Raw genomic sequence first — 57,671 nt, 5'->3', positions numbered from 1 at the left:
CCGGCGGCCCAGGCCGCGCTGGATCCGGCGCAGCTGACCAAGGTGGCGGCAGGCGCCTGGCAGTCGTCCGCGCGTACCGACTTCTCGGTGTGGCCGGCGCGCGGGGATCTCGTCGGCGACAGCGCGCTGCTGCGGCGGGCGCTCGCCGTGTGGGCGCGGCCCGGCGAGTCCGTCGCGGTCTCGGCGACCCCCGGCACGCCGTCCGGCGCCCCGCCCGGGCCGCCGCAGCTCCTGTACGCGGGTGAGGTGGACCAGGCTCGTGTCGTGCTGCTCTACGACGGTCTGCGCATCGCGCGGTACGCCGAGCCGACCGACGGCACGAGCGGCGCGGCCCTCGACTTCGCCCGGGTCGACGGCGCGAAGGGGGCGGAGGCGGAGGCGGTGGTACTCGGCCGGACGGACGGCAACGTCCGCTACCTGACGGCCCCTTGGGTGAAGAAGGCCACCGAGCGGGACCTGCTGAAGCCGTCCTCCGGCGCGATGGATCTCGCTCTCTCGGCCGACGGTGTCGCCTCCCCGCTGGCCAGCCCGGCCCAGCAGTCGGGCGCGTGCACCTCGTGGAACGTGCTGGAGCTCACGGACAACTCGGGCACCCGTCTGCTGACCGACCTCGGCGAGCTGATCCCGGCCCATCTCACCTCGGGACAGCCCTCGTCCCCCGGCGAGGCATCCGGCGCCGAAGCGCTGCGGAACTGGGCGCCGTTCGCCTGCTCGCTGGCGTCCGTGCGCTCGCAGGGCGTGCGGTCGGTGAACGCCTGGCAGTACGCGCGGCAGGATCTGCCCGACGCCGGCGGCAGCGCGACCTGGATGTGCACGCGGGCCGACACCTGGCGGGGCGGCGGCACGCGCGTGCTCGCGCAGTTCCAGACGCCCGGCGGGGTGTACGGCGCGGTCGCCGCGAAGGCCGAGAACTCCCCGGCGTGCGGTCCCCGCGACCCACATGTGCTGGCAGGCGTGCTGTGGAAGTCGGGCACGGGAAGCTGGTATCTCCTCGCGGCCGGGAGCAGGGACACGGAGTCGGTCGGCGCGACCGGCGGGGTGACCGGGTCGGCACAGGGCCCCCTGCTCGCCGTACGGACGGAGCAGGGTGCGCAGGCCGAGCTGAAGGGGAGTCTGGAGGACGGGCGGGAGATCAGCGGGCTACGCTGAGCCAAGTCACAAGATCTTGTAACGGGGCGAACGTTGCGAGCGTTGCCTGCCACGGCACTAGCTGACGTTTGTGTCAACAAGTCGCTGCACGGGGGTTCTCCCCACACCTACCCATCAGTAGATTGACGGCATGTCCAACAAGCGTCCGCGGCTGCCCCAGCCGGTCGACTCCGAGCGGATACCCCTCAAGGCGCGGAAGGTGTCGTTCTCCTGGGAGGACACGCCCCTGCACTGGGTGCCGGGTGAACCGTTCGCCACGCACACCATCAATGTGCTGCATCTGCTGCTGCCGGCCGGCGAGCGCTGGTTCGTGCATGTGTACAAGCAGGTGCTGCCGTACATCCGGGACGAGCGGCTGCGCGAGGACGTCATCGGGTTCATCGGCCAGGAGGCCATGCACGCGCAGGCGCACGACGAGGTACTCCCCCACCTCAGGGAACTCGGGCTCGATCCGACGCCGTACACCGCCCAGGTCGACTGGCTCTTCGAGAAGCTGCTCGGCGACCGTACGCTGCCGCCGGGCAAGGCCCGTAAGTGGTGGCTGATGGAGCGGGTCGCGATCATCGCGGCGATCGAGCACTACACCGCGTTCCTCGGCAACTGGGTGCTGAACGCCGAGGAGTTGGACCGGCGGGGCGCCGATCCGACCATGCTGGACCTGCTGCGCTGGCACGGCGCGGAGGAGGTCGAACACCGGTCCGTGGCGTTCGAGCTGTTCCTGCATGTCGACGGGAGCTACCGGCGCCGCGTGCGGACCTGGGCTACCGCGTTCACCGCTCTGGTCTTCCTGTGGCAGCGCGGGGCGCGCTTCTTCATGGCGAACGATCCGACGCTCACGGCGGGCAGGGCGAGCAGGGCGAGCTTCAAGGACTTCCACCGGGCCGGAAAGGCGGGGGTGCTGCCCTCGACGGGGGACATGCTCAGGTCCGTTCCGCGCTATCTCAGCCGGGCCTACCACCCCTCCCAGGAGGGGTCGACCGAGCAAGCGGTGGCCTACCTGGCGGCCTCGCCCGCGGCGAAGGCCGCGGAGAAAGCCATGGAGAAGGCCGCGGAGAGGGCCGCGGAGAAGGCCGTGGAACGGGGCACTGCCTGATGCCCGGGCTGCGGACCGTCGTGGCAGTCGCCGGTATGGCCCTGCTCGTCAGGCGCGCGATGCACCGGCGGATCGAGGCCTCGCCGCTGTGGCCGCTGCCCGCGCTGGAGAACCCGATCTCCGGCCGGCCACGCTCCCGGGCGCTGCGGCTGTCGGTCGCCCGGCATGAGCGGGTCGCCGACAGCGTCGTACAACTGCGCCTGGAAGGGCGGAACTTGCCGCGCTGGGAGCCGGGCGCACATCTCGACCTGGTGCTGCCCTCGGGGCTCGTACGGCAGTACTCGCTGTGCGGGGATCCCGAGGACACCTCGTCGTACACCGTCGCAGCGCGGCTCGTGGGCGAGACGGCGGGCGGGCGCGGGGGCTCGCGGGAGGTGCACGAGGGGATCCGGGAGGGGATGGAGGTCGAGGTGCGCGGACCGCGCAACCGCTTCCCGCTCGTGACCGCTCCCGCGTATGTCTTCGTGGCCGGCGGTATCGGGATCACACCGCTCCTGCCGATGCTCCGCTCGCTTCAACAGGGCTCAGAATGGCGGCTGTTGTACTGCGGGCGCACGCGGGCCTCGATGCCGTTCCTGGAGGAGATCGGGAAGCTGCGGGGCGGGCGGGTCACCGTCGTGGCCGAGGACGAGGACGGACTGCCCGACCTCGACGCGCTGTTCACCGATGTCCCCGAGGAGTCGGCGGTCTACTGCTGCGGCCCGGAGGGGCTGATGGCCGCCGTCGAGGCCCGGCTCCCGGAGGGGGCGACACTGCACCTGGAGCGGTTCGCGCCGCGCATGTCCAGTGAGGGGAACGGCGCCTTTGAGGTCGAACTGCGCCGCAGCGGACGTACGTTGACCGTGTCCGCCGACTCCACCGTGCTCGCCGCGGTCCGCGCGGAGCTGCCGAACACCGCGTACTCCTGCGCTCAGGGCTTCTGCGGAACCTGCCAACAGCGGGTCCTGGAAGGGGAGATCGAGCACCGGGACGAACTGCTGACGGACGCGGAGCGTAGTGACACGATGCTGATCTGTGTATCGCGGGCCCGGGGTGAGAGGATCGTCCTGGATATGTGAACCGCCGTGGCCGGACGGGGCCGTTCCAGGCCGGATCCGATCGGTAAGGTGTTCGTATGACAACCGGGGTACGCCGCAGGATGGGTGTCGATGAACGGCGGCAGCAGCTGATCGGCGTCGCCCTCGAACTCTTCAGCAGACGCTCGCCCGACGAGGTCTCCATCGACGAGATAGCCGCGGCAGCGGGCATCTCTCGACCGCTGGTCTACCACTACTTCCCCGGCAAACTCAGCCTGTACGAGGCCGCGTTGCAGCGCGCCTCGGACGATCTCGCGGGACGGTTCATCGTCCCCGAGGAGGGCTCGCTGGGGTCGCGGCTGCTGCTGGTGATGCGCCGGTTCTTCGACTTCGTCGACGACCACGGGCCGGGGTTCGCGGCGCTGATGCGTGGCGGCCCGGCGGTCGGTTCGTCCACCACCAACGCACTGGTCGACGGAGTACGGCAGGCCGCCTACATCCAGGTCCTCTCGCACATGAATGTCCAAAACCCGCCCGCCCGGCTGGAGTTGGTCGTCCGCTCATGGATCTCGCTCGTCGAGTCGACGGCGCTGATCTGGCTGGACGGCCGGCGTATCCCGCGCGCCGAGCTGGAGCGGCAGCTCGTGCACGACTTCGCGGCGCTGGCGGCGGTCAGTGCCGCGTACGACGAGGAACTCAGTGAACTGCTGCGCCGGTCGCTGAAGAACGAGCCGGGCGACGGGCCGTTCAGTGACCTCGTCGTCCGGCTGATCGCGCTGGCGACGCCGCCGGCCTCGTAAGGACTGCCTCGTAAGGACTGCCACTCCCCTACTCCTCGTACCTTCGGTACGAAGGGTCGAGTTCGCGTACTTCGGCGGACGCGTGAAGCGTCGCCACCCCGTCGGTGGGCTTGATGTGCCCCCGCAGCAACTCCAGTACGGCTTCGGTGAGCTTGGCCTTGGTCTCCTCGGTGCGGCCCGGGAGCAGGGCGAGCGTGATGTGCACGATGGCGTGCCCGTCCGCCTCCGCTCCCACGACGTTGTCCTCGGTCGGCAGGAACCGTGTCTTGCATGCCTCGATGCGTGCGGCCGCCGTCTCGACGACCACCGGGTGCAGCGCGAGTGCGAAGCCGGGCCGGTCGAAGGTGACGTCGAGCGACTCGGAATATTCGACGGTGATCTGCGGCATGAGCACTCCCGTTCTAGACGTGTCCCGATCACCCTAGCCGCAGCGCAAGGAGCGCGATGTCGTCCTCCCGGTCGCGGCCGAAGTGGTCCAGGAGTGTGTCGCAGAGGGCGTCCAGGCCGGGCAGGGAGCCGGCGGCGGCAGCGCGGAGCTGCTCCATCGAGACCGAGAGGTCCGTGCCCCGCGTCTCGATCAGACCGTCGGTGACCATGAGGAGCCGGTCGGTGGGTTCGAGGAACAGCTCGGTGGGCGGTGGGTGGGGCAGGCCCACGCCGAGCAGCGGTCCTGCGGCCTTGACGTAGTCGGCGCTGCCCGTGTCACGGATGATCAGCGGCGGGATGTGACCGGCGTTGGCGATGCGGGTGCGTCCGGTGGCGGGGTCGGTCAGGGCCAGGCAGACGGTGGCGGTGACGTCGGGGTGGTAGCGCCGGAGCATCCGGTCGAGGCGCTCGGCGAGCACGGCCGGGTCGCTCTCGTCGACGCAGTAGGCGCGCAGCGCGTGCCGGATCTCGACCATGACGGTGGCCGCCTCCAGCGAGTGCCCGACGACGTCGCCGACCGCGGCGAGCACCCCGTCGCCGGTGCGCAGGGCGGCGTAGAAGTCCCCGCCGATCTCGGTCTCGTGGGACGCGGGCACGTACCGGACCACGACGTCGAGGCCCGGCAGTTCGGGCAGCCGGTGCGGCTGGGGCAGGAAGCTGTGCTGGAGGGTGAGGGCGACATGCCGTTCGACCTGGTACATGAGCAGTGGTTCGGCGGCCAGCGCGGTGGCCTCGGCGAGCCTGGCCACCAGGGCCTCGTCCTCGGGGTTCACCCGGCGCAGACCGCGGGTGGGTGTGGCCAGGCACACCGAGGCCCTGCCGTCCTGGATGGGGATCAGCGCCAGGCGGGCGTCGTGCTGCACGCCCGGCCGGAAGAACCCGGCGGGCCACAGCGGCGCGGGCACGGTGGTGATCTGTACGCCGGCCTGGCCGCGGACGAGCCGCCGGAGCAGAGCGGCCACGGTCCGGTGGGCGCCCTCGTCGGGCAACGCGAGCGAGGTACGGTCGCGTGAGGTGGCGCGGTACAGCTGGTCGTCGGGCCCCAGGACGAAGACGGCCGCCGGGCCCCCGGTGAGCCGCGCGGCGCCTTCGGCGGCGGCGTCGGCGAGCTCCTGCGGGGAGCGCGCCGTCTGGATCGCGACGATCGTCTCCGCCAGCCGGGCCAGCCGCCGTGCCAGCGCCTGGTCGTCGGCCCGCAGCCGCGCGGCGCGCACCGCGGCACGGATCACCGCGTCGATCTCCTCGGGCTCGGCGGGCACCGTCAGATACGCCTCGCCGCCCGCGTCGAGCCCCTGACTGCGGTCGCCCGGGGCGACGGCGGCGGCCGAGAAGTGCACGACGGGCAGCCCGCCCATGTGCGGCCGGTCCTTGAGCCGGCGGCACAGTTCGAAGCCGCTCATGTCCGGCAGGTGGACATCGATGAGCGCGACGTCGGGAAGGGTGCCCTTGCGCAGCCGTACGTCGAGTTCGACGAGGGCATCGTGGCCACTGCCGGCCGCGACGACCTGGTAACCGGCGCGGCGCAGCATGGCGCCCATGGCGTACCTGCTGGCCGCCACGTCGTCCACGACCAGCACGGTCGTGTCTGTCCGCTTGCCGTTGACGTCCATCTGCCAGCCCTTGGACACACTGGTGGGGCAGACCGGAGTTCGCGGTCTGCCCCACCAAGGTAATGCCCTTTTCAGGAAGTCCGGGAAAATATCGCCACGGTACGCCCCGGAACGGCGAACGTGCCCGTTTTCTGTGCATACGAGGCGGACTTGACGGTGGAGTCGGCGCCCGCCGCCTGCACCGGATGCAGCGCGTACGCCGTCCCTGTCAGCGCGTCGACCGTCTGTTCCCGCTTCTCGGGCGTCGCGTTGAAGACGATGACAAGGTCGCCGAGTTCCATCGTGATCACACCGGGTGTCTCGTCCGTCCCCGACAGCGGGAAGGACAGCTTCGACTGCACCTGGCCGGCCGTGGCGAGCGAGAAGACGCTCTCGGTCGTACGGATCTTCTGCAGGTCCTGGTACGCAGCCGAACTGCCCTCGATCTGGTCGCAGCCCACCTTGACGGAGGTCAACAACGGTGTGGCGTACGGCCACTTGGAGGCGTTGTCGGCCGCCATCGGCAGCCCGCGTCCGAAGCCGTTGCCGTCCTGGCAGTTCCAGTGGATGGCGTTGAACCAGTCGCCGCTGTCGTAGGAGTTGCGGTCCAGGGACTTGGAGCGGAGCAGGTCGGAGCCCGCCTGGGAGAGGGACGGGCCCTGCGAGAGGGTGGCCGTCGCCATGGCCAGGACCTGCATACGGGCCCGGTCGCTCGCGCTCGTCGCGGCGGGCAGCTTGAAGGTGAGGGCGTCGTACAGCGACTCGTTGTCGTGGGCGTCGGCGTACGCGAGGGCGTCTCCGGGCGCGTCCGCGTATCCCGCCGGCTGCCCGTTGTAGTCGACCTCGGAGCCCTTGACCTGCTTTCCGCTGCTGTCGGTGAAGCCGTAGGTGGCGAGGTTGCCGCTCAGTCCGACCTTGATGAGGTCCTGGTAATGCAGCAGGCGTGCCTTCTGCTCGGCCGAAGTGCCGTTACTGGTCGAGGAGTTGGGGTCGGTGTAGAGGCCGGACGCGAAGCCCTGGACGCCGGGGTCCTCGTCGAAGGGGCCACCGCCGCGTACGGCGTCCCGCGCGCGGTCCGAGAAGGTCGCGATGCCGGTCCCCGCCATGTTCTGCTGGGTGGCCTGCGTGAAGCGGGCGTCGTCGGCGACCTCGCCGAAGTTCCAGCCCTCGCCGTACAGAATGATCTTCTTGCCGTCGACGCCGTCCTTCTTGAGGGTGAGCGCGTCGAGTGCCTTGCGGACCGCGAGGATGTTGGCCTTGGGGTGGTGCCCCATGAGGTCGAAGCGGAAGCCGTCGACCTTGTACTCCTTGGCCCACGTGACGATCGAGTCCACCACCAGCTTGCCCATCATGGCGTTCTCGGTGGCCGTGTTGGCACAGCAGGTGCTCGTCGCCACGGACCCGTCCGCCAGGAGACGCTGGTAGTAGCCGGGTACGACTTTGTCGAGCACGGAGGTGTCGGCCTGGCCGCTCGCGGCGGTGTGGTTGTAGACGACGTCCATGACGACCCGCAGGCCGTCCTCGTTCAGCGACTTGACCATCTCGCGGAACTCGACCGTACGGTCCGTGCCGTCCGGGTCGGTCGCGTACGAGCCTTCCGGAACGGTGTAGTGGTAGGGGTCGTAGCCCCAGTTGTAGGCGTCCTTCGCGGCGGTCTTCGCCACACACTCCTGCTGCTCGCCGGAGTCGGCCGGGTAGGAGGCGAGGTCGCAGTCGGTGGCCGCCTGGTCGGACGTCTTCTCGGGAATGGTCGCGATGTCGAACGCGGGCAGCAAGTGCACGTACGAAGTACCGGACTTGGCCAGTTCTCGCAGGTGACTGGAGCCGTCGCTGTCCTTGTCGGCGAAGGCGAGATACGTGCCCGGGTGCTCGGCCGTGGGGTCCGCCACCGAGAAGTCGCGGATGTGCAGCTCCTGGATCTGGGCGTCCTTCAGCGCCACCGCCGCGGGCTTCTCGAGGCTCGACCAGCCGCTCGGCGCAAGGGACTTGGCGTCCAGGTCGACGACGAGGCTCTGCGTGGAGTCGGCGGTCAGGGCCACCGAGTACGGGTCGGTGACCGTGTTGGTGACGACCTTGCGGACGGTCGGCGCCCACACCTTGACGACGTACCGGTAGGGCTTGTTCACCCAGGACTTCTTGCCGGTGACGGACCAGACGCCGGTGGCGCTGTTCCGCTGCATGGCGACGGTGGAGCCGTCGAGGTCCAGGGCGACGCTCTGCGCGGTGGGCGCCCAAACGGCAAGTGTGGGACGGCCGTTGTGGAAGGTCGGGCCGAGGTCCGCCTTCGTCGCGTCGTACAGATCGTCGAGTACGCCGGCGATCTGTACGCCCGTCGCCGCCGTCACCGCTCCGTTCACGGCGCGTTGCGAGGCGACGACCTGACCGCTCAGGGCTTCACGCACCCGGTCCCGGTCGCGCGGGTCAACGGTCCAGGCGGTGTAGTCCTTGAGGTGCGGGAAGGCGGACTTCTGGGCGTCGGTGAGGGCTGACTCGGACAGGCGGAGCCACTTGGCGTCACCGGTCAGCGTGCCGTCCGACACCTCGATCGAACCGTCGCGCGAGTACAGGAGCTGCGTGGACACGGCCGCGTCGGAGCCGTTCCAGGCGACCGTGTTCCGGTCGATCCAGACCGCCTTGGACGTCGTCAGGTCGAGCGCGGCCGCGCTGCCCGCCGGCTGCGGGAGCAGGTACTTCTCCTGGCCGTTCAACAGCCACACCTCATGGCCGTTCGCCGAGAGGTCGAGCGACTGGTCGGTGGGGAGATCCTTCTCGTCGCCCTTGTGGAGGATGTAACTGAGGCTGGTGGCACCCTCGGCGAGCGGCACCTCGTACACGGCGCCGTACGCGTCGGTGCGCACCGGCTCCAGGGGCTTGGACCAGTCGGTGCCCGTCGCGGCGCCGGTCCAGACGTGCAGTCCCCAGCCGTCGTAGTCGCCGTCTGCACGGTGATAGTGCAGGACCGCCTTCGACTTGTCCTGCGCCGGGTATTCGGGCTTCTCCGTGAGGACGGCTTCCTTGCCCTGCTCGACCCAGACCTCGCCAGTCCTGGTGACGTCGATCGTGCGGTCGGCGGAGACGTCCTTGTTGCCGTCCTTGTCGATCACGAGGTAGCTGACACTGGAGGCGCCCGGCTTCAACTTGACGTAGGCGAAGGCCCCGTAGGCGTCGCGGCCGATGAAGCCGTGGCCCTCGGGCCAGTTCGTCGCCTCGCCGTCGGCGAGGTCGCCCCAGGCGTAGAGCCGCCAGTCGGTGTAGTCGCCGTCGGTGCGCTGGTAGTGGACGATCGCGTAGTCGCGCGAGGAGGCGGTGGGGATCTCCTCGGCGGGCGGTGTGCCCGTGACCGAGGTGGTCGTGGCGCTCTTTGTGCGTCCGGCCGAGTCGATGACAACTGCCTTGTAGCGCAAGGTCGTTCCGGCCGGTACGTCCTTGGCGAGGGCCTGGGTGACCTTGTACGGGGCGTGGTCGGCGGAGCCGAGCGTCCGCCACTTGGCGTTGCCGACCTGGGCGGCGAAGACGACACGGTTGAGCTGACCGCCGGTGACGACGGCGCTGAGTTCCACGGTGCCGGTGGCGCCCGCATCCGGCGCCTTGAGTGTGAGCGTCGGCTTGGAGGCCGGTGCGGCGAGCTTGCCCGCCGCCTTGAGGACGATCGAGGAGCCGGCCGGGACGGTGACGGTGACCTTGCTGTCGGCGCCGCTGGTGACGGTGGACCGGGTGCCGTAGATCCCGCGGAACGGCATGTCCGCCGAGCCGGTCGCGAAGCTCGCGGTCCTCGCCTCGCCCGCGTTGTTCACGGCGACGACGTACTCGGTGCCGGTGGCCGGGTCCGTACGGGAGAAGGCATAGACTCCGGCGCCGTCGGCGGCGTACCGCTCCGTCTGGACGCCGTCCGCGAGGGCGGGGTTGGCCTTGCGGAGCTTTGCGAGAGCACTGATCTGTTGGTAGAGCGGTGCACTCGCGTCGTAGGCATCGCTGGCGTGGGTGCGGTCGGTGCCGAGTTCGTCGTCGTCCAGGTAGTCGGCGGTTCGGGAGGCGAACATCGTCTGGCGGGCGTCCTTGTCGCCGCCCGCGCCGGTGAAGCCCTGCTCGTCGCCGTAGTAGACGACCGGGTTGCCGCGGCTGAGGAACATCAGCTCGTTGGCGAGCTTGTCCTTCTTGAGGAGCTCGGCGTCGGTCGCGCCAGGGTTGTCCTGGTTCAGGAAGTACCCGATGCGGCCCATGTCGTGGTTGCCGAGAAAGGTGACCTGCTCGTACGCGTTGGCCTTGTCCGTCGTGTACTTGTAGTCGTCGCCGAAGACCGAGGCCAGCTGCTGCGCGCTGCCGCCCTGGGAGGCGTACTGGCGGGCCGCTTCCTGGAAGGGGAAGTCGAGCGTGGCGTCGAGGCGGCCCTCGGTGACGTACGGCGAAGTGATCGACGTGTCGGCGGAGTAGACCTCGCCGAACATGAAGAAGTCGTCGCGGCCCTGCTTCTTCGCGTACGCGTCGAGGGCGGTGGCCCACTGCGTCCAGAACTCCATGTTGACGTGCTTCACGGTGTCGATCCGGAAGCCGTCGAGACGGAAGTCGCGGACCCACTTCTCGTAGATCTTCTCCATGCCGCTGACGACCTCGGGTCGCTCGGTCCACAGGTCGTCGAGGCCGGAGAAGTCGCCGTACTCGGAGCTCTCACCGGCGAAGGTGGAGTCGCCGCGGTTGTGGTACATCGTCGTGTCGTTGAGCCAGGACGGGACCTTGGTGTCCTGCTTCTCGGCGGTCACGGTCGGTGTGCGCGGGAAGGAGTCGGCGTCGACCTCGGGGAAGTCCTCCGCGCCGGCTGTACTGCCTGCGTAGGCGGCGTCGTCGAAGGGCTCGCCGTCCTTCGTCAGATACGGGAAGGCGCCCTTGGAGAGGTAGCCGTAGGACTTCTCCTCGTAGTCGACGACATCGGCGGTGTGGTTGGTGATGACGTCGAAGAAGACCTTCATGCCCTTGGCATGGGCCTTGGAGATCAGCGTCTCCAAGTCCTTGTTGGTGCCGAAGTGCGGATCGACCTGCGTGAAGTCGGTGATCCAGTAACCGTGGTAGGCGGCCGAGGCGTTGTCGCCGGTGCCCTGGACGGGCTGGTTCTTGAAAATCGGCGCCATCCAGATGGCGGTGGTGCCGAGGCCCTTGATGTAGTCGAGCTTCCCGGTCAGGCCCTTGAGGTCGCCGCCCTGGTAGAAGCCCTTGTCGGTGGGGTCGTAGCCGGTCGACAGGCGTGAACCGGTCAGGCCGCCCTCGTCGTTGGACGTGTCACCGTTCGCGAAACGGTCCGGGAGGACGAAGTAGAACTGCTCACGGGTCGCGTCGTTGCGGGCGGCCGTCTTCGCCAGAGCCGCGTCGGACGGGGGCGCGGGCGGGGTCGCGGCGCGGGCCGCGAGGGGCTGGACGAGCGCTGCGACGAGCGCGGCCACGGCGACAGCCGCGAACCGTCCGCGCTGCGCGGTGCGGCGGCGAGTGCGGTGCGCCCAGGGCGCCGACCATCTCGGTATCACAGGGGAAACTCCTTGCGATTACGGCTCATTGGGGTCCGACCCCACGCCGCGGCTCGGCCTCGTTGCCGGGCGCCGGCGTGACCGTATCGCTTACGCAAGGTTTGCAGCAAGAGTCTTGAAAGCGATGGCAAGAACTTTCACATCTGCTCGCAACCGAGGGCCCGTTCACCAAGAGGACAGGTGAACGGGCCCTCTTCTGCGGCCACTCAGCAGCTGGACTTGCCCGAGTAGACCGCCAGCGCCGTGTTGGCGCCGAGCGTCGCCGTGAACTGGCCCGAACTGTTCACCGCGACAGTCGTGTTGCTCTGCACGTTGCAGTACGTGCCCGCCGCGAGTGAGGTCTGGTAGGTGCGGGTCAGCGAGGACGACTCGTGGTTGATGGCCACGAAGCCCTTGGAGCCGCGGCCGAACGCGATGGCGTCGGCGCCGTTGTCCCACCAGTTGGTGACCGACTCACCGCGGGTGGCGTTACGGAAGGCGACCATCCGCTGGATCTCCGGCCAGGCGTGCTGACACTTCCAGCCGTCCTGCCAACAGGCGTTGACCGTCCCGTCGAGCGGCGGCCCGGCGTCGGTCGAGGAGAACTCGTAGCCCGAATTGATGTCGGGCGCGCCGTAGGGCCAGGCCAGCATGAAGACGTTCGCCAGGGTGTAGGTGGCGTTGTCCTTGTAGCTGAGCGTGGAGCCGTTGCGCTCGGTGTCGTGGTTGTCGACGAACACACCCGCGACGCCGCTGCTCAGGTAGCCCCAGCCCTCCCCGTAGTTCTTCAGGTAGGCGAGGTTCTCGTTGTTGAAGACCCGCTTGAGGTCGTAGGCGTACCGGAACTCCTGGACGTCGCCGTTGCCCGTGTACTCGGTCGGCTGGACGGCCTCGCCCGAGCCGTAGATGACCTCCTGCTTCCAGTACACGCTGGGATTGCTCAGCCGGGACTTGATGTTGGCGAGGTCGGCCGCCGGCATGTGCTTGGCCGCGTCGATGCGGAAGCCGTCGACGCCGTAGCCGAGCAGGGTGTTCAGGTAGCCGGCGATGGCGGAACGGACGTACGACTCGCCCGTGTCCAGGTCCGCGAGACCGACCAGTTCGCAGTTCTGGACGTTGGTGCGGTTCGTGTAGTCGCTGATGCTCGCGGTGCAGTCGTCGAAGTCGTACGAGGAGTACAGGCCGGGGTAGTTGTACTTCGTGTACGAGGAGCCGCCGGTGCCGCTGCCGCTGCCCGCCGACATGTGGTTGATGACCGTGTCGACGACCACCTTCACGCCCGCGTTGTGGCAGGCGGTGACCATGTCCCGGAAGTCGGTGGCGTTCCCGAGCCGCCCGGCTATCTGATAGCTGACCGGCTGGTACGAGGTCCACCACTGCGAGCCCTGGATGTGCTCGGCGGGCGGTGAGACCTGGACGAAGCCGTATCCGGCGGGGCCGAGCCGGCTCGCGCACTCCGTCGCGACGGAGTCGAAGTCCCACTCGAAGAGGACGGCGGTGACGTCCTTGGAGCCGGGGGGAGACGCCTGCGCCGTGCCCGCGGGGACGGCGAGCGCAAGCGAGGCGGCCGCCGTGAGAGCGAGGGCGCCGGAGAGAGTTCTGCTGGCCATGTGTGGTTCCTTCTCCATTGAAGGTCCATGAACGTCCATGAAGGTCCGTTGAATGTTCTTGCTGAAAGATTGCAAGATGTGCGGTGCCGCAGATAGTAGAGGCCCGCCTCCCGAAGCGGAAGGCGGGCTTCTGAAAGTGCCGGAATCTCCTTGTCGGACCTCCCGGCTGACGGGGCGTCAGCTGGCGGGCTGCTGTCAGCCGGTGGTCCACCACACGGTGACGTCCGCCGGCAGCTTCGCCTCGCCGCCGTCCTGCGAGAGGGTCACCTCGCCGCTCGCGAGGAGGACACGGCCGTACGCCGGGACGGTCACCGCCTCGGTGCCGGTGTTCGCGGTGCAGGTGAACTCGCCGCGGCGGAAGGCGAGTACACCTTCGGGAGCCTTCAGCCAGCCGACGGAGTCGCCGGCGCCCAGGTCGGGCTGCTCACGGCGGACGGCGAGCGCGTCGCGGTACAGCTCCAGCGTGGAACCCTCCGTGCCGGTCTGTGCCTCGACGCTCAGCTCGGCCCACTCGGCGGGCTGCGGCAGCCAGCTGCCACCGCCTCCGAAGCCGTACGACGAGCCCTCGCGGGTCCACGGGATCGGTACCCGGCAGCCGTCACGGAAGCCGTCCTGGCCCGCGCCCCGGAAGTAGGCGGGGTCCTGGCGCACCTCGTCCGGCAGATCCACGACGTCCGGCAGGCCGAGCTCCTCGCCCTGGTAGAGGTACGCGGAACCGGGCAGCGCCAGCATCAGCAGGGTCGCTGCCCGTGCCCGGCGCAGGCCGAGCGCGCGATCGCCCGCCGTACGGATCTGGGTGCCGAGCCCGGCCTCGTTGGCGAAGCGGGTGGCGTGCCGGGTGACGTCGTGGTTGGACAGCACCCAGGTGGCGGGGGCACCCACCGGGCGCATCGCGTCCAGCGTGCGGTTGATGCAGTCGCGCAGCTCGGCCGCGTCCCAATGGGTGCTCAGGTACTGGAAGTTGAAGGCTTGGTGCAGCTCGTCGGGGCGCACGTAGTTGGCGGTGCGCTCGATGGTCGGGGTCCACGCCTCCGCCACGAAGATGCGCTCTCCGGAATACTCGTCGAGGATCGTGCGCCACTGGCGGTAGACGTCGTGCACGCCGTCCTGGTCGAAGAACGGCATGACATCGTTGCCCAACAGCTTGAGCTGCTCATGGGATCCCAGGTCCGGCAGGCCCGCCGCCTTCACCAGACCGTGTGCCACGTCGATGCGGAAACCGTCGACACCCATGTCGAGCCAGAACCGCAGGATGGAGCGGAACTCGTCGCCGACGGCCGGGTGGTTCCAGTTGAAGTCGGGCTGCTCGGGCGCGAAGAGATGCAGGTACCACTCGCCGTCCGGCACGCGCGTCCAGGCCGGGCCGCCGAAGATGGACTCCCAGTCGTTGGGCGGCAGTTCGCCGTTCTCGCCCTTGCCCGGGCGGAAGTAGTAGCGGTCCCGGAGCGAGGAGCCCGGCCCCTCCGCGAGCGCGCGCCTGAACCACTCGTGCTGGTCGGAGGAGTGGTTGGGGACGAGGTCGACGATGATTCGCAGGCCCAGCCCGTGGGCGTCGCGGATCAGGGCGTCGGCGTCCAGCAGACTGCCGAACATGGGGTCGACGGCCCGGTAGTCCGCGACGTCGTAGCCGGCGTCGGCCTGCGGGGAGGCGTAGAAGGGGCTCAGCCACACGGCGTCCACGCCGAGGTCGCGCAGATACGGAAGTCGGGAACGTACGCCCTCCAGGTCGCCCATGCCGTCGCCGTTGCTGTCGGCGAAGCTGCGCGGATAGACCTGGTAGATCACCGCGTCGCGCCACCAGTCGCGGTGCGTGGCGACGGTGGCGAGGGCGGCGTTCGGTGCCTGGTCGGCGGAGTGCTGGCTCATGGCGTCCTTGATGCGATGGGGGTCCCCCCGGTCGAGCGGGGCCGAGTGTGGGGGAAGGAGTTCGGTCATGGGCGTAGAGGTGGGCATAGCGGTTGACGAGGCGGCCGCGGTGACAGCGGGGGCTGGGGGTCCCTCGGCCGGCGGCTGGGGGAGGCCACCGCGGCCGCCACCCGCGCGACAGAGCGCGCGGGAGTCACAGGGCGGGCGTCAGCCCTTCGTGCCGCCGGCGGTGAGGCCGGCCACCAGGTTCTTCTGTACAAGGTAGAAGAACGCGGAGACGGGTATCGCCACCAGCACGGCGGTGGCGGCCATGAGGTTGCGCTGCGCGTCGTGCTCGCTGACGAAACTCTGCAGACCGACGGCGAAGGTGTACTTCGTGTCGGACAGCATGAACGTCGAGGCGAAGGCGACCTCGCCGAACGCGGTGATGAAACTGTAGAAGGCGGCCACCGCCAGACCCGGCTTGGCGAGTGGCAGGATCAGCCGCCCGAACGTGCCGAAGGGGCTCAGTCCGTCGACGCGCCCCGCCTCGTCGATCTCGAAGGGGATCGTGTCGAAGTAGCCCTTGAGCAGCCAGGCGCAGTACGGCACGGCGGTCGAGCAGTAGACGAGGATGAGGCCGAAGTAGTTGTCGATGAGCTGGAGCTCCGAAAGGATCTCGTACATCGGCACCATCAGTACGGCGACCGGGAACATCTGGGTGACCAGCAGGACCCACATGAACTTGCGGTAGCCCGGGAAGCGCATCCGGGAGACCGCGTAGCCGGTGGTGGCGGCAACCAGTACACCGATGAAGGTGGTGCCGAGCGACACGACGAGCGTGCTCCACAGCCAGTCGAAGAACGGCGTGTGCTGCAACACGAACGAGTAGTTGTCGAGCGTCATCTTGCCGAAGATGCGCCCGGGGTGCAGATAGTCGTCCTTGTCCGGGCCGAGGGACAGATAGACCAGCCAGGCGATCGGAAACAGCGCGACGAGGCTGGCGACGGTCAGAATGCCGTGCGAGGTGATCGTCCCGGCGAGGCTGTTCTCGCCACGCCGCCGCGGCCTGCGTACCGGCCTGGTGTCCGTGGGGACCTCGTCCGCCGGGACGGAACTCTGCAGTGTGGTCGTGCTCATGGGGGCTCCTGCCTCAGTTCGCGAGCTGCTGCTCATTGCGGGCCAGCCAGCGGCGGTAGACGGAGGTGAAGACGATCAGAATGGAGAGGAGCAGTACGCCGTACGCGGCCGACTGCGCGTAGTCGCGGGGCTGTTGGCCGAAGCCCAGGTAGTAGGCCCAGGTGACGAGGATCTGCGCGTCGGGTGCGGTGTCGCCGAAGAGCAGGAAGATGACGGCGAACTGGTTGAAGGTCCAGATGACACCGAGGAGTACGACGGTGGAGCTGACCGGCCGCAGCCCCGGCAGGGTCACGTGCCGGAAGCGCTGCCAGGCGTTGGCGCCGTCCATCTCGGAGGCCTCGTACAGGGTCGAGTCGATGGACTGCAGACCGCCCAGCAACGAGACCATCATGAACGGCACCCCGCACCAGGTGTTGACCATGACGGCGGACGTGCGCTGCCAGAAGGTCTCCTCCAGCCACAGCGGCGACGGCAGATGCAGCGCGTCGAGGGCGGAGTTGATGATGCCGTTGTCGGCGAGCATGAAACGCCAGCCGAAGACGGTGACGAAGGTGGGCACGGCCCACGGCAGGACCAGGATCAGCCGGTAGAAGGTGCGGCCGCGCAGCTTCTGGTTGAGTAGCAGGGCCAGGCCGAGCCCGATGGCGTAGTGGAGCAGCACGCACAGCGCCGTCCACACGATCGTCCAGATGAAGTGCGACCAGAAACGGTCGTAGGAGGTCGGGCCCCACAGGATGTCGGCGTAGTTGTCCAGGCCGATGAACTTGTAGGTGGCGTCGATGTGGTTGACGCCGATCTGGCGGGCCGAGTTGAGGCTGTTGGCATCCGTGAACGTCAGGTAGACGCCCCTCACCAGCGGGTACAGCACCAGCGCGCCGAGCACCACGACCACCGGGGCGATCATCGCGTACGCGTACCAGTACTTCTGGTACCCGTGCTTGATGCGCTGGAGCGGCCCGGGACGCGGCCCTCGTTCACCGCGGCGCTTGCCGGTCGCGCGGTCGATGACGACTGTCATGGTTCGACACCTTCTGGAAGATCAGGGGTTGGGCGCTCGCAGGCCGATGGCCGCCGGATCCGTCCCCCCGGTTGCCAGGCGGATCCGACGGCCACGACGGTCACTTGCTGAAGTCGGGGACCAGCTTGGCGATCGCGGTTTCCGCGTTGCTCAGCCCCTTGTCCAGCGATTCGTTGCCGGCGGCGACCTTGTTCAGCTCGGTGTCGAGCGGGCCCCACAGCGAGCTGTACTCGGGCAGCGCCGGGCGCGGCTGGGCGGCGGCGAGCACCGTCTGGTAGCCGGCGATGCCCGGGTCGGCCTTGACCGCGGCGGTGTAGGCGTCGTCGCGGGTCGGCAGCGTGGAGTTCTGGAGGGCGATCGTCTCCTGGGACTTCGCCGAGGTCATGAACTTCAGGAACTTCAGCGACGCTTCCTGGTGGGCCTTGTCCGAGCCCGCGTAGACGGACAGGTTGTGACCGCCGGTCGGGGCGCCCGCCTTGCCGGCTCCGCCGGCCGGGACGCTGACGATGCCGAGGTTGGCCTTGTCCTTGAAGGCCGAGCCCTTGTAGAAGTTCGTGATCTCCCAGGGTCCCTGGATGATCGAGGCGACCTTGCCGCTGACGAACGCCTCCTGGATGTGGGCGTAGGCGTCGACGGTGGTGTCGGCCTTGTGCAGGCCGTCGCCGTCGAACAGGCCTTCCCAGGTCTCGTAACCCTTGACCGCGGCGGGGGAGTTGACGGTGATCTTCTTGGCGGCGGCGTCGACCGTGTCGGTGCCCTCGCCGTAGAGGAAGGACTGGGCGTAGTACGCCTGGGTGGAGCCCCAGTAGCCGTCGACGCCGGTCTTCTTCTTGATCGTGGCGGCGGCGGCCTTGAGCTCGTCCCAGGTGGTGGGGGCCGCGACGCCGGCCTGCTCGAAGATCGCCTTGTTGTAGACAAGGGCGAGCGTGTCGGTCACCAGCGGCACGCCGTACGTCTTGCCGTCGTACTTGGCCTGTTCGATCAGGCTGGGCTGGAACTTGCTCTCGTCCGCGAGGGCCTCGGTGCCGTCCAGCGGCAGGAAGTAGCCCTTCTTCGCGAAGGCGGGGGTCCAGCCGACCTCGGAGCGCAGGACGTCGGGAGCGCCACTGGCACCGGCGGCCGTGTCGAACTTGTTCTGCGCCTGGTCGAAGGGGACGTTGACGTAACTGACCTTGACGTCGGGGTTGGCCGTCTCGAATTCCTTGACGAGGGCCTTGTACGTCGGTGCCTCATTGGTGGCGTTGGAGGTGTCCCACCAGGTGATGGTGGTGGGCCCTTCCGACTTGTCGCTGCCGCTGTCACTGCCGCCGCAGGCCGTCGCCGCGAGGGCGAGGGAAGCCACCAGAGCGGTGGCCGCTATGCCACGCCGCATGAGATCTCCTTGAGGGTGAAAGCCCGAGTGGGTGAGGCAGCGGTCCCGCCCGCTCCCCTTGCCGACTTGCCGACTGCGCCGTTGCGTCCGCCGGGCGACGTGAACGTAACAGCGTTGAAAGCGCCGCGAAAGACCTTGCAGCAAAAAAGTGCAAGGACCACCCAGAGTTACCCGCTCGTGACCTCCGTAAGCCCCCAGAAACCCCTGAACAAGGCCGCTCAGCAGACCCGGGGCCCCTGTGCAAGACTCTGCAAGCTCTTGCCACACCTGCCGGGTACGAGGATCATCGCCCCGTCAGCGCCTTGCAGGAGCCGCCTCTTCCCGCGGCGCGAGTCCGGGACGCCGAGCCGACCACTAGACAAGGGAGCGCGATGACGCAGCAGCCCGGAGCGGGCCGTTCAACCGCCCGCACACGGCGTCCGTTTGGTGGGCAAGGTGAGAACCGGCCGGTATTGTCCACTCCCGTGACCACACGGCTTGCCGACATCGCAGCCCAGGCGGGCGTCAGCGAGGCGACCGTCAGCCGCGTTCTGAACGGGAAGCCGGGCGTCGCCGCGACCACCCGCCAGACCGTCCTGGCCGCACTCGACGTCCTCGGCTACGAGCGCCCGGTACGGCTGCGGCAGCGCAGCGAGGGTCTGGTGGGCCTGATCACGCCGGAGCTGGAGAATCCGATATTTCCCGCGCTGGCGCAGGTCATAGGCCAGGCGCTGACGCGGCAGGGCTACACGCCGGTGCTCGCGACCCAGACCCCGGGCGGCTCCACCGAGGACGAGCTGACGGAGATGCTGGTGGACCGCGGGGTCGCCGGCATCATCTTCGTCTCGGGCCTGCACGCGGACACCTCGGCGGACATGCAGCGCTACGACCAGTTGCGCGCCCAGGGCGTCCCGTACGTCCTCGTGGACGGTTTCTCGCCGAAGGTGCAGGCGCCGTTCATCTCACCGGACGACCGCGCGGCGATGGCCCTGGCCGTCACCCACCTCGTCTCGCTCGGCCACACCCGCATCGGGCTCGCGCTGGGCCCCAAGCGGTTCGTGCCGGTGCAGCGCAAGATCGAGGGTTTCGTACGCACGATGCAGGAACTGTTGGGTCTGACGCCGGCCGACATCGAGGAGCGACTGGTCCAGCACTCGCTGTACACGCTGGAGGGCGGCCAGGCCGCGGCCTCCGCGCTGATGGACCGCGGCTGTACGGCTGTCGTGTGCGCCAGCGACATGATGGCGCTCGGCGCGATAAGGGCGGCGCGTCAGCGCGGTCTGGACGTACCCAAGGACGTCTCGGTCGTCGGCTTCGACGACTCCCCCCTCATCGCCTTCACCGACCCGCCGCTCACGACGGTCCGCAAGCCGGTGCCCGCCATGGGTCAGGCGGCGGTACGGACTTTGCTGGAGGAGATCGGCGGGACGCCCGCGCCGCACAGCGAGTTCGTGTTCATGCCGGAGCTGGTGGTCCGCGGTTCGACGGCTTCGGCCCCCGGCGACCGCAATCGCCCGTGACTCGCCCCTGAGCAGGAGCCCGTACGGCCTACGCCGGAGTCCTCTCGACGTAGAACATGCGACCTGGACCCGACCAAGGGATGATCTGTGGGGCAAGGCTTTTCTGGCAGACTCTGTGCCTATGGGTGAGACAGCCGTGACGACACTGGAAGGCCGGGAGCAGACTGCTTCGGGGCCCGTCGCGGAGGAGAAAGCGGGGCGGCGTTTCGTGCGCCGGCTGCGGACCCCGCGTCGCCCCCGCCTCTGGTTCGAGATCCTGCTCATCGCGGTCAGTTACTGGACCTACTCGCTGATCCGGAACGCGGTCCCGGAGCAGCGCGGCCAGGCGCTGCGCAACGCCGACTGGATCTGGCGCACGGAACACCAGCTCGGTATCGCCGTCGAGGAATCCGTCAACCACGCCGTGAACTCGGTGACTTGGCTGATCATCGGCATGAACTACTACTACGCGACGCTGCACTTCGTGGTGACGCTGGGTGTTCTGGTGTGGCTGTTCCGCAGTCACCCCGGCCGTTACGCGGCAACCCGTCTCGCCCTCTTCGCCACCACGGCGGTGGCCCTCGTCGGCTACTACTTCTACCCGCTGGCGCCGCCCCGCCTGATGAACGGCGGCAACTTCGTCGACACCGTGCTGGTCCACCAGACCTGGGGCTCCATGGCCTCCGGCGACCTGAAGCACATGTCCAACCAGTACGCCGCGATGCCGTCCATGCACATCGGCTGGTCTTTGTGGTGCGGCCTCACCATCTTCGCCCTGGCCTCCGCCCCCTGGGCCCGCATCCTCGGACTGCTCTACCCGACGGCCACCCTGGTGGTCATCGTCGCCACGGCCAACCACTTCTGGCTCGACGCGGTGGGCGGCATGCTCTGCCTGGCCTTCGGCTTCGCGGTGGCACGGCTCTGGTACGGGGCACTGCCGTACGCGCTGCCGCGTTGGGTACCGGGGCCACGCAAGGCACCGCTGCTGCCGGTCAAGGCCTGAGCCCCCGCCCTACCCCGTGGTCTCAGTGGCCCTCGGCGCCCTCGTACTCGATGAGCAGATCGGCCTACGAGTGATAGCCGGCATGGCGATAGTCCTGACAGGCGTAGCCCTGTCCCGCAAAAAACCGCAACCGAAGCCGGAACAACAAGGAACAGCCCCCGACACACCCGCGCCCGCAAACGGCCGGTAGAGGCCGGGTGCCACCCCGTACCCGCAGGCGGCGGGAATGGGCGGGGATGCCGGTATGGCCCTGGGGGCCGCCCCGCAGCCGCAAACGGCGAATAGGAACCCGGGTACCGACACGCACCCGCACCCGCGAACGGCGGGAAGGGGCCGGGGGCCGGTACATCACATGCCCGTCGCGTACGTCCGCGTCACCGGACCCCCGCCCCTTGCCCGACGTCTGATCCGGCGGCGACGGGCGGATGTACCGGCCCCCGGCCCCGACCCACCCACACGCCGTGGGCGAACCCGCACCCCGCCGGCGGCCACCGCTCACGCCCCGTAGAACAACTCATCCACCAGCGCCCGAGCCCGCCGAGTAATCCGCCGATAGTCATCGAGCATGTCCCCCACATGCCCCGGCCCATACCCCAAGTACCGCCCCACGGCAGCCAGTTCCCGCCCGTCCGACGGAAACGTATCCCCCGCCCGCCCCCGCACCAGCATCACCGCGTTCCGCACCCGGGTAGCCAGCACCCACGCCTCGTCCAGAACCGCCGCGTCCTCCCCCGCCAACAGCCCCGCCGCACAAGCCGCCGCCAACGCCGCCCGCGTCCGGGTCGTCCGCAGCCCCGGCTCCGCCCACCCGTGCCGAAGCTGCATCAACTGCACGGTCCACTCGACGTCGGACAACCCGCCCCGCCCGAGCTTGGAGTGCAACGTGGGATCGGCGCCACGCGGCATCCGCTCCGACTCCATACGGGCCTTCAGCCGCCGGATCTCCCGTACGGCATCGTCCCCGAGCCCCTCCGCCGGATACCGCAGCGGATCGATCAGCTCGATGAACCGCCGCCCCAAGTCCTCGTCCCCCGCCACGACTTCGGCCCGCAGCAACGCCTGCGCCTCCCACACCAGCGACCAGCGCCGGTAGTAGGCCTCGTAAGACCGCAGCGTCCGCACCAGCGGCCCGGACTTACCCTCGGGCCGCAGATCGGCGTCGATCAACAGCGGTGGATCCGCGCTGGGAATCTGCAGCAGTCGCCGCATCTCGGACACAACGGCGTTGGCGGCCAAGGACGCCTCCTGCTCGTCGACCCCGTCCCGGGGCTCGTGCACGAACAGCACGTCGGCATCGGACCCGTAGCCCAGCTCATGCCCCCCGAACCGCCCCATGCCGATGACCGCGAACCGCGTCGGCAGGGTGTCTCCCCACCCTCCCCGGCCCTCACCCTCGCTCGCGTGGGGGGACCCCCACCGCACCACGGCCCGCAGCGTCCCCGCGAGGGTCGCCGCCGTCAGATCGGACACCGCCCCGCCGACCAGGTCGACCAGCGCTCCCTGGTCGGCGACGGCCGGATTCTCCTCGGTGCCGTACGACGCAACGATGTCCATCGCCGCCGTACGGAACAGCTCACGCCGCCGCACTCCACGCGCCGCCGTGACGGCCTGCTCGCCCCCGTCGGCCCTCCCCACGGCCGCGAGGATCTCCTGCTCCAGGTGGGCACGGGACCGCGGTTCGAGGCCGCCCCTCCCCCCGTCACCGTCGCCGTCGCCGAGCAGCGCGACCGCCTCCGGGGCGCGCATCAGCAGGTCCGGTGCGAGCCGCCCGGCGGACAGCACCCGCGCCAGGTTCTCCGCGGCGGCGCCCTCGTCCCTCAACAGCCGCAGATACCAGGGGGTCTTGCCCAACGCGTCTGACACCTTGCGGAAGTTGAGCAACCCCGCGTCCGGGTCGGCGGAGTCCGCGAACCATCCCAACAGCACGGGCAGCAAGGTCCGTTGGATCGCGGCCTTGCGTGACACCCCGGATGCCAGCGCCTCCAGGTGCCGCAGCGCCGCCGCCGGATCGGCGTACCCGAGCGCGACCAGCCGCTCCCGGGCCGCGTCGGCACTCAACCGTGTCTCTCCCGGCGCGAGCTGGGCGACGGCATCGAGCAGTGGCCGGTAGAAGAGCTTCTCGTGCAATCGTCGTACGACGGCGGCGTGCCGCTTCCACTCACGGTTCAGCTCGACGACGGGATCGGCGCGCAGGCCGAGCGACCGTCCGATGCGCCGCAGATCGGCGTCCTCCTCGGGCACCAGATGGGTCCGCCGCAGCCGGTAGAGCTGAATCCGGTGCTCCATGGACCGCAGAAACCGGTACGCCTCATCGAGCTGCACGGCGTCGGCACGGCCCACGTACCCACCGGCCGCCAGCGCCCTCAGTGCGTCAAGCGTGGTCCCGCTGCGCAGCGACGTATCGGCCCGCCCGTGCACCAACTGCAGCAGCTGTACGGCGAATTCGACGTCCCTCAGCCCGCCGGGCCCGAGCTTCAGCTCACGCTCCACCTCGGCGACGGGGATGTTCTCCACCACCCGGCGCCGCATCCTCTGCACGTCGGGGACGAAGTTCGCGCGCTCGGCGGCGTGCCAGACGAGCGGCGCGAGCGTGGCGACGTACTCCTCACCGAGCTTGAGGTCCCCGGCCACCGGCCGCGCCTTGAGGAGCGCCTGGAACTCCCAGGTCTTGGCCCACCGCTGGTAGTACGCGAGGTGGCTGCTGAGAGTCCGCACCAGCGGCCCGTTCCTGCCCTCGGGCCGCAGGTTGGCGTCCACGGGCCAGATACTGCCTTCGACGGTCGTCTCGGAACAGATCCGCATCAGGTGCGAGGCAAGCCGGCCGGCAGCCTGCAGGGCCTTGCCTTCATCGGCCCCCTCCACTGCCTCCCCCACAAAGATCACGTCGACATCGGACACGTAATTGAGCTCGTGGCCACCGCACTTGCCCATCGCGACGACGGCGAGCCGGCACAGCGCGGCGTCGTCGGGCGCGGCGGCCTGAGCGATGGCGAGCGCGGCGCGCAGGGTCGCCGTGGCGAGATCGGCGAGCTCGGCGGCGGTCTGTGCGAGATCGGTGGTGCCGCACACGTCACGGGCGGCGATGGAGAGCAGGCAGCGCCGGTAGAGGACCCGCAGGGACACGGGGTCGGTCGCCGGAGCGAGCCCCCGCTCGAACTCCTCCACCCCGGGGTGCAGATCCTGCGGCTCGTACGTCACGAGCTCCTGCCAGTCGCGCGGGTGGCGGGCGAGATGGTCACCGAGCGCGGCGGAGGCGCCGAGCACGCCGAGCAGCCGGTCCCGCAGCGGCTTGGCCGCGATGAGGGTGTCGAGCAGTTCCCGCCGCGCCGCGGGCCCCTCCTGAGCCTCGACGAGCCGGACGAGCCCGAGCAGCGCCAGATCCGGATCGGCGGTGGCGCCCAGCGCGTCGAGAAGCACCGGATCGGCCTTTATCGGCGCCAGCTCAGCGCTCTCCAGAAGCCGCTCGGCGCACGACGGATCAGTGAAACCGTGCCGCAGCAGCCGCGTGAAGGTACTGCTCCTGCGCCCCGGCGCCGTCATCCCCGGCCTCCTGTCGGATCAAGGTCGTACGGCCTTGAGCGTAACCGGAGAGCCTGGCACGAGCGCCGGGGGCGCAGTAGGGCGTATTCAGCGGGTCACCGGGCTGGTTTCCCGCGCGGGCGTCGATGAGTCCCGCTGCCCTGCGAGGTCTCTCCTGTAAAGGGACCATGTTGTTCCAAGGAGGAGAGCCATGTCCGAGGTGAAACCGCAGACCGAGCTCGACCCGCGTTACTGCAGTCCGGGCGCGACGCCGACCCCCTGGCCGCAGGCCCTGGCGCGGCTGGCCGCGGCCGAGCTGTACTGGCTGTCGACGGTACGCCCGGACGGGCGGCCGCATGTGACGCCGCTGATCGGCGTCTGGCAGGACGGAGCGCTGCACTTCTCGACGGGCGTGCGGGAGCGCAAGGCGCACAACCTCGCCGGGAACCCGCAGGTCGTCCTCACCACGGGGACCAACACCTGGGCCGACGGGTACGACGTCGTCGTCGAGGGCGAGGCGGTCCGCGTCACCGACGATGCCCGGTTGCGCAGTCTGGCCAAGGCGTGGGAGGAGAAGTACGGCGCCGAGTGGACCTTCGAGATACGGGAGGACGGGACGTTCGAGGGTGGCGGCGGCCCCGCTCTCGTCTTCGCTGTGGCGCCGCGCACGGTTTTCGGCTTCGGTAAGGGGGAGCCGTTCAGCCAGACGCGCTGGCGGTTCGAGTGAGCCCGCAGATCCGGTGGATCCAGTAGACCCAATAGACCCAGTAGCTCCAATCGATCCCATACATGACGTCGTACGACAAAGGAGTCGTCCCATGGACATGACCCTCGAAGTGATCACGCTGCCGGTCACCGATGTGGACCGGGCCAAGGAGTTCTACCGGGACAAGGTCGGCTTCCACGTCGACCTCGACGGAGAGGTGATGGAGGGCGTGCGGATCGTGCAGCTCACGCCGCCCGGTTCCGGGTGTTCCATCGCGCTCGTCGACGGCCTCCCGATCCCGACGGGGACGCCGCAGCCGGGGACTTACCACGGACTGCAGCTCTGCGTGGAGGACGCCAAGGCGGCGTACGAGGAGTTGAAGGAGCGCGGCCTCGACGTCAGCGAGCCGCAGACGTTCGCGCCGCAGGACGGTGCGACGTTCATGTACTTCACGGACCCGGACGGCAACGGCTGGGCGATCCAGGAGTACCGCCAGCGGGCCACGAAGCCCCTGCACCAACTGCTCGGCGAACTGGCCGCCGAGCGCCGGTAGTCCACTGTCGGCCGCACGACACCGGAAGCCGCGGCGCCCGGGCGCCGCGGCTTCGCGACAGCGCAGGGGGGCAAGAAACCTTGAGCCCGGTTTCCGGCGGAACCGAACTCACCGAGACCCAGCTCACGCAGCAGCTCACCGAACTGGGCATCGGTGAGAACGGCGTCCTGCTCGTGCACGCTTCGCTGCGCTCCCTCGGAAAGGTCGAGGGAGGAGCTGCCACCGTCCTTCGCGCGTTACGCCGCGCACTCGGCCCCGACGGCACCCTCGTCGTCCCCGCGTTCACCTCGGACAACTCGTCCACGTCAGCCGCTCACATGGAACGTGTCCGCGGCCTGAGCGACGAAGCCCGAGCTGCCTTCAGAGAGCGCATGCCGCCGTTCGACCCGGCGACCAGCCCGTCGACCGGCATGGGAATCCTGGCGGAGACAGCCCGGCTCCACCCCCAGTCCCTGCGCAGCGCCCACCCCCAGACCTCCTTCGCCGCCCTCGGCCCGCACGCCACGAAGATCACCGACGACCACCACCCCGACTGCCACCTGGGCGAGAAGTCCCCCCTGGCCCGGCTCCACGAGCTCCACGCCCAGATCCTCCTGCTCGGCGTCGGCTTCAACAGATGCACCGCTTTCCATCTCGGCGAGTACAGAGTCGACTCCCCTCCGCAGCGGTCCTACAGGTGCGTGATCCGCCGCGACGGCCGACGTCAGTGGTGGGAGTACGTCGATGTCGCCTTGGACGACAGCGATTTCGCCACCCTGGGCACGGAATTCGAGCGGGCGGCCTCGGGTACGACGGCTGTGCGCGCCGGCACGGTGGGGTCGGCACGGTGCAGGGTGGTGGGATTCGTGGACGCGGTCGATTTCGCGCAGGAGTGGTTCCCCGGGCATCGCGTCGTCGGCCGCTAGCTCCGCGCCGGGAACGCCGTAGGGCCGACGCTTCACAACCGTCGGCCCCACTGTCCGCTGTCCGTCGCTCTGGCGTGCCAACCGCACCGACCTGCCCCTCCAGCACCGGCAGGTTCTTCCGCAGCTACACGGCGTTCCCGTGGGCCCGGCGCCTTCCCCGGGGCCGAGGTCAGATATCCAGGCCGAACTCGCGCCGCCTGCCCGAGATGGTGGTGAGGAAGCTCCGTGACGCTGCCAGGGAGTCCGCTCGAAGGGCCTCCTCCAGCGTCGTCCACCGGACCTCGTGGATTTCCTCCTCCTGTAGGTCGGGACGCGCGGAAAAGTCTCCGACCCAGACCCATGCGTGGATCTTCCCAGGCCCTTCGTCCCTGGGGAGGCACCCGAGCGAGATCATCTCCCTCGCGTCCAGGTCGATGCCCAGCTCTTCCCACACCTCGCGGCGGGCGGTGTCCAAGGGCGTGTCGTCCCACGGCTCCATCTGGCCCCCGACGGGATGCCAGTACCCCGGATAGCGGCGAGTCCGCGCAAGTAGGATCCTTCCCGAATCGATCAGGAAGACAAAGGACGCCCACAGGTTGGATCCATTGGTTCGCTGCTCGTACGCGTGGTCGACGACGGAGAGAGGAACCCCGGGGTCCGTGATCGCGGCTCGTTCGTTGAGCACGGCGCTGCCTTTCGAAGGGCCGAGCACCCTTGAGTCGTTGCCGACCACGTGCTCGGTGGCGACCAGGGTCACGGACCAGGAATCCCATACGGCTTCGAGCGAGCTTGTCGTTGTGTGGAACCTCCCGGCAGGAATGTGGAGCGGGCTCTCCTGCGGTGTGGCGTCCCATTCCGAGACCATGCGGACACTCGTGGACCTTCCTTCCGGCGAGAGGAAGCTGATTCCGACGCCGAGCGAGCTCTCGACCGTGAACGAGTCGTACCGCACAGCCGTCGCGCCGTCATCCACGTCGTACATCGCGTGTCGGACACAGCCCACGATGGAGCGTGTCAGCAGGTCCCAGCCGTGGCTGTGCACGATGAAGGGGTCGGAGTCCGTTCTCCGTTTTGCGGCGGGCGGCCACAGATGCACGCGGATGCCCCACTCGGGGAACGTGTCCAAGGGCAGGCGGAACACGAGGAATCCGTAGGGGTGCAGGTAGGAGGGCGAGTCGTCCAGGAACGTCCGTAGGTCCGGCCATCCTTGACGGGTCATCCACGAGCCAATCGCCTCACGCGTTGGCATAGGGGTTCACCGGCCTCTGGTACGCGTCCAGCGTCGTGCTCACGAGTTCGTCTTCCGCCCCTCGGAGTATGCCCAGCAGGGAGAGGACTTCTCTGACGTCCGCGACGGAACCAGGATCCAGCTCGGTGGCGGACCGGGGGAGAGGCAGCTCCGTGCTCTGGCGGTTGCTCAGCCGCATGTCCTCTTTGGTTGAGTCGTAAAAAGACGAGCCGACCGGGTATTTCAACGCGGCCGTGTCGCCCTTCTCGCGGGTCACGATCACGCAGGTGTCGGACAGGTCGATCGTGAATGGTGAAACAGTGGACGCCAGGTACACCCGGCAGTTGAGCCGGGAGAACTGGTAACTCAGGAGCTGAAGCCTGATAATGGTCGCTGCGATTTCCGCCTGCGCACGCTGCCGGGTCCAGTAGTCCCGCCGGTCGGGGTTCGCGTTCCTCCGGTACTCGGCGAAGAAGTCCATGAGTTCGACGTTGTCCGGATCGAGCACTTGCACGTTCACCGAGAGATAGTGCCCCTGTCTCTCGGCGCGCTGGAGAAGGGTCGGCAGGACCGCCGATCTGAAATACCGAGCCGTATGCCCCCGGTAGTCCCAGGAGTTGGTGGCGCCTGCTGCCTTGTCCAGCTCGGCGGAGATCGATCCGGGGTCGGTGACCTGAACCTCCGTCTGTCCCTGCCGCTTCAGGCCGTAGAAGAACACCACTAGCACGGAGACGCACAAGGAGGCCACCGCGGCCCCGGTGAGCGAGTCGACGATCGAGATGATCGTGTCGCTGAGGCTCACCTTCGTCGCCCCGCCCAGGTGCGGTAGCGCGAACAATCTGATGACGATCAGCAGCGCGGCGGCCAGACCGAGCGAGGAGAGGTACAGCTTCGTGTTCACGCCCGCCGGCCCGTCACTTCTCGCACTGTCGTCCATGGGCAATCCCCCGATCGTTCGACCGTCACCCGGTCCGCGCCACCCGCGTGGATCCAGTGGATCCAACAGGAGCCGCGGGCGGTCCATCAAGAGACCGTGCACGCCGGTGACTCCGCCGAGATGCTGATGCAGTGCGGCCTGCCCATGCCGCCCGCCGGAAGCCGGACCACCGGATCGTCCCGGCATGGGCCGCGGTTCCTCGCGACCCGCGCGACATCCTCGCGGAACTCTTCCGGATAAGGCTTGGGCACAGCGACATCCTTCCCAGCCGCCCTACAGGGCAAGCCATATCAAGATGTCCCCCTGTTCGTGCGGCATCGTGTGCCGGGAGTCGTCCTCAGCGTGCACGCTGGCCGCCGTGGACCATCGTGAGGTCGTCTTCGATGACGATGGCGCCGGCGTCGAGCATCACATGAGAGTTCGGGCACGGGCAGAGGACGTCGCCAGTGGTGTCCGGGCCGTCGCGAGGGGACCCGAACGAGGCGCTGCTCGGTCGAGGTGATGCGCTCGGGGGTCTCGTTCCCCCGCGACGATGGAGGGCCCTGCACAGCCTGTACCAGGGCAGCGCTTCCGGGGTGGACGGCCCACAGACGGCCCAGGGCCGGTACGGCCCACAGACGGCCCAGGGCCGGTGAAGACGGCCGAGGGGCCCACCGTCATCGACCGTGGGCCCCTCGTACTACGTAAGGCAAAGCGCCGCCGACCTGCCCCTACAGCACCGGCAGGTTCTTCCGCAGTTCGAACGCCGTCACCTCGGAGCGGTACTCCTCCCACTCCTGGCGCTTGTTGCGGAGGAAGAAGTCGAAGACGTGTTCGCCGAGGGTTTCGGCGACGAGTTCGCTGCGCTCCATGAGGGTGAGGGCCTCGCCGAGGTTCTGGGGCAGGGGCTCGATGCCCATGGCGCGGCGCTCGGCGTCGGAGAGGGCCCAGACGTCGTCGTCGGCGCCGGGCGGGAGCTCGTAGCCCTCCTCGATGCCCTTGAGGCCGGCGGCGAGGAGCATCGCGTACGCCAGGTAGGGGTTCGCGCCGGAGTCGAGGGAGCGGACCTCCACTCGCGCGGAGCCCGTCTTGCCCGGCTTGTACATCGGGACGCGGACGAGCGCGGAGCGGTTGTTGTGGCCCCAGCAGATGTACGAGGGGGCCTCGCCGCCGGCGCCCGCGGTGCGCTCCGAGCCGCCCCAGATGCGCTTGTAGGAGTTGACCCACTGGTTGGTGACCGCGGAGATCTCCGCGGCGTGCTTGAGCAGGCCCGCGATGAAGGAGCGGCCGACCTTGGAGAGCTGGTACTCCGAGCCGGACTCGTAGAAGGCGTTGCGGTCGCCCTCGAAGAGCGAGAGGTGCGTGTGCATGCCCGAGCCGGGGTGCTCGGAGAACGGCTTCGGCATGAAGGTGGCCTGGATGCCCTGCTCCAGCGCGACCTGCTTCATGACCAGGCGGAACGTCATGATGTTGTCCGCCGTGGAGAGCGCGTCCGCGTAACGCAGGTCGATCTCCTGCTGGCCGGGCGCACCCTCGTGGTGGGAGAACTCGACGGAGATGCCCATCGACTCCAGCATGGTGATCGCCTGGCGGCGGAAGTCCATGCCCACGTTCTGCGGGGTGTGGTCGAAGTAGCCGGAGTTGTCCGCGGGGGTGGGCCGCGTACCGTCCAGGGGGCGGTCCTTCAGCAGGAAGAACTCGATCTCCGGGTGGGTGTAGAAGGTGAAGCCCAGGTCGGAGGTCTTGGTGAGGGTGCGCTTGAGGACGTAGCGCGGGTCCGCGAAGGACGGGGAGCCGTCCGGCATCAGGATGTCGCAGAACATCCGGGCCGTGCCCGGGGCCTCCGCGCGCCACGGCAGGACCTGGAAGGTCGAGGGGTCCGGCTTGGCGATCATGTCGGACTCGTAGACGCGGGCGAAGCCCTCGATCGCCGAGCCGTCGAAGCCGATGCCCTCGTCGAAGGCCTGTTCCAGCTCCGCCGGGGCCACGGCCACCGACTTGAGGAAGCCGAGTACGTCCGTGAACCACAGGCGTACGAACCGGATGTCACGCTCCTCCAGTGTCCGGAGCACGAACTCCTGCTGCTTGTCCATCTTCCGCTTCCACCCATCGTTGCTGGTCAGGCCGCCTGCTCCCACGCCTCGGGGACGGTCGGGGCACCTGAGCATCCCACCACAACACCATTTCATGCGCGTTGCGGACCTTGATCGCCCGGCCTACGGGCGCCTTAACGCCTCGCATACGCCGGGTGTCCTGCTCTGATTCTGTTTCCGGGTATCGCTCCGAGTCCTTCTGGAGTGTCTGCCGGGGTTCGGTTCTGATCCCGCCCCGAGGCCCATCCTGCCTGCTCGGGGACTCTTCCGTAATGGGCAGCCCGCCTCCCACTACGATCAGATGTCCCGACCGTCCCTCCACGTATAAGGACTCGCCATGGGTTCCGCGAAGAACACCAGAAACGCCTCGCGTCAGGCACGCATAGCGGAGATGCGTCGCGCAGAGCAGTCCCGCGAGCGCCGCAACCGGATTCTCGTGATCGCCTCCAGTGTGGTCGTCGTCGCCGGACTCGTCGTGGGTGGTGTCGTTCTCGTCCGGTCACAGTCCGGCGAGGACGACACGGCGAGCGACTCCAAGGGAACCGCGGGGCACTTCGTCACCGGCTCGGACGGTGTGAAGACCTGGAGCGCGAAGCTGTCCCAGACGCACGTCACCAAAACCGTGGACTACCCGATGGAGCCCCCGGTCGGCGGTGACCACAACGCGGTCTGGATGAACTGCAACGGCGACGTCTACACCAAGGCGATCAACAACATGAACGCCGTGCACTCCCTGGAACACGGGGCGGTCTGGGTGACGTACAACAGCAAGGCCGCGGACGCCGACGTGAAGGCGCTCGCGGAGAAGGTCAAGAAGACCCCGTTCACGCTGATGAGCCCCGTCGAGGACCAGAAGGACCCGATCATGCTCAGCGCGTGGGGCAAGCAGCGCACGGTGACAAGCGCGACCGACGCCGATGTCGACAAGTTCTTCGAGTCGTTCGTGCAGGGCGACCAGACGCCGGAGCCGGGCGCCCCCTGCACCGGCGGTCTGTCCCAGTGAGCCCGAGGAACCGGATCGCGGGGATGAAACAGATCGGGTGGATCTCGGGAGCCGCGGCGGCGGTGCTCGTCGCGGCCGGGGCGATCACGTACGCGGTCGCCGACGGCGCCGGGGGCGGTGGCGGTGGCGGTTCGGCGGTGGTGGTTCCCGCCGCCGATTCCGCGGACGCGGGGTTCGCCCGGGACATGGCCGTCCATCATCAGCAGGCCGTCGAGATGTCGTACATCGTGCGGGACCGCACCCAGGACGTGGAGGTGCGGCGTCTCGCCTACGACCTCGCGCAGACTCAGGCCAACCAGCGGGGCATGCTGCTGGGCTGGCTCGATCTGTGGGGGCTGCCGAAGGTGTCGTCGGACGGGCCGATGGCCTGGATGGGCATGGGCGGTATGGCCTCCGGCGAGGACGGTGCGCTGATGCCGGGCATGGCCACCGACACCGAGCTGAAGAAGCTGAACACGCTGAGCGGCCGGCCGGCCGAGGTCCTCTACCTCCAGCTGATGACCGAGCATCACGAGGGCGGGATCCACATGGCCGAGGGCTGCGTGGAGAAGTGCGAGGTCGAGGTGGAGCGCAGGCTCGCGACGGGCATGGTCGAGGCGCAGCAGTCGGAGATCGACCTGATGGCGGATCTGCTGAAGGCGCGGGGGGCGAAGGCACGTTGATGGACCCAAGGCTCGCATAACCCCCAAATCCCCTGCGCATACGGTTCCTTGGGCGCTTCTTGGCCCACCCATTGATCGCCCATTCCCCTGGCATGGACGGTTCATCGCAAGAGTGACCCGTGCGTGATCCATTCCCTGTGTACCCATACGGCACGGGAGTTCACGGATCAGCTGCCGACCACTACATGCGACGAACCGCATCGCAGGGGGTTTCATGAGATCCAATCGCGCAGCGCTGCGCGCCGGAGTGAGCATGGCGGCGACACTGCCACTGCTCGCCGGCGCGCTGGCGCTCGGCATACCCGCGGCCCAGGCCGCGGACGGCCCGAGCCGGGACACCCTCGCGGGCACCAAGCCCACCTGGGCGACGGCCAAGGCCGACAAGGGCGCCACCGCCGACAGTTCCCAGGTCTCCGCCCGGGTCTACCTCGCAGGCCAGGACGCGTCGGGTCTGGCCGCGTACGCCAGGGCCGTGTCCGACCCGGACTCGGTCTCGTACGGGAAGTACCTCAGCGCCGCGCAGGCACAGAAACGCTTCGGCGCCAGCAAGGCGCAGGTCGCCGCGGTGACCTCGTGGCTGAAGTCTGCGGGTCTGAAGATCACCGGCAGCACGGAGCACTACATCTCCGTGACGGGCGACGTCAGCGCCGCAGAGAAGGCATTCGACACCCAGCTGCACAACTTCGCCAAGGGCACCAAGACCTACCGCGCCCCGTCGAAGACGGCCTCCGCACCGGCCTCCCTGAACGGCGCCGTCCTGACCGTCACCGGCCTGGACAACGCCCCGCACAAGGCGAGCCACAGCGACACGCTGCCGCCGCCGGACGCCGTGTTCAACAACTCCGGGCCGTTCTCCTCGTACTACGGCTCGAACATCGCGAGCACGCTGCCTGACGCGTACGGCACGAAGGTCCCGTACGCCGTCGAGGGCTACACCGGCAAGCAGCTGCGCGCCGCCTACGGCGCGGGCTCGAGCACCGGCAAGGGGGTGCGGGTCGCCATCACCGACGCGTACGCCTCCCCGACCATCGCGGACGACGCGGCCACCTACGCCGAGAAGCACGGTGACGCGAAGTACGGCAGCGGTCAGCTGAGCCAGTCGCTGCCCAGCGACTACACGAAGACCGAGGAGTGCGGGGCCGCGGGCTGGTACGGCGAGGAGACCCTCGACGTCGAGGCCGTGCACGCGGTCGCGCCCGCCGCGAGCATCACCTACGTCGGCGCCGCGTCCTGCTACGACGACGATCTGCTCGACTCGCTGAGCAAGGTCGTGGACGGGCACCTCGCCGACATCGTCTCCAACTCCTGGGGTGACCTCGAGGCCAACGAGAGCACCGACATCGCGGCCGCCTACGACCAGGTCTTCCAGCTCGGCGCGGTCGAGGGCATCGGCTTCTACTTCTCCTCCGGCGACTACGGCGACGAGGTCGCCCACACCGGTACGAAGCAGGTCGACATGCCGGCCAACTCGGCATGGGTGACGGCGGTCGGCGGCACCTCGCTGGCGGTCGGCAAGGGCGACAAGTACGAGTTCGAGACCGGCTGGGGCACCGAGCGGGCCGCGCTGTCCACGGACGGCACGAGCTGGACGGACTTCCCCGGCGTGTTCACCCAGGGCGCCGGCGGTGGCACCAGCGGGACGGTGGCGGAGCCCTACTACCAGGAGGGTGTCGTCCCGGACTCGCTCGCCACGGCCAACAGCGCCGCGGGCAACCGTGTGGTCCCGGACATCTCGGCCGTCGCCGACCCCAACACCGGTTTCAAGATGGGGCAGACGCAGACCCTGCCCGACGGGACGCAGGCGTACAGCGAGTACCGGATCGGCGGCACCTCGCTCGCCGCGCCGGTGATCGCGGCCGTCCAGGCGCTGGCCCAGGAGACGCGCGGCGGCAAGGCGATCGGCTTCGCCAACCCGGCGATCTACGCCAAGTACGGCTCGACGGCGTACCACGACGTCACGGACAACCCCACGGGGTCCGGGCTCGCCGTCGCACGCGTCGACTTCGCCAACGGCTACGACGCCACGGACGGTCTCCTCACCTCCGTGCGCAGCCTCGGCAAGGACAGCTCGCTGTCCGCCGTGCCCGGCTACGACGACGTCACCGGGGTGGGTACGCCCGCGGGCGGCTACATCCAGTCGTACGGCCGCCACTGAGATCCACGCGGCGGTTCCCCTGCGCCCGCCCCCGACGGAGGTCTCGTCGGGGGCGGGCGTACGCCTGCCTCCCCCGACGCAGGCGCATGGGCTTCGCGGAGAGCAGCCCTGGGCCCACCACCCATCGCGTCGCTCTGACGATTACACTGATCCTCGTGCCTCCTCTGAACTTCCGGTCGCTCTATCAGCACGGCTTCGCACGCGTCGCCGCCTGCACGGGCCACACCGTCATCACGGACCCGCACGCCAACGCCGAGGCGGTGCTGCGCCACGCGCGCGGATGCGCCGAGGAGGGCGTGGCCGTCGCCGTCTTCCCGGAGATGGTGCTGTGCGGCTACTCGATCGAGGACCTGCTGCTCCAGGACGCGCTGCTCGACCAGGTCGAGGAGGCGCTCCAGGAGGTGGTGACGGGGTCGGCTCAGCTGCTGCCGGTCCTGGTCGTCGGTGCCCCGCTGCGCCACCGCGACCGCGTCTACAACTGCGCGGTGGTCGTGCACCGCGGCCGCGTCCTCGGTGTCGTGCCCAAGTCGTATCCACCGAACTACCGGGAGTTCTACGAGCGTCGGCAGATCGCCGCCGGCGACGACCGGCGCGGGGGCACGATCCTGGTCGGCGGGGAGTCGGTACCGTTCGGCGTGGACCTGCTGTTCGCGGCGGACGATGTCCCCGGCCTGGTGCTGCACACGGAGATCTGCGAGGACATGTGGGTGCCGGTGCCGCCGAGCGCCGAGGCGGCCCTGGCGGGCGCGACCGTCCTCGCCAACCTCTCCGGCAGCCCGATCACCGTCGGCCGGGCCGAGGACCGCAAACTGCTGTGCCGCTCGGCGTCCGCGCGCTGCCTCGCCGCGTACGTCTACGCGGCGGCCGGGCTGGGCGAGTCGACCACCGACCTGTCCTGGGACGGCCAGACCCTGATCTACGAGAACGGGGTGCTGCTGGCCGAGTCCGACCGCTTCCCGCTCGACGACCAGTCCGCCGTAGCCGACATCGACCTCGACCTGCTGCGGCAGGAGCGGCAGCGGATGGGCACCTTCGACGACAACCGGCGCACGCATGACGCCCGTACGGCCGACTTCCGAACCGTGTCGTTCCAACTCGCCCCGCCCATCGAAGACTTGGGCCTGCGGCGGCGTGTCGAGCGTTTCCCGTTCGTGCCCGCGGACCCCGACCGGCTGGCCCTGGACTGCTACGAGGCGTACAACATCCAGGTCGCGGGGTTGCAGCAGCGGCTCGCGTCGATCGGTGGGGCGAAGGTGGTCATCGGGGTGTCCGGCGGCCTCGACTCCACGCACGCGCTGATCGTCGCCGCCCGCGCGATGGACCGCGCAGGGCGTCCGCGCAGCGACATCCTTGCCTTCACGATGCCCGGCTTCGCCACCAGCGACCACACCAAGGACAACGCGCACAAGCTGATGGCCGCCCTCGGCGTCACCGCCGCCGAGCTGGACATCACGTCGACCGCGCGGCTGATGCTGAAGGAGATGGGCCACCCGTTCGCCTCCGGCGAGCCGGTCTACGACGTCACCTTCGAGAACGTCCAGGCCGGACTGCGCACCGACTACCTGTTCCGGCTCGCCAACCAGCGCGGCGGCATCGTGCTCGGCACCGGTGACCTCTCCGAACTGGCGCTCGGCTGGTCCACGTACGGCGTCGGCGACCAGATGAGCCACTACAACGTGAACTCGGGCGTACCCAAGACGCTGATCCAGCATCTGATCCGCTGGGTCATCGGCAGCGGCCAGTTCGGCGAGGAGGCCGGCGAGATCCTCACCGCGATCCTCGACACCGAGATCAGCCCGGAACTCGTACCGGGCGAGGAGATGCAGTCCACCGAGTCCAAGATCGGCCCGTACGCGCTGCACGACTTCACCCTGTTCCACGTGCTGCGCTACGGCTTCCGGCCGTCGAAGATCGCCTTCCTGGCCTGGCACGCCTGGCACGACCCGGACGCCGGCGCCTGGCCGCCGGGCTTCCCCGAGGCCAAGCGAGTGGCGTACGAGCTGCCGGAGATCCGGCGCTGGCTGGAGGTGTTCTGCCGGCGCTTCTTCGCGTTCGCGCAGTTCAAGCGCTCGGCCATGCCGAACGGGCCGAAGGTCTCGGCGGGCGGTTCGCTGTCACCGCGGGGCGACTGGCGAGCACCGTCGGACAGCACGGCGACGGTCTGGCTGCGGGATCTGGCCCGGTTCGACTAGGCAGTTTTCGCCCCCTCCGCCCCTTCCCGTCCCGTTTCTGGGGGCTGCCGCCCCCAGACCCCCCCCGCTTCGGCCCTGAGGGGGCCTCGTCCTCAAACGCCGGACGGGCTGGAGTCAGCCCCTCCGGCGTTTGAGGAGCGGGGGTCCAGGGGGCAGCGCCACCTGGCGGGGTCTGGGGCGGAGCCCCAGGAACAAGGGACGGGCAGGGGCGGAGGGGGCGAAGAAACTCAGTGGTGCACCGAATCCGCATGCTCAGGCACGTGCGAGGTCACCACACGCTCCCCGCCGGCACGGGACACCGGGACCTGCCGACGGTCCACCACGTACGCCACCCCGGCAACTCCCAGCCCCAGAACGGCGAGCCCCGCGCCCACCAGCGCCGGGGACGTCACGCCAAGCCCCGCCGCGAGCGCGAGGCCTCCGATCCAGGCACCCCCCGCGTTGGCCAGGTTGAACGCGGCCTGGTTGGCGGAGGACGCGAGGGAGGGGGCCGACGACGCCTTCTCCATGACCATCAGGAGCAGTGGCGTACTGGTCACGAAGGCCGCCGTACCGAGCAGGACAACGGCGAGCGGCGCGCTCCACTCCGTGCCCATCAGTACCGGGAACAGCGCCAGAACCACCGCGAGCGAGACCAGGCCGCCGAAGAGCGTGCCCCGCATCGACCGGTCCGCCAGCCGCCCGCCGAGCAGGTTGCCCGCCGTGGCGCCGACACCGAACAGCGCAAGGAGCAGGGTCACGCTGGAGTCGGCGTAACCGGCGGCGTCCGTCAGCATCGGTGTGATGTAGCTGTACGCGGCGAACAGCGCGCCGAAGCCGGCGACCGTCGTGCCGAGGCCCAGCCAGACCGGGAGCGAGCCCAGGGCCGCCAGTTCGCCACGCAGGCCCGCGGCGGGCGCGTGGGTGCCGTCGCGGGGGACGAGGAGCGCCAGGGAAACCACGGCCAGCACGCCGATCACGCTGACGCCGAGGAAGGTGGCGCGCCAGCCCAGCTGCTGGCCCACGAGTGTGGCCACCGGGACACCCACCACGTTCGCGACCGTCAGGCCCAGGAACATCAGGGAGACGGAGCGCGCCTTGCGCTCGGGGGCGACCAGGCTGGTGGCGACGACGGCGCCCACGCCGAAGAAGGCGCCGTGCGGCAGGCCGCTGAGGAAGCGGGCGGCCAGCAGCCAGTTGTAGTCGGGAGCGAGGGCGGAGAGCGCGTTGCCCGCGACGAAGAGCAGCATCAGGGCTATCAGTACCTTGCGGCGGGACATCCGGGCCGTGGCCGCGGCAAGGAGCGGGGCGCCGATGACGACACCGAGCGCGTACGCGGAGACCAGGTGGCCGGCGGTGGGGATCGATATGCGCAGGTCGCCCGCGACGTCGGGCAGCAGGCCCATCATCACGAACTCGGTGGTACCGATGCCGAAGGCGCCCACGGCTAGGGCGAGCAGGGCCAGGGGCATGAGAGGCCTTTCAGTGGAGCGGAGGGCGCGCGGCGGTGCGTGGGGACGTCACAACGCGCGGAGTCGCTCCCGTGCACACCGATGTGCACGGGAGCGTAAGTTCACCAGTGGAACAAAGCCTCTCAGGCTCAGTATTCCAAGAGGTTAAGACCCGGTTGCGGAGATCTTCACGCGGGCGGCGACCGGAAGGTGATCGCTGCCGGTCCTGGGCAGGGTCCAGGAGGTCACCGGCTCGATCCCCTTGACCATGATCTGGTCGATCCGGGCCATCGGGAACGCCGCGGGCCAGCTGAAACCGAAGCCGCTGCCCGCCGCACCCTGCGTGGAGCGCATCTGCGCGGTGACGGCGTTGAGCGCGCGGTCGTTCATCGTGCCGTTCAGGTCGCCGAGCAGGATGACCTGCTTGTTCGGGTCGTCGGCGATCGCCTCGCCCAGCGCGTCGGCGCTCGTGTCACGCTGGTGGGCCGTGAACCCGGCCTCCAGCTTCACCCGTACCGAGGGCAGGTGGGCGACGAACACGGCGATCGGCCCCTCCGGCGTCGTCACCGTGGCCCGCATCGCGCGCGTCCAGCCCAGTTTGATGTCCACGGGCAGGGAGTCGGACAGCGGGTACTTGCTCCACAGCCCGACGGTGCCCTGCACCGAGTGGTACTCGTACGTCGACGCGAGCGCCTTCTCGTACGTCGGGACCGCCGTGTCCGTGAGTTCTTCGAGGGCCACCACGTCGGCGCCGGACGCGGCCACGTCACGGGCGGTGCCCGACGGGTCCGGGTTGTCCGCGTTGACGTTGTGTGTGGCGACGGTCAGGTTCCCGCCGGTGCCGTGCTTGTCGCTGATGAGTCCGCCGAAGAGGTTCAGCCAGACGAGCGCCGGCAGCAGCACGGCGATCAGCGCGGTCGCCGACTTCCGTACGAAGGCGAGGACCAGCAGCACCGGCACGGCGAGGCCGCACCAGGGCAGGAACGTCTCGGTGAGGCTGCCGAGGTTGCCGATCGCGTTCGGGATGCGTGAGTGCAGCACCATCACCAGCGCCAGGATCACCGCGAGCGCGGCGAGGATCACACCGCGACGCCAGATGCCGCGGTCGGCGCGCCAGCCGTCGAGCAGGCGGCGAAGCCGGGACTCTCTGCGGTCGGGCCCCTGGCCGCCGCTGCCCGTCTCCGTCATATACGCCTGCGCCATACCGTCGCCTCACAACTTGCCGTGCACACCGTCTGCCCCGCGGTTACGACCCTAGGGGATGATCGGTGTCCTTCCTGCCGTCCCATGACGGCCGTACGGGCACGAGGACGCGCAACCTGTGGTCCGGAGTTCCGAATGCGGAGGTGGAACGCGTCCCCTGTGACAAAACGTGCACATACGGCCCGTCAGAAATCGGCCGGACCGTCCGGTGAGTGGGCCGCTCGAACTACGGCTCGGCAGGGCTCAGTCCCACCAGCAGCGCGTCCACGATCCGTTCCGCGAGGTCTTCGGGGAGTTCGGCGTCGGGGCGCAGGAGTGCCCGGACGAGCATGGGGCCGACGAACATGTCGTTGAGCAGTTCGACGTCCAGGTCTTCGCGGAGTTCGCCGTTGCGCTGCCCGCGGCGGAGGACTTCGAAGGCGATCTGGCGGCGCGGTTCGATGACCGTCGCGTGGTAGGCGTTCCAGACCTTGGGGCTGCTCTTCATCTGCGCGTAGACGTTGTGCAGGATCAGTGACGAGCGGCTGGCCAGGCCGCGGCGCCGCACGTGCTCCAGGATGACGATCAGGTCCTCGCGCACCGAGGTGCCGGGGAGTTCCGCGTCCGGCGGCTCGGCGGCGCGCAGGACGTCGACGAAGAGGGCCTCCTTGCCGCTCCAGCGGCGGTAGATGGTCGCCTTGCCGACACCCGCGGTGCGGGCGACCCGCTCGATGGAGACCTCCCCGAGGGGTACGCCCTCCTCCAGGAGCTTCATCACGCCCTCGATGATGGAGCGTTCCACGGCCTCGCTGCGGGGGCGCCCCCGTGGGGGGCCCTCGTGGCTGTCCCGGCTGCCGGCGAGGCTCACGTCGAACTCCGTTCCTTGATCGGACCTGGGCTGATTCTCCCTGGAGTGGCGCGGCTCGTCAGCGCTACGCCTTCACCAACTCCGTCTCCTTCCCGCTGCCCTGCGGCGCGGGGGTCCTGCCCGGCAGGAACAGGAACACGACCAGCGCGCCGATGACGGCGACACCCGCACCGCACAGGGCGGTGACGTGCATGGCGTGCAGGAAGGCGTCGTTGGCGGGGGTGATGAGGCTCTTGCCCTCGGGGCCGAGCCGGGCGGCGACGCCGAGAGTGGCCTCGATGGACTCGCCCGCGGTGTGGCGCAGGCCGGCCGGGACCAGGGAGAGCTTGTCCTCGATGCTGTTGCGGTAGGCCGTGGAGAGGACGGAGCCGAGTACGGCGATACCGAGGGCGCCGCCGACCTGGCGGAAGGTGTTGCTGAGGGCGGACGCGGATCCCGCCTTCTCACGCGGCAGGGCCTGCATGATCACCACGCTGGTCGGGGTCATGATGTGCGCCATACCGGTGCCCATGAAGAAGAAGATGACTTCCAGGATCCAGATCGGCGTGTCCGCCTCCAGCGTGGCGAACGCCGCCAGCATCGCGGCGATCATCAGCAGCCCCGCCGTACAGGTGGCCTTGTTGCCGAAGCGGTCGACGACGAGGCGGGCCCGCGGCGCGAAGATGAGCTGGGCGACGGCGAGCGGCAGCATCAACAGGCCGGTCTGGAGCGGCGAGTAGCCCCGCACGCTCTGTGTGTAGAAGACCGAGAAGAAGGTCACGCCCATCAGCGCGAAGAAGACGAGGGCGATGGCGGACATCGCGGCCGAGAAGACCTTGTTCTTGAAGTAGGTGACGTCGATGGACGGGTGGTCGCTGCGCTTCTCGAAGACGACGAAGCCGACGAGCACCGCGATTCCGGCCCCGATGGTCGCCAGGACCGCCGGGTCGGTGAAGTCGGCCAACTGGCCGCCCTTGATGATGCCGTAGACCAGCAGGACGAGACCGACGACGGACAGGACCACGCCGACGGGGTCGACGCGTCCGGGGTTCGGGTCGCGGGAGTCCGGGACCAGCCAGATCATCAGGACCAGCGCGATGAGCACGATCGGCACGTTGACCAGGAAGACCGAGCCCCACCAGAAGTGGTCGAGGAGTATGCCGCCGGTGATCGGGCCGATCGCGATGGCGAGGCCGACGCCGCCCGCCCAGATGCCGATGGCCTTGGGCTGCTCGTCGCGCTCGAAGACGTTCATCAGGACGGAGAGGGTGGCGGGCATCACGAACGCGGCGCCGAGGCCCATCACCGCGCGGAACGCGATGAGCTGTACCGGGGAGCCGGACTCGGCGGCCAGGGCGGAACCTATGCCGAACACGACGAGACCGGCGAGCAGCACCTTCTTGCGGCCGAGCCGGTCGCCGAGGAGGCCCGCGGTGAAGAGCAGTCCGGCGAAGACGAGGGTGTAGGCGTTGATGGCCCACTCCAGCTCGCCCTGGGTGGCGCCCAGGCCGATGGGCTCGGGGGTCGAGATCGTCTTGATCGCGACGTTCAGGATCGAGTTGTCGAGCACCACGATCAGCAGGCTCAGCATGAGCACGCCGAGGATGGCCCAGCGGCGCCTGTGCACCGCCTCGGGCACGTGTCGTTCGGAAGCGGGAGCGGAAGTTGTCATGGCGACCAGCCTAACGACATTCGATACGACACCGTCTCGTATCGTAAATGCTTTACGGAGACCTTACAAAGGGACCTAGGTCGCAGGGCGGAGGCCCTGGAGCGCGGTCTCCCGGGCGTCCCGGCCCCGGTCTAGCCGCGCGTGGCACGAGGTGCCACCATGGAGGTGATCCGGGGACGCCGTCAGGGTGCCTCGAGATGACAGAAGGAGCCGTTGCGATGACGCAGATTTCGGCTGCCGCGAAGCAGTCCGCGGAGGGTGTCCGCCCGTCCACCGACAGCAGCAAGGCGCTGTACGGGGGCAAGAGCACCCGCCGCATCACGGTGCGCGACATCACCGCCGCCAAGGAGCGCGGCGAGAAGTGGCCCATGCTCACCGCGTACGACGCGATGACCGCGTCCGTCTTCGACGAGGCCGGCATCCCGGTCATGCTCGTCGGCGACTCGGCGGGCAACGTCCACCTGGGATACGAGACCACCGTGCCCGTCACCATGGACGAGATGACCATGCTGTCGGCCTCGGTCGTACGAGGCACCTCGCGTGCCCTGATCGTGGGCGACCTGCCCTTCGGCTCCTACCAGGAGGGCCCGGTCCAGGCGCTCCGCTCGGCCACCCGCCTCGTCAAGGAGGCCGGGGTCGGCGCGGTGAAGCTGGAGGGCGGCGAGCGCTCGCACCGCCAGATCGAGCTCCTGGTCGAGTCCGGGATCCCGGTCATGGCGCACATCGGCCTGACCCCGCAGTCCGTGAACTCCATGGGCTATCGGGTGCAGGGCCGCGGCGAGGAAGCCGCCCAGCAGCTGCTGCGCGACGCCAAGGCGGTCCAGGACGCGGGCGCTTTCGCCGTCGTCCTCGAGCTGGTCCCGGCGGAGCTGGCCGCCGAGGTCACCCGCACCCTGCACATCCCGACGGTCGGTATCGGCGCGGGCCCCGACACGGACGCGCAGGTCCTCGTGTGGACGGACATGCTCGGCCTGACCGGCGGCAGGATGCCGAAGTTCGTCAAGCAGTACGCCAACCTGCGCGAGGTCATGGGCAACGCGGTGAAGGCGTTCGCCGACGACGTCATCGGCGGAACGTTCCCGCTGGACGAGCACTCCGTGCACTGAGATCAACTGAGGACCTGGGGGCCACCGAGACCTGAGGTCCACCGAGCCACTGCGGCACAGAAGCAACCCGCCGAACATCCCCCGTCGGCGGGTTGCTGCCCGTTTTTGCGCCGTGCCGCTGACCTGCGCGGACATCCCGCTGTCGGCGAGGTGTCGGGAGCTGTGGGCGGGCTGTCGGTGGTTTGTCGGTGGCGGCTGGCACCTTGATGGTCATGACGCGAATCGACAACAAGCCCCGTAGCGGCCAGAGCGCCGTGACCGTACGGGGACTGGTCAAGCACTACGGCGAGACCAAGGCGCTGGACGGTGTGGACCTGGATGTGCACGAGGGCACCGTCCTCGGTGTGCTGGGTCCCAACGGCGCCGGCAAGACCACCCTCGTCCGGGTGCTGTCCACCCTCATCACCCCCGACTCCGGCCGGGCGACGGTCGCCGGTTACGACGTGCTGAAGCAGCCCCGGCAGCTCCGCCGCGTGATAGGCCTCACCGGCCAGTACGCCGCGGTCGACGAGAAGCTCTCCGGCTGGGAGAACCTGTACATGATCGGGCGGCTGCTCGATCTGCCCCGCAAGGACGCCCGCCGGCGTGCCGACGAGCTCCTTGAGCGCTTCTCCCTCGCCGAGGCCGGCAGGCGCCCGGCGGCGACGTACTCCGGTGGTATGCGCCGCCGGCTCGACCTCGCCGCCTCCATGATCGGCAACCCGGCCGTGCTGTACCTGGACGAGCCGACGACCGGCCTCGACCCGCGCACCCGCAACGAGGTGTGGCGCGAGGTCAAGCGGATGGTCGCCGACGGTGCCACCGTGCTGCTCACCACCCAGTACATGGAGGAGGCCGAGCAGTTGGCCTCCGAGCTGACGGTCATCGACCGCGGCAAGGTCATCGCCAACGGCCGGATCGACGAGCTGAAGGCGAAGGTCGGCGGCCGCACCCTGCGCGTCCGTCCGGTGGACCCGCTGGAGCTGCGCCCGCTGGCCGCGATGCTCGACGAACTGGGCCTCACCGGCCTCGCCGCCTCCGTCGTGGACACCGAGGCAGGCTCCGTCCTGGTCCCGATCCTCAGCGACGAACAACTCACCGCGGTGGTCGGCGCGGTCACCGCGCGCGGCATCACCATCGGCTCGATCAGCACCGAACTGCCCAGCCTGGACGAGGTGTTCCTGTCCCTCACCGGTCACAAAGCCAGTGCCCCGCAGGACAGCACCCCGGCCCGCGCCTACGAGGAGGTCTCCGCATGAGCACCGCCGTCATCGATGCCCCCCTCGCCGCGAAGGACGAGGGCCGCATCAGCCCCCGCGCGCACGCCCGCCACATCGGCGCCCTGGTCCGCCGCAACCTGCTGTGGATCCGTCAGGACCCCGAGTCGATGTTCGACGCCATCCTGATGCCGGTCGTCTTCACCCTGCTGTTCGTGTACGTCTTCGGCGGCTCCATCGGCCAGTCGCTGGGCGGCGGCCAGGAGGCGTACGTCCAGTACGTGGTGCCCGGTCTGATGGCCATGACGGCGATGAACATCGCGATGGCCGTCGGCACCGGCTTCAACGAGGACTTCCAGAAAGGGGTGATGGACCGCTTCCGCACCCTGCCGATCGGCCAGGGCTCCGTGCTCTTCGCCAAGATCGTGGTGGAGCTGATGCGGATGCTCGTCGCGACGACGGTCCTCATGATCGTCGGCGTGCTGGTGGGCTTCGACATCACGAACTGGCCCGGCCTGTTCGCGTCCATAGGGCTCTCCGCCCTCTTCGGCACCTCCCTGATGTGGATCTTCCTGGTGCTCGGTGTGACGCTGAAGAACGCGCAGTCGGTGCAGGCGCTGGGCTTCCTGGTCCTGATGCCCCTGCAGTTCGGTTCGTCGATCTTCTCGCCGACCCGGACCATGCCCGGCTGGCTCCAGGCCTTCACGGACTACAACCCGCTCTCCTCGCTCGCGGACGCCTCGCGTGGACTCATGGTGGGCGGTCCCGTCGCGCACGACCTGTGGGTGACCCTCGGCTGGACGGCGCTGATCACGGTGGTGATGGCGCCGTACGCGATCCACAAGTTCCGCACGAAGTCCTGACGTCGGGCACGCCGAGCGACTGCCCTCGGTCCGGTCCGCGTCAGATGAGGGCGGCGGCCTCCTCCATGGAGAGCCCGCCGCCCTCGGCGTACCCGTCCTGGTACGCCGCGTCGTCGAGTACGGCCCGCAGACCGGCCTCCGCCAGGACGCGCATCTCGTGCTCCGCGGGGGCCGCGAAATGACCCGGCGGCAGGAAGCGGTCGGCGGCGCCGAGGAGCCGGACCGCGTCGCGGGCGCGGTCGGCGCCGTACAGGCCGGTGAGGGCGACGACGGCGGTGGTCAGATGTGTGGAGATCAGGTTCGGCATGACCATCCGCGACAGCGGGTCCAGGGACCGCTCCACGGCCCGCCGCGCCTTGTCCCGCGCGTCCGCGTACCGTCCGTCGACCGCGTCCAGCCAGGCGTCCATCCCGAGCACGTACCCGTCGAAGATCACGAACGTGCTGGCCCCGAACTCCTCACGCAGCAGCCGCAGTTGCTCGCGGGCCTCGTCGATCCGGCCACTGCGGCCGAGCCACATGGCGAGGAAGAGCCGGCCCGCGGGCATCGCTTCGTTGACGGCGCCCAGGCTTTGCGCGAGCACCTCGCGCAGCATCCGCTCGCCCCGCTCCGGCTCGCCCAGCTCGATGTACATGCTGCCGAGGCGGACACGCAGCACCGCCGCCTGGGCACGGGCACCGAGCCGTTCGGCGTACGCCATCGCCTCCGCGTAGTCCGCGGCGGCCGGCCCGTACTCACCCCGGCGCTCATGGGCCTCACCGCGCGCCGAGAGCGCCTCGGCCGCGCCCCAGGCGTCGCCGACGCGGCCGAAGATCTCCAGCGCCTCGTCGGCGTCGCGGGTCGCGTCGCCCGCCCAGTCGGCGCGGTTGGCGAGGATGTTGGCGCGCATCTGGAGGGCGACGGCGAGTTCCCATTCGAGGCCGAACTCGCGGCAGGTGGCGACGGTCACGTCGACGACGGAGCGCATCCGGCCCATGTCGCCGGTGAGCAGGACGGCGTAGAACCAGAGGCTGCCGGGGCTGCGGCAGGTCTGCGGCAGCCCCGGCGGGTAGGTCTCGGCGATGACGCGCAGCCTCGCCTGGGCCTCCGGGGTCTGCCAGCCCTCCAAGTCCATGTCCATCCCGGCGAGATGGACGAGGTGCACCCCGCGCCGCGCCTCTTCGAGGACCTCCGGGCGCAGCGGCGGCGGGGTGGCGGTGACGCTCTCGTACAGCGGGGGGACGGGGCGCGCGGGTGGTGCGAACGGGTCGGGGCCGAGGGCCATGACCTCGGTGGACCAGGTGCGGGCCTCGATGCGCTGGTCGCGCATCTGCCAGTACCAGTGGAGCGACAGGACGAGGCAGACGGCCTCCTGCTCGTCGCGTTCGGTGACGGCGTGCCGCAGGGCGGTGCGCAGGTTCTCGTACTCGCGTTCAAGGAGCGCGATGGCGGCGGCCTGGCCGTGGCCGCGCAGTGCGGGGTCGGTGGTGCGGGCGAGTTCTCGGTAGTAAGTGAGGTGGGCGCGCTCGGTGGTGGCCCGGTCGCCGGACTCCTCGAGGCGTTCGCCCGCGTACTCGGCGACGGTCTCCAGGAGCCGGTAGCGCATGCCGCCGTCCGCCGAAGGGGCGGCCACGACGAGGGACTTGTCGACGAGGGAACCCAGCGACTCCAGCGCGGTGGGGCCGCAGACGGCCTCGGCGGCGGCGAGATCGCAGCCGCCGGCGAACACGGACAGCCGCCGCAGCACATCGCGTTCGTCCTCGTCGAGCAGGTCCCAGGACCAGTCGACGACCGCGCGCAGGGTCTGCTGCCTCGGCAGGACCGTACGGGCCCCCGAGGTCAGCAGGCGGAACCGGTCGTCGAGGCGGTCGGCGATCTGCCGCGCGGTGAGCAACCGCAGCCGGGCGGCGGCGAGTTCGATGGCGAGCGGCAGTCCGTCCAGGCGCAGGCAGATCTCGGCGGCCGCCGCCGGATCGTCCTCGACCCGGAATCCCGGCCGGGCCGCCGCCCCCCGGTCGGCGAGCAGCCGCAGCGCCACGGGCTCGGGCAGCGGCTCCACCGGGCGCAGCAACTCCCCCGGTACGCCGAGGGGTTCACGGCTGGTGGCGAGCACCGTCAGTCCGGGGCAGCGCTCAAGGAGCTCCTCGACGAGGTGCGCGGCGGCGTCCACGACGTGCTCGCAATTGTCGAGGATCAGCAGCATGCGGCGCTTGGCGCAGTGCTCGGCGAGCCGGTTGAGGGGGTCGTCGTGCCGGTCGGCGACCGCTCGCATCTCCTCGGCGCCGGCACCGCGCAGTACGGTCTCGCGCGCCCCGACGGCGGTGAGCACCGCCTCGGGCACGGCCTTCGGGTCGTCCACCGGGGCGAGTTCGGCCAGCCACACCCCGTCGCGCGCCGCGTACGCCACGGCCTCCGCCGCCTCCTGCGAGAGCCGTGTCTTCCCCGCTCCGCCGGGTCCGAGCAGGGTCACGAGCCGGGCCGCCGCGAGGTCGCCCCGGATGGTGTCGATGTCGGCCTCGCGTCCGACGAAGGAGGTGAGCCGGGCGCGGAGGTTGCCGGGGCGGGCTGGTTGCGGCGCGGGGGCGCTCGGAGGCGCCGGGGTCAGCAACTCGGTGTGCAGGGCGCGTAGTTCGGGTCCCGGGTCAGAACCGAGGCGGTCGGCGAGCAGCTGCCGTACGGACTCGTACGCGGCCAGGGCCTGAGCCGGTCGGCCCGCGTCGCGCAGGGCGCGCAGCCGCAGGGCCTGGAGAGGCTCGTCGAGGGGGTGGCTGTCGCAGAGGGCGGTGAGTTCGGGCAGCGCCTGTTCGGCGCCGCCGAGGGCGAGGGCCGCGGTGAAGCGGGCGCGGCGCACGTCGAGGCGGCGGGTCTCCCAGCGGGCCGCCTCGGCGGTGCGGTCGGGGAGGTCGGCGAGGGCCGGGCCGTGCCACAGCGCGAGGGCGTCGTCGAGGACGGCCGCCGCCTTGGCGGGGTCGCCGTCGGCCAGCGCGCGGGTGCCCTCGCCCGCCAGCCGCTCGAAACGGTGCAGGTCGATGTCGTCCCGGCCCGCGGTCAGCCGGTAGCCGCCCTCGTCAGAGTCCACCGCGTCCGCGCCGAGCGCCCTGCGCAACCGCCCGACCAGCGCCTGGACCGCGCGGGGCGCGTCCGCCGGCGGGTCGCCGTCCCACACCTCGTCCACCAGAACGGACACCGGCACGGTCCGTCCGGTCCGCAGCGCGAGGACGGTCAGCAGGGCACGCAGCCGCGCCCCACCGACCGGGACTGGCGTGCCGTCGGAGCGGAGTGCCTGGGTGGTGCCGAGGATGCGATAGCGCACGGGGCCCATTGTCACTGGTGACGGCCCGGGCCCGCTTCCGGGTTTCGGACCCAGGTGATCCGGGAGAAGTCGAGGAGGACGTCTGCGATCGTCACGGCAGGCATCTCCTCGGCCGAACCGCTCGCGGCGTAGCGAGTGTCAGGAACCTCTGGCCGTCCGCAGGACGTTCTTCCCAGACCACCGGTACGGTCGACCGCACACCTCCCAGCCCACCCCAGGAGTCCCACCCCATGACCACCACAGCCTCCCGGCGCAGTGACCGGAGGATCAGCCCCGTCTTCATCGGGATCGTGGCCGTGACGGCGGTGACCGGCTGGGCGACCTGGACCGGGTTCGCCGAGCAGCCCGGTCTGGCCGTGTTCCTGTTCGTGACGGCCGCGTGGATCGTCTCCCTCTGTCTGCACGAGTACGCCCACGCGCGCACCGCCCTGCACAGCGGGGACATCTCGATCGGCGCGAAGGGTTACCTGACGCTCAACCCGCTCGCCTATACGCACGCGCTCCTGAGCATCGTCCTGCCCGTCCTCTTCGTGATCATGGGCGGGATCGGTCTGCCGGGCGGTGCGGTCTTCATCGACCGGAGCAAGATCCGGGGACGCTGGAAGCACAGCCTGATCTCGGCGGCGGGCCCGCTGACCAACGTCCTCTTCGCCATCGTCTGCACGGCGCCGTTCTGGCTGGGCGCCCTGGACGGCGTGCCGGATCCGTTCCGCTACGCGCTGGCGTTCCTCGCGATGCTCCAGATCACGGCCGCGATCCTGAACTTCCTGCCGGTGCCGGGCCTCGACGGCTACGGCGTCATCGAGCCCTGGCTGTCGTACAGCGTCCGCCGTCAGGTGGAGCCGTTCGCGCCGTTCGGCCTGCTCGCCGTGTTCGCGGTGCTGTGGATCCCGTCGGTGAACACCGCGTTCTTCGACGCGGTCTACTGGATCCTCGGCGGCCTGGGGATCGACGACGTCGAGCGCTACTGCGGTCAGAACCTGTACCGCTTCTGGGACGACGTCAACGCGTACTGCACCGTCACCCAGTGACCGAGCCCGAGCCCGAGCCCGTACGCATCCTGCCGCGCCGCGCGTAGTACCACGCCATGTTCGACGACAGCCCGGCCAGCAGCACCCACACGATCCCCAGCAGACTGCCCTGGACGAAGGAGACCACGGCGGCGGCGACGGCGAGGACGCAGACCACGAGTGCGTAGAGGGCCAGTCGCCGGGCCGGGGCGGGTGCGGGCAAGGGGGGCATGAGATCGGCTCCTGTCGGGGGACACTGCTTGTCACCAGTGTCCCCCACCCGACTTATACGTCCGTCACCCGCAGGCCCGCATGGGCCTTGTAGCGCCGGTTCACCGAGATCAGGTTGGCGACCAGGGACTCGACCTGGTGGGCGTTGCGCAGCCGCCCGGAGAAGACGCCGCGCATGCCGGGGATGCGTCCGGCGAGCGCCTGCACGATCTCGACGTCCGCGCGCTCCTCCCCCAGGACCATCACATCGGTGTCGATCTCCGCGATCTCCGGGTCCTGGAGGAGGACGGCCGAGAGGTGGTGGAAGGCCGCGGTGACCCGCGAGTCCGGCAGCAGGGCGGCGGCCTGCTCGGCGGCACTGCCCTCCTCCGGCTTCAGCGCGTACGCGCCCTTCTTGTCGAAGCCCAGCGGGTTGACGCAGTCGACGACGAGCTTGCCGGCCAGTTCCGCGCGCAGGGACTCCAGGGTCTTGCCGTGTCCGTCCCACGGCACCGCGACGATCACGATGTCGCTGCGCCGCGCGCACTCCGCGTTGTCGGCACCCTCGACGCCGTACCCGAGTTCCGCGGCGGCGCTCTGCGCGCGGTCCGCGGCACGCGAGCCGATGATCACCTTCTGGCCCGCCTTGGCGAGCCGGTAGGCCAGGCCCTTGCCCTGGGGGCCGGTGCCGCCGAGTACGCCGACGACGAGCCCGGACACGTCGGGGAGGTCCCAGGGGTCCTTGGCGGGGGCCTTCTGGGCGGCGGTCGGTGCGTTGTCAGTAGAGGTCATGGGCCGACTTTACGTGCGCGGATCCCGGGCGTGCGGGTCAGGTGAGGGCCGTCACGGGGATGCGGCGGAAGGTGATCGTCTCGTACGCGCCGAAGTCGCCCGTCTCGTAGAGGAGTCCGACGGTCCCGGCATCGACACGGACGAGATCGGAGTACGCGGCGGGCAGTCCGTCGACCGTGTGCGCGGTGCGCCAGGTGACGCCGTCGTCGGTGGAGGCGCGGACGGTCATCAGGGCGCGGTGGCGGGGGGCGGCGGGGCCGGAGTAGATGAGCAGGTCGGGGTCGCGGAGCTGGAGGACGCTGCCCTGGACGACGGGGGTGGTGAGACCTGCCTGCGGGCGGAAGGGTTTGACCAGGGTCTCGCCACCGTCGCGGGAGTAGGCGTCGGCGCGGGTACCGGGGGCGGATGAGTCGTTGCGGGTGTTGAAGTAGACGCGCCCGTCGGGGAGTTCGGCAGCCGTGGTCTCGTTCGCGTTGATGTAGCCGCTGGGGTTGTCGTCGACGTACCCGATGCGCCAGGTCCGGCCTTCGTCGTCGCTCAGCAGGCAGTGGCCGCCGTCGTACTTGCCCTCGGTGCCGTTGTCCGTGCCCTTCGGCGGGAGGGAGTGGTTGGCGGGGACGACGACCCGGCCGGAGGTCAGCTGGAGGGCGTGGCCCGGCGTGGTGGCGTACCACCGCCAGGTCTCCCTTTTGGTCTGCGCGGTGACGTCCGTGGGGCTCGACCAGGTGAGGCCCTCGTCGTCACTGTGCTGGACCCAGACGCGGCGGCCGTCGGCGGCCGACACCTCGCCACGGCGGATGGCGGCCTCGGTGGCCTCGGCCGCGTTGCGGATGTGCACGAGCAGGACGCGGCCGCTGTCGAGGACGACGGGGGCCGGGTTGCCCGCGAGGTGCTCGCCGTTCTCGGCGGCGACCTCGAGCGGGCCCCAGGTGCGTCCCCCGTCCGTGGACCGCTTCAGCACGATGGCGATGTTCCCGAAGTCCTGCCGGGAGCCGACCCTCCCCTCGCAGAAGGCGAGCAGGGTCCCGTCGGCGGTGGCGACGACCGCCGGGATACGGAAGCTGGCGTAGCCGTCCTGGCCCGCCTCGAAGGGGACCGACGTCTCGATGCCCTCGATGTCGTCGGTGACCTCAGAGCCCTCGGTGTTCTCGGTGTCCTCGATGTCCTCGGTGCTTGTCATGCGTCTCTTCTTACCGCTTGACCCGGCCCATTGCCCAACTTGGGCTAATTCGGGGTGAACTCCGTGTCACGGGCGGCCGGTTGCGGCAGGATGTGTGCCCATGGATGCCGTACGGGTCGCATTGCTGCGCGAAGTGCTCGCCGGGACCGAGTGGTTGGGGGCCACGCGAAGGTTCGCGGGGGTGTTGCGGGGGTCCGTGGTGTCGTACGGCGGCGGATTGCTGCTGGTGGGTACGGAGGAGTACGAGCCCTGGCATCTCGCCGCGCATCTGGTCGACGAGGCGGCGTGGTCGGGGACGCCGGAGCTGTCGCCGACGCTGGTGCGGCATGCGGCGCGGGGATCGGATCCGGCCCATCTGGCGGTGGGGCTCGGGCGTATCGAGGCCGCGCGGCGGGGGGAGACGTTGCTCGTGGTGTCGCCGGGCGCGCCCGGGGCGCCGCTCCTGGAGCGGGTTCATGACGCGCGGCGGGCCGGGGCGACCGTGCTCGCGCTGTCCGCGGGGGGTCCTGAGCTGTCGGCGCTGGCTCACGAGTCGCTTGCCGTGCCGGCCGATCCTGAGCTGGACCTCGATACCGTGCAGCATCTTGTGAGTGCGGGGGCTGGGGAGAGTGCGTTGCCTGCGCCGCGGGGGCGGCGCCGCTTTCGTGACCGGCTGTCGCGTCTCGCGGATCAGTTGACCGCACCGCCGTCCGCGCGGTGGTGACGGGGTCGCGGTTTTCGTCCGGCGGGAGTGTGCGCGCCGCTTCGCGGATCTCCGGCGGACAGAATTGACGGTCTCCGGTGCGCGGCGGTGACGGGGTCCCGGCCTTCGTACGGCGGGAGTGTGCGCGCGCCGCTTCGCGGTTCTCCGGCGGACAGCCTTCGTCGGTCTCCGTGACCGAAAATCAGTTGCCTCCCGTGGGAGCCTCCGCCCAGCATGGCCCGTCGTGACCGACGACGACCCCGCACCCTCCCCCTCCCCCTCCACCTCCCCCGGGCTCCGTTCGCTGCTGCCGGACCTCGCGCCCTGGCGGGCCTCCGCCGAGTTCCGTCGGGTGTGGGTGGCCGGGCTGATCACGACCTTCGGGAGTTTTCTGACCTTCGTCGCTCTGCCCGTGCAGATGAAGGAACTCACCGGGTCCGCGGTGGCGGTGGGCGCGATCGGGGCCGTGGAACTGGTGCCGATGGTGGTGTTCGGGCTCTACGGCGGGGCGCTCGCCGACGCCCTGGACAAGCGGAAACTGATCGTCTACACCGAGGCCGCGCAGGGGGTGCTGTGCGCCGCGCTGCTCGTCAACTCGACTCTGCCGCACCCGACCGTGTGGCCGCTGTACGTGGTCGCCGGACTCAGCTCCGCACTCGGCGCCGTCCAGCGCCCCGCGTTGGACTCGCTCCTGCCCCGGATCGTGGCGCACGAGCACCTGCCGGCCGCGGCCTCGCTCAACGCGCTGCGCTGGACCGTCGGCGGCGTCGCGGGCCCGGCGCTCGCGGGTGTCGTCGTGGCCTATGCCGGGCTCGGCTGGGCGTACGCCGTGGACCTCGTGACCTTCCTGGCGTCCGTGGTACTGGTCGTCGGGCTGACGGCGTCACCCGCGGCACACGAGGCCGCGAAGCCGTCGCTGCGGTCGATCGCGGAGGGCGCCCGGTACGCCTGGAGCCGCAAGGAGCTCCTCGGCACGTACGCCGTCGACCTTGCCGCGATGTTCTTCGCGATGCCGCTCGCCCTGCTCCCCTTCCTCGCGGACGAACTCGGGGCCCAGTGGTCGCTGGGGCTGATGTACGCGGCGCTGCCCGCCGGGGCACTGCTCGTGACCCTCACCAGCGGATGGACCTCGGGTGTCCACCGGCACGGGCGGATGGTGGTCCTCGCGGCGGTCGGCTGGGGATTCGCCATGGTCGCCGCGGGTGTGGTGGGCAACGTCTGGCTGGTGCTGCTCTTCCTCGTCCTCGGCGGCGCCTTCGACATGGTCAGCGGGATCTTCCGGGCCGCCATGTGGAACCAGACGATCCCGGACGAACTGCGGGGCCGGCTCGCCGGAATCGAGCTGCTGTCCTACTCCGCCGGGCCGCAGCTCGGGCAGGTCCGTGCGGGCGGCATGGCGGCATGGACGAGTGTCCGGACCTCGATCTGGGCGGGCGGGCTGCTCTGTGTGGGCGCGGTGGGGCTGCTGGCCCTCTGCCTCCCGAAGCTGATGACGTACGACGTGCGGACGAATCCGCATGCGCAGCGGATGCGGGACGCGCGGCAGGCGGTCAGCGGGGTTTCGTCGACTTGACGCCGGTGGGGGTAAGCCCTGCCTGCGGCCGGGCTTACCCCCACCCGCATCACCCGTAACCGTCAGCTGACAGGCGCGGGTTTCCAGCGTCGGCTCAGCACCATGGGCGGCCGCGGGTCACCCGCCACCCCGGCGGCCTCAGTCCTCCCGCTCACCCTCCGGCGCCGCACCCTTCGCGTCGTGCCACTTCGGGTCCGTCTCCCATTCGAGGTTGCGTTCGCGGGCGATTTCCATCGCGCGCTGGGCCTCGGCCCGGGAGGCGTAGGGACCGAAACGGTCCTTGCCGGGGCAGTCGGGGCCTTCCTCGACGGTCTTGTGTTCCAGGCAGTAGTACCACTCGCCGGGCTTGCCGACGGTGCGCTTCTTGAAGAGGGCCATGACCGGCTCCTTTCGCCACGGACATGGTCCCCCACGCCCGCTGGTTAGACTCGCTGACATGTCTGGCCAGTCGCTGCTCGTACCAGGGGAGCTCTCTCCCACCCGTCCCGTCCCGGGAAACATCAGGCGCCCCGAGTACGTGGGCAAGCCCGCCCCCACGCCGTACACCGGCCCGGAGGTGCAGACGCCCGAGACGATCGAGGCGATGCGGACCGCCGGGCGGATCGCCGCGCGGGCGATGGCCGAGGCCGCGAAGCTCATCGCGCCGGGCGTCACGACGGACGAGCTGGACCGGGTCGCGCACGCCTACATGTGTGACCACGGCGCCTACCCCTCGACCCTCGGCTACCGCGGCTTCCCCAAGTCGCTGTGCACCTCCGTGAACGAGGTCATCTGTCACGGCATCCCCGACTCCACGGTGCTGCGCGACGGCGACATCATCAACCTCGACGTGACGGCGTACATCGGCGGTGTCCACGGCGACAACAACGCCACCTATCTCGTCGGCGACGTCGACGAGGAGAGCAAACTGCTCGTCGACCGGACCCGCGAGTCGCTGGAGCGCGCCATCAAGGCGGTCAAGCCGGGCCGCCAGATCAACATCATCGGCCGTGTCATCGAGTCGTACGCGAAGCGGTTCGGATACGGGGTGGTCCGGGACTTCACGGGACACGGGATCAGCTCCTCCTTCCACTCCGGGCTGATCATTCCGCACTACGACAGCCCTCACGCGACGACCGTCATCCAGCCCGGGATGACCTTCACGATCGAGCCGATGCTCACGCTCGGCACACACGAGTACGACATGTGGGACGACGGCTGGACGGTCGTGACGAAGGACCGCAGGCGGACGGCGCAGTTCGAGCACACCCTGGTCGTCACCGACAGCGGCGCCGAGATCCTCACGCTGCCGTAGCCCTCGGTCCAACAGCGCTTCCGAGCCTCACAGCCCGCCCCATTCCCGGGGCGGGCTCTTCTATGTGGGTCTGATCGCGATTCGGGGTACGTTTTTACCGACAGCACGTCGGGAAATTTTACCGACAGGACGTCGGGAACCAGTTGACTTAGGTAAGCCTAACCATAGAAAATGCGACTGGCTGCTGCCTTGTACTTACCACCGGAGGTCCACCATGAACTCGTCGGATACGGCGTTCTCGACGCTCATCCGTACCGCTTCGCACGAGCAGCACACGGAGGCGGAGACCTCGACGTTCATGAGCGATCTGCTCGGCGGCAGGCTCGGCGTGGAGGCGTACGCGCGCTACACCGAGCAACTGTGGTTCGTGTACGAGGCGTTGGAGGCGCACGCCGGCAAGCTGGCGTCCGATCCGGTGGCCGGGCCCTTCATCCAGCCCGAACTGTCGCGCCGCGCCGCTCTGGAGGCCGACCTCGCCCATCTCCGGGGCCCCGACTGGCGCGCGACCCTCACCGCACTGACCGCGACCCGTGCCTACGCGGCCCGCGTCGCCGAGTGCGCCCGCACCTGGCCCGGCGGCTACGTCGCCCATCACTACACCCGCTACCTCGGCGACCTCTCCGGCGGCCAGATCATCCGCGGCAAGGCCGAACAGACCTGGGGCTTCGCCCGCAAGGGCGACGGCGTGCGCTTCTACGTCTTCGAGGACATCACCAACCCCGCCGCCTTCAAGCGCAACTACCGCGAACTCCTCGACGCCATCCACGCCGACGACCTGGAGAAGCAGCGCATCGTGTCCGAGTGCAAGCGGGCCTTCGCGCTGAACACCGATGTCTTCCATGCCCTTGGGGAGGAGTTCCCCCTCAGCGCGTGATGTTCCAGCCCGTCCGGCGTTCGAGGACGAGCACGTTCGGCGCGACAAGGGTGCCTGGGGGTGGAGCCCCCAGGAGCGGGGGTCGGGCAGGGGCGGAGGGGGCGAACAGATCCACCCGCCTCACCCCCGCATCAGCCGCACCCGGCCCCCCACCTCGACCCATCCCCCCGGCTGCGGCGCCGTAAGGATCTGAGACCCTGCCCCCTGGACGATGTTGAGCGCCCGCCCCAGTCGATCCGTCAGCAACAGCGCGGCCGCCCCCGTCGCCTCGTCCTCGACAACACCGTCGTCCCGGCCGGGAAACGCCCGCGCCCGTACCCGCCCCGCGGCCTCGTCCTCCCATGCCCAGGCGTAGATCCACTCCCCGGTCGGCGGCACCGGCAGCGCGTCGACCTCGGCGGCGGAGGAGTACTGCCGCAGAGTACGCGCGGGTGCCCACTCCGCCCGAGCCTCGATCCAGCTGAACTCACCGTCGTCCAGCCGGACTCCCACCACCCCGGCGGGCGTGACCAGTTCGGGCACATCGAGCAGCCAGCCCACCCCGACGCAGGGATGCCCGGCGAACGGCAGCCGCAGCGTGGGCGTGTAGATGTCGATGATTCCGCGCTCGGGGTCGTCCACGAACACGGTCTCGCTGAACCCGAGTTTCGCGGCGAACGCCTGCCGCTCCTCGATGTCCGGCATGAGGGAGCCCTCACGGACGACCCCGAGCTCGTTGCCGTATCGCCCGCCGGGCCCGCAGAAGACCCGCAGCACGTCGTAGTCAGTCACTCCGGCATTCAAACACCACCTGCGTGACAAGTCCGCCCCAGCCCACCGGGCCGCCGAAGGCGACCGGGGCCGGGGCGGGTTGCCGCACCAATGGGGGCGGACCTGCCTAGGCCGTGAGCCGCCTGCGCGTCGCGACCACCACACCGGCGCCCGCCGCGACGATCACCGCGGATGCGGCGCCGAGTGCGCCGACCGGTACGTCCGAGCCGGTCGAGGCGAGCGAACCGCTCGTGCCGCCGGTTATGGAGCCGGTCGTGGAGCCGGTCGTGCCGGTGCCGCCCGTGGTACCGGACGTACCCGAGCCTCCCGAGGTGCCGGAGCCACCGGTGGCCGACTCGCCGCCGTCCTCAGGCAGTTGGGCGTCCTCGTCCACCGCCACGGCCAGGTCCACCGGGTCCAGCTCGGTGCCCGCCGTGTAGAATCCGCCGAAGGCCTTCGCGCCGGCGTCCGTCAGCGTGGCCGTGACGTCGTCGAGCTCGATCACGCCGTCCTGGACGGTGAGTTGGCCCGAGGCGGCCTTGAGCTCGGCGAGGACGACGTCCTCGGACTTCGCGCCGAGGCTGTCGACGTCGGCGGTCAGTTCGCCGGAACCGCCGTCCAGTTCGGTCTTGAGGTCGCTGAGGGTCAGGTCGAGGCCGTACTCGCCGTTCGTCTCGTGGCCCTTGAAGTTCACGGCGCCCGCGAAGGCGGCGGAGAGGGTGTCGGCGTCGGTGTCGTAGGTGCCGGTACCGTCGACGAAGGTGAAGACGCCGTTG

44 protein-coding genes (2 of these 44 only partly in view) are annotated in these 57,671 nt (G+C 69.7%); 21 read left to right on the top strand and 23 right to left on the bottom strand.

The features are described 5' to 3' along the window. The 4 genes from ACFYPC_RS10205 to ACFYPC_RS10190 form a co-directional block, all read left to right on the top strand. Positions 1 to 1,149: the 3' portion of a hypothetical protein gene (locus ACFYPC_RS10205; protein ID WP_388673329.1), read on the top strand. It extends 783 nt beyond the left edge of the window; only the last 1,149 of its 1,932 coding nucleotides appear in the window; its start codon lies beyond the left edge, outside the window; the stop codon is at positions 1,147 to 1,149. 130 nt (positions 1,150 to 1,279) lie between these two features. After that, a complete protein-coding gene (locus ACFYPC_RS10200; protein ID WP_388673327.1) occupies positions 1,280 to 2,242 on the top strand; it encodes a metal-dependent hydrolase in 963 nt (320 codons plus the stop codon). After that, positions 2,242 to 3,300 carry a PDR/VanB family oxidoreductase gene (locus ACFYPC_RS10195; protein WP_388673325.1) on the top strand — a complete coding sequence of 353 codons (1,059 nt, stop codon included), beginning with the start codon at positions 2,242 to 2,244 and terminating at the stop codon, positions 3,298 to 3,300. Before ACFYPC_RS10200 ends, ACFYPC_RS10195 begins: the two co-directional genes overlap by 1 nt. Before the next feature lie 56 nt (positions 3,301 to 3,356). Further along, on the top strand, positions 3,357 to 4,058 hold the full coding sequence (locus ACFYPC_RS10190; RefSeq protein WP_388673323.1) for a TetR/AcrR family transcriptional regulator: 702 nt from the start codon (positions 3,357 to 3,359) through the stop codon (positions 4,056 to 4,058). Positions 4,059 to 4,086: 28 nt separating this feature from the next. Here ACFYPC_RS10190 and ACFYPC_RS10185 read toward each other — a convergent pair whose 3' ends face one another. The 8 genes from ACFYPC_RS10185 to ACFYPC_RS10150 form a co-directional block, all read right to left on the bottom strand. Further along, on the bottom strand, positions 4,087 to 4,446 hold the full coding sequence (locus tag ACFYPC_RS10185; protein ID WP_388673321.1) for a 5-carboxymethyl-2-hydroxymuconate Delta-isomerase: 360 nt from the start codon (positions 4,444 to 4,446) through the stop codon (positions 4,087 to 4,089). A gap of 28 nt (positions 4,447 to 4,474) precedes the next feature. Continuing rightward, the gene (locus ACFYPC_RS10180; protein WP_388673319.1) at positions 4,475 to 6,094 is read right to left on the bottom strand and encodes a SpoIIE family protein phosphatase; all 1,620 of its coding nucleotides are present in this window, start codon (positions 6,092 to 6,094) and stop codon (positions 4,475 to 4,477) included. A gap of 71 nt (positions 6,095 to 6,165) precedes the next feature. Then, positions 6,166 to 11,586 carry a pullulanase-type alpha-1,6-glucosidase gene (gene pulA / locus ACFYPC_RS10175; RefSeq protein WP_388673317.1) on the bottom strand — a complete coding sequence of 1,807 codons (5,421 nt, stop codon included), beginning with the start codon at positions 11,584 to 11,586 and terminating at the stop codon, positions 6,166 to 6,168. A 206-nt stretch (positions 11,587 to 11,792) separates the two neighbouring features. Continuing rightward, entirely contained in the window at positions 11,793 to 13,175 is a 1,383-nt protein-coding gene (locus tag ACFYPC_RS10170; protein WP_388673315.1) for an alpha-amylase family protein, read from the bottom strand. Positions 13,176 to 13,370: 195 nt separating this feature from the next. Beyond that, a complete protein-coding gene (locus ACFYPC_RS10165) occupies positions 13,371 to 15,041 on the bottom strand; it encodes a glycoside hydrolase family 13 protein (RefSeq protein WP_388673313.1) in 1,671 nt (556 codons plus the stop codon). A 207-nt stretch (positions 15,042 to 15,248) separates the two neighbouring features. After that, the gene (locus ACFYPC_RS10160) at positions 15,249 to 16,160 is read right to left on the bottom strand and encodes a sugar ABC transporter permease (RefSeq protein WP_388673311.1); all 912 of its coding nucleotides are present in this window, start codon (positions 16,158 to 16,160) and stop codon (positions 15,249 to 15,251) included. A gap of 13 nt (positions 16,161 to 16,173) precedes the next feature. Next, entirely contained in the window at positions 16,174 to 17,178 is a 1,005-nt protein-coding gene (locus ACFYPC_RS10155) for a carbohydrate ABC transporter permease (RefSeq protein WP_388673309.1), read from the bottom strand. A 100-nt stretch (positions 17,179 to 17,278) separates the two neighbouring features. After that, a complete protein-coding gene (locus tag ACFYPC_RS10150; RefSeq protein WP_388673307.1) occupies positions 17,279 to 18,550 on the bottom strand; it encodes an extracellular solute-binding protein in 1,272 nt (423 codons plus the stop codon). A 464-nt stretch (positions 18,551 to 19,014) separates the two neighbouring features. On the opposite strand from ACFYPC_RS10150, the gene ACFYPC_RS10145 reads away from it, so the two are divergent. After that, complete coding sequence (locus tag ACFYPC_RS10145) at positions 19,015 to 20,049, top strand: LacI family DNA-binding transcriptional regulator (protein WP_388673305.1); 1,035 nt, start codon at positions 19,015 to 19,017, stop codon at positions 20,047 to 20,049. A gap of 121 nt (positions 20,050 to 20,170) precedes the next feature. Beyond that, a complete protein-coding gene (locus ACFYPC_RS10140; protein ID WP_388673303.1) occupies positions 20,171 to 21,031 on the top strand; it encodes a phosphatase PAP2 family protein in 861 nt (286 codons plus the stop codon). Between the two features lie 495 nt (positions 21,032 to 21,526). On the opposite strand, the gene ACFYPC_RS10135 is transcribed toward ACFYPC_RS10140, so the two are convergent. After that, complete coding sequence (locus ACFYPC_RS10135) at positions 21,527 to 24,571, bottom strand: bifunctional [glutamine synthetase] adenylyltransferase/[glutamine synthetase]-adenylyl-L-tyrosine phosphorylase (protein ID WP_388673301.1); 3,045 nt, start codon at positions 24,569 to 24,571, stop codon at positions 21,527 to 21,529. 190 nt (positions 24,572 to 24,761) lie between these two features. On the opposite strand from ACFYPC_RS10135, the gene ACFYPC_RS10130 reads away from it, so the two are divergent. From ACFYPC_RS10130 to ACFYPC_RS10120, 3 genes are all read left to right on the top strand, one after another. After that, entirely contained in the window at positions 24,762 to 25,277 is a 516-nt protein-coding gene (locus tag ACFYPC_RS10130; protein WP_388673299.1) for a pyridoxamine 5'-phosphate oxidase family protein, read from the top strand. Positions 25,278 to 25,368: 91 nt separating this feature from the next. Continuing rightward, entirely contained in the window at positions 25,369 to 25,809 is a 441-nt protein-coding gene (locus ACFYPC_RS10125) for a VOC family protein (protein ID WP_388673297.1), read from the top strand. Between the two features lie 80 nt (positions 25,810 to 25,889). Then, positions 25,890 to 26,714 (top strand): aminoglycoside N(3)-acetyltransferase, encoded by an 825-nt coding sequence (locus tag ACFYPC_RS10120; RefSeq protein ID WP_388673295.1) that lies wholly within the window; start codon positions 25,890 to 25,892, stop codon positions 26,712 to 26,714. Between the two features lie 169 nt (positions 26,715 to 26,883). On the opposite strand, the gene ACFYPC_RS10115 is transcribed toward ACFYPC_RS10120, so the two are convergent. The 3 genes from ACFYPC_RS10115 to ACFYPC_RS10105 form a co-directional block, all read right to left on the bottom strand. Further along, positions 26,884 to 27,912: an NUDIX hydrolase gene (locus ACFYPC_RS10115; protein ID WP_388673293.1), complete on the bottom strand. Its 1,029-nt coding sequence runs from the start codon at positions 27,910 to 27,912 to the stop codon at positions 26,884 to 26,886. A gap of 16 nt (positions 27,913 to 27,928) precedes the next feature. Next, complete coding sequence (locus ACFYPC_RS10110) at positions 27,929 to 28,945, bottom strand: hypothetical protein (protein ID WP_388673291.1); 1,017 nt, start codon at positions 28,943 to 28,945, stop codon at positions 27,929 to 27,931. Positions 28,946 to 29,568: 623 nt separating this feature from the next. Then, positions 29,569 to 30,930 (bottom strand): glutamine synthetase family protein, encoded by a 1,362-nt coding sequence (locus ACFYPC_RS10105; RefSeq protein WP_365439817.1) that lies wholly within the window; start codon positions 30,928 to 30,930, stop codon positions 29,569 to 29,571. Between the two features lie 337 nt (positions 30,931 to 31,267). Between ACFYPC_RS10105 and ACFYPC_RS10100 the strand changes: the two genes are divergently transcribed. The 4 genes from ACFYPC_RS10100 (at position 31,268) to ACFYPC_RS10085 (ending at position 36,942) form a co-directional block, all read left to right on the top strand. Then, positions 31,268 to 31,933 (top strand): DUF3105 domain-containing protein, encoded by a 666-nt coding sequence (locus tag ACFYPC_RS10100; protein WP_388673289.1) that lies wholly within the window; start codon positions 31,268 to 31,270, stop codon positions 31,931 to 31,933. A gap of 23 nt (positions 31,934 to 31,956) precedes the next feature. After that, entirely contained in the window at positions 31,957 to 32,595 is a 639-nt protein-coding gene (locus ACFYPC_RS10095) for a DUF305 domain-containing protein (RefSeq protein ID WP_388673287.1), read from the top strand. Positions 32,596 to 32,809: 214 nt separating this feature from the next. Continuing rightward, entirely contained in the window at positions 32,810 to 34,750 is a 1,941-nt protein-coding gene (locus ACFYPC_RS10090) for a protease pro-enzyme activation domain-containing protein (protein WP_388673285.1), read from the top strand. A gap of 164 nt (positions 34,751 to 34,914) precedes the next feature. Further along, the gene (locus ACFYPC_RS10085; protein ID WP_388673416.1) at positions 34,915 to 36,942 is read left to right on the top strand and encodes an NAD(+) synthase; all 2,028 of its coding nucleotides are present in this window, start codon (positions 34,915 to 34,917) and stop codon (positions 36,940 to 36,942) included. A 227-nt stretch (positions 36,943 to 37,169) separates the two neighbouring features. On the opposite strand, the gene ACFYPC_RS10080 is transcribed toward ACFYPC_RS10085, so the two are convergent. From ACFYPC_RS10080 to ACFYPC_RS10065, 4 genes are all read right to left on the bottom strand, one after another. Continuing rightward, positions 37,170 to 38,393, bottom strand: a complete 1,224-nt coding sequence (locus ACFYPC_RS10080) for an MFS transporter (protein ID WP_388673283.1) — start codon at positions 38,391 to 38,393, stop codon at positions 37,170 to 37,172. A 144-nt stretch (positions 38,394 to 38,537) separates the two neighbouring features. After that, on the bottom strand, positions 38,538 to 39,575 hold the full coding sequence (locus tag ACFYPC_RS10075) for an endonuclease/exonuclease/phosphatase family protein (protein ID WP_388673281.1): 1,038 nt from the start codon (positions 39,573 to 39,575) through the stop codon (positions 38,538 to 38,540). 226 nt (positions 39,576 to 39,801) lie between these two features. After that, positions 39,802 to 40,422, bottom strand: coding sequence for a TetR/AcrR family transcriptional regulator (locus ACFYPC_RS10070; RefSeq protein ID WP_388673279.1), 621 nt, complete (start codon positions 40,420 to 40,422; stop codon positions 39,802 to 39,804). A gap of 64 nt (positions 40,423 to 40,486) precedes the next feature. Continuing rightward, the gene (locus ACFYPC_RS10065) at positions 40,487 to 42,073 is read right to left on the bottom strand and encodes an MFS transporter (protein WP_388673278.1); all 1,587 of its coding nucleotides are present in this window, start codon (positions 42,071 to 42,073) and stop codon (positions 40,487 to 40,489) included. Positions 42,074 to 42,291: 218 nt separating this feature from the next. Between ACFYPC_RS10065 and panB the strand changes: the two genes are divergently transcribed. From panB to ACFYPC_RS10050, 3 genes are all read left to right on the top strand, one after another. After that, complete coding sequence (gene panB, locus ACFYPC_RS10060) at positions 42,292 to 43,179, top strand: 3-methyl-2-oxobutanoate hydroxymethyltransferase (protein WP_388673276.1); 888 nt, start codon at positions 42,292 to 42,294, stop codon at positions 43,177 to 43,179. Positions 43,180 to 43,391: 212 nt separating this feature from the next. Continuing rightward, positions 43,392 to 44,417, top strand: coding sequence for an ATP-binding cassette domain-containing protein (locus tag ACFYPC_RS10055; RefSeq protein ID WP_388673273.1), 1,026 nt, complete (start codon positions 43,392 to 43,394; stop codon positions 44,415 to 44,417). Further along, complete coding sequence (locus ACFYPC_RS10050; protein WP_388673271.1) at positions 44,414 to 45,238, top strand: ABC transporter permease; 825 nt, start codon at positions 44,414 to 44,416, stop codon at positions 45,236 to 45,238. Before ACFYPC_RS10055 ends, ACFYPC_RS10050 begins: the two co-directional genes overlap by 4 nt. A gap of 40 nt (positions 45,239 to 45,278) precedes the next feature. Here the strand turns inward: ACFYPC_RS10050 and ACFYPC_RS10045 are convergent, their stop codons facing one another. Beyond that, on the bottom strand, positions 45,279 to 48,539 hold the full coding sequence (locus tag ACFYPC_RS10045; RefSeq protein WP_388673269.1) for a BTAD domain-containing putative transcriptional regulator: 3,261 nt from the start codon (positions 48,537 to 48,539) through the stop codon (positions 45,279 to 45,281). Between the two features lie 221 nt (positions 48,540 to 48,760). Here ACFYPC_RS10045 and ACFYPC_RS10040 point away from each other — a divergent pair, with 221 nt between their 5' ends. Beyond that, entirely contained in the window at positions 48,761 to 49,561 is an 801-nt protein-coding gene (locus ACFYPC_RS10040) for a site-2 protease family protein (protein WP_388673267.1), read from the top strand. Here the strand turns inward: ACFYPC_RS10040 and ACFYPC_RS10035 are convergent. The 3 genes from ACFYPC_RS10035 to ACFYPC_RS10025 are packed head-to-tail and all read right to left on the bottom strand — an operon-like array spanning position 49,551 to position 51,722. Continuing rightward, complete coding sequence (locus tag ACFYPC_RS10035; RefSeq protein ID WP_388673265.1) at positions 49,551 to 49,772, bottom strand: hypothetical protein; 222 nt, start codon at positions 49,770 to 49,772, stop codon at positions 49,551 to 49,553. The two genes, ACFYPC_RS10040 and ACFYPC_RS10035, sit on opposite strands and share 11 nt — an antisense overlap. Positions 49,773 to 49,825: 53 nt before the next feature. After that, positions 49,826 to 50,542 carry an NADPH-dependent F420 reductase gene (gene npdG / locus ACFYPC_RS10030; RefSeq protein WP_388673263.1) on the bottom strand — a complete coding sequence of 239 codons (717 nt, stop codon included), beginning with the start codon at positions 50,540 to 50,542 and terminating at the stop codon, positions 49,826 to 49,828. Between the two features lie 37 nt (positions 50,543 to 50,579). After that, positions 50,580 to 51,722 carry an exo-alpha-sialidase gene (locus ACFYPC_RS10025; RefSeq protein WP_388673261.1) on the bottom strand — a complete coding sequence of 381 codons (1,143 nt, stop codon included), beginning with the start codon at positions 51,720 to 51,722 and terminating at the stop codon, positions 50,580 to 50,582. Between the two features lie 100 nt (positions 51,723 to 51,822). Here ACFYPC_RS10025 and ACFYPC_RS10020 point away from each other — a divergent pair, with 100 nt between their 5' ends. Both ACFYPC_RS10020 and ACFYPC_RS10015 read left to right on the top strand, forming a co-directional pair. After that, complete coding sequence (locus ACFYPC_RS10020) at positions 51,823 to 52,425, top strand: hypothetical protein (RefSeq protein WP_388673259.1); 603 nt, start codon at positions 51,823 to 51,825, stop codon at positions 52,423 to 52,425. Between the two features lie 223 nt (positions 52,426 to 52,648). After that, positions 52,649 to 53,977, top strand: a complete 1,329-nt coding sequence (locus ACFYPC_RS10015) for an MFS transporter (RefSeq protein WP_388673257.1) — start codon at positions 52,649 to 52,651, stop codon at positions 53,975 to 53,977. A 138-nt stretch (positions 53,978 to 54,115) separates the two neighbouring features. Here the strand turns inward: ACFYPC_RS10015 and ACFYPC_RS10010 are convergent, their stop codons facing one another. Beyond that, the gene (locus ACFYPC_RS10010) at positions 54,116 to 54,355 is read right to left on the bottom strand and encodes a hypothetical protein (RefSeq protein ID WP_388673255.1); all 240 of its coding nucleotides are present in this window, start codon (positions 54,353 to 54,355) and stop codon (positions 54,116 to 54,118) included. Positions 54,356 to 54,413: 58 nt separating this feature from the next. On the opposite strand from ACFYPC_RS10010, the gene map reads away from it, so the two are divergent. Then, on the top strand, positions 54,414 to 55,271 hold the full coding sequence (gene map / locus ACFYPC_RS10005; RefSeq protein ID WP_388673253.1) for a type I methionyl aminopeptidase: 858 nt from the start codon (positions 54,414 to 54,416) through the stop codon (positions 55,269 to 55,271). Positions 55,272 to 55,485: 214 nt separating this feature from the next. After that, a complete protein-coding gene (locus ACFYPC_RS10000) occupies positions 55,486 to 56,145 on the top strand; it encodes a heme oxygenase (biliverdin-producing) (protein WP_388673251.1) in 660 nt (219 codons plus the stop codon). Positions 56,146 to 56,265: 120 nt separating this feature from the next. Here the strand turns inward: ACFYPC_RS10000 and ACFYPC_RS09995 are convergent, their stop codons facing one another. Continuing rightward, positions 56,266 to 56,916 carry a PhzF family phenazine biosynthesis protein gene (locus ACFYPC_RS09995; protein ID WP_388673249.1) on the bottom strand — a complete coding sequence of 217 codons (651 nt, stop codon included), beginning with the start codon at positions 56,914 to 56,916 and terminating at the stop codon, positions 56,266 to 56,268. 106 nt (positions 56,917 to 57,022) lie between these two features. Beyond that, positions 57,023 to 57,671, bottom strand: the end of a protein-coding gene (locus ACFYPC_RS09990) for an HtaA domain-containing protein (RefSeq protein ID WP_388673247.1). Its footprint extends 857 nt past the window's final position; the window shows 649 of its 1,506 coding nt (coding positions 858-1,506); its start codon lies off the right edge, out of view; its stop codon occupies positions 57,023 to 57,025.

The organism is Streptomyces sp. NPDC005808 (assembly GCF_042871385.1).
Lineage (GTDB): Bacteria > Actinomycetota > Actinomycetes > Streptomycetales > Streptomycetaceae > Streptomyces.
This window is presented reverse-complemented; position numbering and strand designations above follow the sequence as displayed.

Coding starts and splice junctions, on each gene's coding strand:
- ACFYPC_RS10125 (WP_388673297.1), top strand. CDS start 25,369: ATGGACATGACCCTCGAAGTGATCACGCTGCCGGTCACCGATGTGGAC.
- ACFYPC_RS10165 (WP_388673313.1), bottom strand. CDS start 15,041: ATGAGCCAGCACTCCGCCGACCAGGCACCGAACGCCGCCCTCGCCACC.
- ACFYPC_RS10115 (WP_388673293.1), bottom strand. CDS start 27,912: ATGACCCGTCAAGGATGGCCGGACCTACGGACGTTCCTGGACGACTCG.
- ACFYPC_RS10155 (WP_388673309.1), bottom strand. CDS start 17,178: ATGACAGTCGTCATCGACCGCGCGACCGGCAAGCGCCGCGGTGAACGA.
- ACFYPC_RS10200 (WP_388673327.1), top strand. CDS start 1,280: ATGTCCAACAAGCGTCCGCGGCTGCCCCAGCCGGTCGACTCCGAGCGG.
- npdG (WP_388673263.1), bottom strand. CDS start 50,542: ATGACCTCTACTGACAACGCACCGACCGCCGCCCAGAAGGCCCCCGCC.
- map (WP_388673253.1), top strand. CDS start 54,414: ATGTCTGGCCAGTCGCTGCTCGTACCAGGGGAGCTCTCTCCCACCCGT.
- ACFYPC_RS10095 (WP_388673287.1), top strand. CDS start 31,957: ATGAAACAGATCGGGTGGATCTCGGGAGCCGCGGCGGCGGTGCTCGTC.
- ACFYPC_RS10025 (WP_388673261.1), bottom strand. CDS start 51,722: ATGACAAGCACCGAGGACATCGAGGACACCGAGAACACCGAGGGCTCT.
- ACFYPC_RS10090 (WP_388673285.1), top strand. CDS start 32,810: ATGAGATCCAATCGCGCAGCGCTGCGCGCCGGAGTGAGCATGGCGGCG.
- ACFYPC_RS10195 (WP_388673325.1), top strand. CDS start 2,242: ATGCCCGGGCTGCGGACCGTCGTGGCAGTCGCCGGTATGGCCCTGCTC.
- ACFYPC_RS10105 (WP_365439817.1), bottom strand. CDS start 30,930: ATGGACAAGCAGCAGGAGTTCGTGCTCCGGACACTGGAGGAGCGTGAC.
- ACFYPC_RS10130 (WP_388673299.1), top strand. CDS start 24,762: ATGTCCGAGGTGAAACCGCAGACCGAGCTCGACCCGCGTTACTGCAGT.
- ACFYPC_RS10045 (WP_388673269.1), bottom strand. CDS start 48,539: ATGGGCCCCGTGCGCTATCGCATCCTCGGCACCACCCAGGCACTCCGC.
- ACFYPC_RS10135 (WP_388673301.1), bottom strand. CDS start 24,571: ATGACGGCGCCGGGGCGCAGGAGCAGTACCTTCACGCGGCTGCTGCGG.
- ACFYPC_RS10170 (WP_388673315.1), bottom strand. CDS start 13,175: ATGGCCAGCAGAACTCTCTCCGGCGCCCTCGCTCTCACGGCGGCCGCC.
- ACFYPC_RS10080 (WP_388673283.1), bottom strand. CDS start 38,393: ATGCCCCTGGCCCTGCTCGCCCTAGCCGTGGGCGCCTTCGGCATCGGT.
- ACFYPC_RS10100 (WP_388673289.1), top strand. CDS start 31,268: ATGGGTTCCGCGAAGAACACCAGAAACGCCTCGCGTCAGGCACGCATA.
- ACFYPC_RS10140 (WP_388673303.1), top strand. CDS start 20,171: ATGGGTGAGACAGCCGTGACGACACTGGAAGGCCGGGAGCAGACTGCT.
- ACFYPC_RS10160 (WP_388673311.1), bottom strand. CDS start 16,160: ATGAGCACGACCACACTGCAGAGTTCCGTCCCGGCGGACGAGGTCCCC.
- ACFYPC_RS10020 (WP_388673259.1), top strand. CDS start 51,823: ATGGATGCCGTACGGGTCGCATTGCTGCGCGAAGTGCTCGCCGGGACC.
- ACFYPC_RS10035 (WP_388673265.1), bottom strand. CDS start 49,772: ATGCCCCCCTTGCCCGCACCCGCCCCGGCCCGGCGACTGGCCCTCTAC.
- ACFYPC_RS10050 (WP_388673271.1), top strand. CDS start 44,414: ATGAGCACCGCCGTCATCGATGCCCCCCTCGCCGCGAAGGACGAGGGC.
- ACFYPC_RS10075 (WP_388673281.1), bottom strand. CDS start 39,575: ATGGCGCAGGCGTATATGACGGAGACGGGCAGCGGCGGCCAGGGGCCC.
- ACFYPC_RS10150 (WP_388673307.1), bottom strand. CDS start 18,550: ATGCGGCGTGGCATAGCGGCCACCGCTCTGGTGGCTTCCCTCGCCCTC.
- ACFYPC_RS10110 (WP_388673291.1), bottom strand. CDS start 28,945: ATGGACCGCCCGCGGCTCCTGTTGGATCCACTGGATCCACGCGGGTGG.
- ACFYPC_RS10010 (WP_388673255.1), bottom strand. CDS start 54,355: ATGGCCCTCTTCAAGAAGCGCACCGTCGGCAAGCCCGGCGAGTGGTAC.
- ACFYPC_RS10055 (WP_388673273.1), top strand. CDS start 43,392: ATGACGCGAATCGACAACAAGCCCCGTAGCGGCCAGAGCGCCGTGACC.
- ACFYPC_RS10000 (WP_388673251.1), top strand. CDS start 55,486: ATGAACTCGTCGGATACGGCGTTCTCGACGCTCATCCGTACCGCTTCG.
- ACFYPC_RS10040 (WP_388673267.1), top strand. CDS start 48,761: ATGACCACCACAGCCTCCCGGCGCAGTGACCGGAGGATCAGCCCCGTC.
- panB (WP_388673276.1), top strand. CDS start 42,292: ATGACGCAGATTTCGGCTGCCGCGAAGCAGTCCGCGGAGGGTGTCCGC.
- ACFYPC_RS10065 (WP_388673278.1), bottom strand. CDS start 42,073: ATGACAACTTCCGCTCCCGCTTCCGAACGACACGTGCCCGAGGCGGTG.
- ACFYPC_RS10190 (WP_388673323.1), top strand. CDS start 3,357: ATGACAACCGGGGTACGCCGCAGGATGGGTGTCGATGAACGGCGGCAG.
- ACFYPC_RS10180 (WP_388673319.1), bottom strand. CDS start 6,094: ATGGACGTCAACGGCAAGCGGACAGACACGACCGTGCTGGTCGTGGAC.
- ACFYPC_RS10185 (WP_388673321.1), bottom strand. CDS start 4,446: ATGCCGCAGATCACCGTCGAATATTCCGAGTCGCTCGACGTCACCTTC.